Source organism: Marinomonas alcarazii, assembly GCF_003208215.1.
In the GTDB taxonomy this organism is placed as follows: domain Bacteria; phylum Pseudomonadota; class Gammaproteobacteria; order Pseudomonadales; family Marinomonadaceae; genus Marinomonas; species Marinomonas alcarazii.
Map to the genome: position 1 here is coordinate 230,686 of NZ_QKLW01000001.1, position 57,671 is coordinate 288,356.

51 protein-coding genes (2 of these 51 only partly in view) are annotated in these 57,671 nt (G+C 44.4%); 24 read left to right on the forward strand and 27 right to left on the reverse strand.

Translation table 11 applies throughout. The features are described from left to right. Positions 1–235, reverse strand: partial view of a TRAP transporter substrate-binding protein gene (locus DFP75_RS01005; RefSeq protein ID WP_110571641.1) — the start only. It extends 800 nt beyond the left edge of the window; only the first 235 of its 1,035 coding nucleotides appear in the window; the start codon lies at positions 233–235; the stop codon falls past the left edge of the window. Positions 236–563: 328 nt separating this feature from the next. Here DFP75_RS01005 and DFP75_RS01010 point away from each other — a divergent pair, with 328 nt between their 5' ends. The 7 genes from DFP75_RS01010 (at position 564) to DFP75_RS01040 (ending at position 9,286) form a co-directional block, all read left to right on the forward strand. Further along, complete coding sequence (locus DFP75_RS01010) at positions 564–2,132, forward strand: acyl CoA:acetate/3-ketoacid CoA transferase (RefSeq protein ID WP_110571642.1); 1,569 nt, start codon at positions 564–566, stop codon at positions 2,130–2,132. 30 nt (positions 2,133–2,162) lie between these two features. Further along, positions 2,163–3,365, forward strand: coding sequence for a thiolase family protein (locus DFP75_RS01015; protein ID WP_110571643.1), 1,203 nt, complete (start codon positions 2,163–2,165; stop codon positions 3,363–3,365). Between the two features lie 24 nt (positions 3,366–3,389). Further along, positions 3,390–4,148: a crotonase/enoyl-CoA hydratase family protein gene (locus DFP75_RS01020; protein ID WP_110571644.1), complete on the forward strand. Its 759-nt coding sequence runs from the start codon at positions 3,390–3,392 to the stop codon at positions 4,146–4,148. A gap of 194 nt (positions 4,149–4,342) precedes the next feature. Next, the gene (locus tag DFP75_RS01025) at positions 4,343–5,110 is read left to right on the forward strand and encodes a 3-hydroxyacyl-CoA dehydrogenase (RefSeq protein ID WP_110571645.1); all 768 of its coding nucleotides are present in this window, start codon (positions 4,343–4,345) and stop codon (positions 5,108–5,110) included. A 10-nt stretch (positions 5,111–5,120) separates the two neighbouring features. Next, a complete protein-coding gene (locus DFP75_RS01030) occupies positions 5,121–6,872 on the forward strand; it encodes an acyl-CoA dehydrogenase family protein (RefSeq protein ID WP_181416988.1) in 1,752 nt (583 codons plus the stop codon). 132 nt (positions 6,873–7,004) lie between these two features. Then, positions 7,005–8,858, forward strand: a complete 1,854-nt coding sequence (locus DFP75_RS01035) for a feruloyl-CoA synthase (RefSeq protein ID WP_110571647.1) — start codon at positions 7,005–7,007, stop codon at positions 8,856–8,858. Between the two features lie 11 nt (positions 8,859–8,869). Continuing rightward, positions 8,870–9,286: an acyl-CoA thioesterase gene (locus DFP75_RS01040; RefSeq protein ID WP_110571648.1), complete on the forward strand. Its 417-nt coding sequence runs from the start codon at positions 8,870–8,872 to the stop codon at positions 9,284–9,286. 60 nt (positions 9,287–9,346) lie between these two features. Here the strand turns inward: DFP75_RS01040 and DFP75_RS18645 are convergent, their stop codons facing one another. After that, positions 9,347–9,475 (reverse strand): hypothetical protein, encoded by a 129-nt coding sequence (locus DFP75_RS18645; protein WP_281270032.1) that lies wholly within the window; start codon positions 9,473–9,475, stop codon positions 9,347–9,349. Between the two features lie 169 nt (positions 9,476–9,644). Here DFP75_RS18645 and DFP75_RS01045 point away from each other — a divergent pair, with 169 nt between their 5' ends. Further along, complete coding sequence (locus DFP75_RS01045) at positions 9,645–11,099, forward strand: TrkH family potassium uptake protein (protein WP_110571649.1); 1,455 nt, start codon at positions 9,645–9,647, stop codon at positions 11,097–11,099. A gap of 100 nt (positions 11,100–11,199) precedes the next feature. Here the strand turns inward: DFP75_RS01045 and DFP75_RS01050 are convergent, their stop codons facing one another. Together DFP75_RS01050 and fdhD are read right to left on the reverse strand one after the other, a co-directional pair. Further along, positions 11,200–13,527 (reverse strand): FdhF/YdeP family oxidoreductase, encoded by a 2,328-nt coding sequence (locus DFP75_RS01050; RefSeq protein ID WP_110571650.1) that lies wholly within the window; start codon positions 13,525–13,527, stop codon positions 11,200–11,202. A gap of 12 nt (positions 13,528–13,539) precedes the next feature. Continuing rightward, complete coding sequence (gene fdhD, locus DFP75_RS01055) at positions 13,540–14,358, reverse strand: formate dehydrogenase accessory sulfurtransferase FdhD (protein WP_110571651.1); 819 nt, start codon at positions 14,356–14,358, stop codon at positions 13,540–13,542. Positions 14,359–14,782: 424 nt separating this feature from the next. Between fdhD and DFP75_RS01060 the strand changes: the two genes are divergently transcribed. Then, positions 14,783–16,165 (forward strand): peptidoglycan DD-metalloendopeptidase family protein, encoded by a 1,383-nt coding sequence (locus tag DFP75_RS01060; protein WP_110571652.1) that lies wholly within the window; start codon positions 14,783–14,785, stop codon positions 16,163–16,165. 118 nt (positions 16,166–16,283) lie between these two features. On the opposite strand, the gene DFP75_RS01065 is transcribed toward DFP75_RS01060, so the two are convergent. Both DFP75_RS01065 and DFP75_RS01070 read right to left on the reverse strand, forming a co-directional pair. Further along, on the reverse strand, positions 16,284–18,407 hold the full coding sequence (locus tag DFP75_RS01065; protein WP_110571653.1) for a TRAP transporter permease: 2,124 nt from the start codon (positions 18,405–18,407) through the stop codon (positions 16,284–16,286). Positions 18,408–18,505: 98 nt separating this feature from the next. Next, a complete protein-coding gene (locus DFP75_RS01070) occupies positions 18,506–19,534 on the reverse strand; it encodes a TAXI family TRAP transporter solute-binding subunit (RefSeq protein ID WP_110571654.1) in 1,029 nt (342 codons plus the stop codon). A gap of 279 nt (positions 19,535–19,813) precedes the next feature. Here DFP75_RS01070 and DFP75_RS01075 point away from each other — a divergent pair, with 279 nt between their 5' ends. The 4 genes from DFP75_RS01075 (at position 19,814) to DFP75_RS01090 (ending at position 24,016) form a co-directional block, all read left to right on the forward strand. Next, positions 19,814–20,434 carry an HAD family hydrolase gene (locus DFP75_RS01075; protein WP_110571655.1) on the forward strand — a complete coding sequence of 207 codons (621 nt, stop codon included), beginning with the start codon at positions 19,814–19,816 and terminating at the stop codon, positions 20,432–20,434. A gap of 51 nt (positions 20,435–20,485) precedes the next feature. Further along, positions 20,486–21,256 carry a class I SAM-dependent methyltransferase gene (locus tag DFP75_RS01080; RefSeq protein WP_245926909.1) on the forward strand — a complete coding sequence of 257 codons (771 nt, stop codon included), beginning with the start codon at positions 20,486–20,488 and terminating at the stop codon, positions 21,254–21,256. 120 nt (positions 21,257–21,376) lie between these two features. Next, on the forward strand, positions 21,377–23,335 hold the full coding sequence (gene acs, locus DFP75_RS01085) for an acetate--CoA ligase (protein ID WP_110571656.1): 1,959 nt from the start codon (positions 21,377–21,379) through the stop codon (positions 23,333–23,335). Between the two features lie 27 nt (positions 23,336–23,362). Beyond that, complete coding sequence (locus DFP75_RS01090) at positions 23,363–24,016, forward strand: LuxR C-terminal-related transcriptional regulator (protein ID WP_110571657.1); 654 nt, start codon at positions 23,363–23,365, stop codon at positions 24,014–24,016. On the opposite strand, the gene yidD is transcribed toward DFP75_RS01090, so the two are convergent. Then, a complete protein-coding gene (yidD, locus tag DFP75_RS01095; RefSeq protein WP_110571658.1) occupies positions 24,013–24,267 on the reverse strand; it encodes a membrane protein insertion efficiency factor YidD in 255 nt (84 codons plus the stop codon). The genes DFP75_RS01090 and yidD overlap by 4 nt on opposite strands. A 100-nt stretch (positions 24,268–24,367) precedes the next feature. Between yidD and DFP75_RS01100 the strand changes: the two genes are divergently transcribed. From DFP75_RS01100 to DFP75_RS01110, 3 genes are read left to right on the forward strand one after another with little or no spacing between them, the layout of a single operon-like run. After that, positions 24,368–25,240 (forward strand): prephenate dehydratase, encoded by an 873-nt coding sequence (locus tag DFP75_RS01100; protein ID WP_110571659.1) that lies wholly within the window; start codon positions 24,368–24,370, stop codon positions 25,238–25,240. Further along, positions 25,237–27,234, forward strand: a complete 1,998-nt coding sequence (locus DFP75_RS01105; RefSeq protein ID WP_245926910.1) for a TonB-dependent receptor plug domain-containing protein — start codon at positions 25,237–25,239, stop codon at positions 27,232–27,234. Before DFP75_RS01100 ends, DFP75_RS01105 begins: the two co-directional genes overlap by 4 nt. A gap of 56 nt (positions 27,235–27,290) precedes the next feature. Beyond that, positions 27,291–28,154 (forward strand): hypothetical protein, encoded by an 864-nt coding sequence (locus DFP75_RS01110; RefSeq protein ID WP_245926974.1) that lies wholly within the window; start codon positions 27,291–27,293, stop codon positions 28,152–28,154. On the opposite strand, the gene DFP75_RS01115 is transcribed toward DFP75_RS01110, so the two are convergent. Continuing rightward, positions 28,155–28,919 (reverse strand): alpha/beta fold hydrolase, encoded by a 765-nt coding sequence (locus tag DFP75_RS01115; RefSeq protein WP_110571661.1) that lies wholly within the window; start codon positions 28,917–28,919, stop codon positions 28,155–28,157. It lies immediately after the preceding gene. A 115-nt stretch (positions 28,920–29,034) separates the two neighbouring features. On the opposite strand from DFP75_RS01115, the gene DFP75_RS01120 reads away from it, so the two are divergent. Continuing rightward, positions 29,035–29,649: a CDP-alcohol phosphatidyltransferase family protein gene (locus DFP75_RS01120; protein ID WP_110571662.1), complete on the forward strand. Its 615-nt coding sequence runs from the start codon at positions 29,035–29,037 to the stop codon at positions 29,647–29,649. Between the two features lie 10 nt (positions 29,650–29,659). On the opposite strand, the gene yfaE is transcribed toward DFP75_RS01120, so the two are convergent. The 4 genes from yfaE to DFP75_RS01140 all read right to left on the reverse strand — a co-directional run bounded on the left by yfaE (position 29,660) and on the right by DFP75_RS01140 (position 34,609). Then, entirely contained in the window at positions 29,660–29,959 is a 300-nt protein-coding gene (gene yfaE / locus DFP75_RS01125) for a class I ribonucleotide reductase maintenance protein YfaE (protein ID WP_342767487.1), read from the reverse strand. Continuing rightward, the gene (nrdB, locus tag DFP75_RS01130) at positions 29,943–31,076 is read right to left on the reverse strand and encodes a class Ia ribonucleoside-diphosphate reductase subunit beta (RefSeq protein WP_110571663.1); all 1,134 of its coding nucleotides are present in this window, start codon (positions 31,074–31,076) and stop codon (positions 29,943–29,945) included. Before nrdB ends, yfaE begins: the two co-directional genes overlap by 17 nt. Before the next feature lie 167 nt (positions 31,077–31,243). Beyond that, positions 31,244–33,508: a class 1a ribonucleoside-diphosphate reductase subunit alpha gene (nrdA, locus tag DFP75_RS01135; protein ID WP_110571664.1), complete on the reverse strand. Its 2,265-nt coding sequence runs from the start codon at positions 33,506–33,508 to the stop codon at positions 31,244–31,246. Positions 33,509–33,829: 321 nt separating this feature from the next. After that, a complete protein-coding gene (locus DFP75_RS01140) occupies positions 33,830–34,609 on the reverse strand; it encodes a heparan-alpha-glucosaminide N-acetyltransferase (RefSeq protein WP_245926912.1) in 780 nt (259 codons plus the stop codon). Between the two features lie 26 nt (positions 34,610–34,635). Here DFP75_RS01140 and DFP75_RS01145 point away from each other — a divergent pair, with 26 nt between their 5' ends. After that, the gene (locus tag DFP75_RS01145; protein ID WP_245926914.1) at positions 34,636–35,136 is read left to right on the forward strand and encodes an alpha-ketoglutarate-dependent dioxygenase AlkB family protein; all 501 of its coding nucleotides are present in this window, start codon (positions 34,636–34,638) and stop codon (positions 35,134–35,136) included. Positions 35,137–35,144: 8 nt separating this feature from the next. Here DFP75_RS01145 and pdxH read toward each other — a convergent pair whose 3' ends face one another. From pdxH to DFP75_RS01165, 4 genes are read right to left on the reverse strand one after another with little or no spacing between them, the layout of a single operon-like run. Next, positions 35,145–35,786, reverse strand: a complete 642-nt coding sequence (pdxH, locus tag DFP75_RS01150) for a pyridoxamine 5'-phosphate oxidase (protein ID WP_110571666.1) — start codon at positions 35,784–35,786, stop codon at positions 35,145–35,147. Between the two features lie 2 nt (positions 35,787–35,788). After that, a complete protein-coding gene (coq7, locus tag DFP75_RS01155) occupies positions 35,789–36,421 on the reverse strand; it encodes a 2-polyprenyl-3-methyl-6-methoxy-1,4-benzoquinone monooxygenase (RefSeq protein ID WP_110571667.1) in 633 nt (210 codons plus the stop codon). A gap of 14 nt (positions 36,422–36,435) precedes the next feature. After that, positions 36,436–36,777, reverse strand: a complete 342-nt coding sequence (locus DFP75_RS01160) for a histidine triad nucleotide-binding protein (protein WP_110571668.1) — start codon at positions 36,775–36,777, stop codon at positions 36,436–36,438. 44 nt (positions 36,778–36,821) lie between these two features. Further along, positions 36,822–39,020, reverse strand: coding sequence for a sensor histidine kinase (locus tag DFP75_RS01165; protein WP_245926915.1), 2,199 nt, complete (start codon positions 39,018–39,020; stop codon positions 36,822–36,824). 148 nt (positions 39,021–39,168) lie between these two features. Between DFP75_RS01165 and DFP75_RS01170 the strand changes: the two genes are divergently transcribed. Further along, the gene (locus DFP75_RS01170; RefSeq protein ID WP_110571670.1) at positions 39,169–39,420 is read left to right on the forward strand and encodes a hypothetical protein; all 252 of its coding nucleotides are present in this window, start codon (positions 39,169–39,171) and stop codon (positions 39,418–39,420) included. A gap of 75 nt (positions 39,421–39,495) precedes the next feature. On the opposite strand, the gene purD is transcribed toward DFP75_RS01170, so the two are convergent. From purD to dsbD, 9 genes are all read right to left on the reverse strand, one after another. Continuing rightward, positions 39,496–40,782 carry a phosphoribosylamine--glycine ligase gene (purD, locus tag DFP75_RS01175; RefSeq protein WP_110571671.1) on the reverse strand — a complete coding sequence of 429 codons (1,287 nt, stop codon included), beginning with the start codon at positions 40,780–40,782 and terminating at the stop codon, positions 39,496–39,498. A 92-nt stretch (positions 40,783–40,874) separates the two neighbouring features. Continuing rightward, positions 40,875–42,452, reverse strand: a complete 1,578-nt coding sequence (purH, locus tag DFP75_RS01180; protein WP_110571672.1) for a bifunctional phosphoribosylaminoimidazolecarboxamide formyltransferase/IMP cyclohydrolase — start codon at positions 42,450–42,452, stop codon at positions 40,875–40,877. An 89-nt stretch (positions 42,453–42,541) separates the two neighbouring features. Beyond that, a complete protein-coding gene (gene fis, locus DFP75_RS01185) occupies positions 42,542–42,820 on the reverse strand; it encodes a DNA-binding transcriptional regulator Fis (RefSeq protein ID WP_012070668.1) in 279 nt (92 codons plus the stop codon). A 119-nt stretch (positions 42,821–42,939) separates the two neighbouring features. Further along, positions 42,940–43,908 carry a tRNA dihydrouridine synthase DusB gene (gene dusB / locus DFP75_RS01190; protein ID WP_110571673.1) on the reverse strand — a complete coding sequence of 323 codons (969 nt, stop codon included), beginning with the start codon at positions 43,906–43,908 and terminating at the stop codon, positions 42,940–42,942. A 252-nt stretch (positions 43,909–44,160) separates the two neighbouring features. After that, complete coding sequence (locus DFP75_RS01195; RefSeq protein WP_110571674.1) at positions 44,161–45,444, reverse strand: DUF3426 domain-containing protein; 1,284 nt, start codon at positions 45,442–45,444, stop codon at positions 44,161–44,163. A gap of 38 nt (positions 45,445–45,482) precedes the next feature. Next, positions 45,483–46,373, reverse strand: coding sequence for a 50S ribosomal protein L11 methyltransferase (gene prmA / locus DFP75_RS01200; protein WP_110571675.1), 891 nt, complete (start codon positions 46,371–46,373; stop codon positions 45,483–45,485). Between the two features lie 117 nt (positions 46,374–46,490). Beyond that, positions 46,491–47,831, reverse strand: coding sequence for an acetyl-CoA carboxylase biotin carboxylase subunit (gene accC / locus DFP75_RS01205; protein WP_110571676.1), 1,341 nt, complete (start codon positions 47,829–47,831; stop codon positions 46,491–46,493). 20 nt (positions 47,832–47,851) lie between these two features. Then, complete coding sequence (accB, locus tag DFP75_RS01210; RefSeq protein WP_110571677.1) at positions 47,852–48,298, reverse strand: acetyl-CoA carboxylase biotin carboxyl carrier protein; 447 nt, start codon at positions 48,296–48,298, stop codon at positions 47,852–47,854. Between the two features lie 247 nt (positions 48,299–48,545). Beyond that, the gene (dsbD, locus tag DFP75_RS01215; protein WP_110571678.1) at positions 48,546–50,372 is read right to left on the reverse strand and encodes a protein-disulfide reductase DsbD; all 1,827 of its coding nucleotides are present in this window, start codon (positions 50,370–50,372) and stop codon (positions 48,546–48,548) included. A gap of 85 nt (positions 50,373–50,457) precedes the next feature. Here dsbD and DFP75_RS01220 point away from each other — a divergent pair, with 85 nt between their 5' ends. The 5 genes from DFP75_RS01220 to DFP75_RS01240 all read left to right on the forward strand — a co-directional run bounded on the left by DFP75_RS01220 (position 50,458) and on the right by DFP75_RS01240 (position 54,064). Next, complete coding sequence (locus DFP75_RS01220; protein WP_110571679.1) at positions 50,458–51,294, forward strand: hypothetical protein; 837 nt, start codon at positions 50,458–50,460, stop codon at positions 51,292–51,294. A 12-nt stretch (positions 51,295–51,306) separates the two neighbouring features. Beyond that, positions 51,307–52,323, forward strand: coding sequence for a DUF2333 family protein (locus tag DFP75_RS01225; protein ID WP_110571680.1), 1,017 nt, complete (start codon positions 51,307–51,309; stop codon positions 52,321–52,323). Continuing rightward, positions 52,310–52,834 carry a GNAT family N-acetyltransferase gene (locus DFP75_RS01230; protein WP_245926918.1) on the forward strand — a complete coding sequence of 175 codons (525 nt, stop codon included), beginning with the start codon at positions 52,310–52,312 and terminating at the stop codon, positions 52,832–52,834. Before DFP75_RS01225 ends, DFP75_RS01230 begins: the two co-directional genes overlap by 14 nt. A gap of 613 nt (positions 52,835–53,447) precedes the next feature. Beyond that, on the forward strand, positions 53,448–53,735 hold the full coding sequence (locus tag DFP75_RS01235; protein ID WP_181416989.1) for a type II toxin-antitoxin system RelE/ParE family toxin: 288 nt from the start codon (positions 53,448–53,450) through the stop codon (positions 53,733–53,735). 11 nt (positions 53,736–53,746) lie between these two features. Further along, complete coding sequence (locus DFP75_RS01240) at positions 53,747–54,064, forward strand: HigA family addiction module antitoxin (RefSeq protein WP_110571682.1); 318 nt, start codon at positions 53,747–53,749, stop codon at positions 54,062–54,064. 897 nt (positions 54,065–54,961) lie between these two features. On the opposite strand, the gene DFP75_RS01245 is transcribed toward DFP75_RS01240, so the two are convergent. Both DFP75_RS01245 and rapA read right to left on the reverse strand, forming a co-directional pair. Next, positions 54,962–55,612: an RluA family pseudouridine synthase gene (locus DFP75_RS01245; RefSeq protein WP_110571683.1), complete on the reverse strand. Its 651-nt coding sequence runs from the start codon at positions 55,610–55,612 to the stop codon at positions 54,962–54,964. A 6-nt stretch (positions 55,613–55,618) separates the two neighbouring features. Continuing rightward, a protein-coding gene (rapA, locus tag DFP75_RS01250) for an RNA polymerase-associated protein RapA (RefSeq protein ID WP_110571684.1) crosses the window boundary here: on the reverse strand, positions 55,619–57,671 show its 3' portion. 776 nt of this gene lie beyond the right edge of the window; the window shows 2,053 of its 2,829 coding nt (coding positions 777–2,829); its start codon lies off the right edge, out of view — the gene reads right to left on this strand; the stop codon is at positions 55,619–55,621.

A 57,671-nucleotide genomic window follows, 5' to 3' on the forward strand; every position in this document is an offset into this window, starting at 1 on the left:
GCTGTGCTGGTTTACCGCCTAATTGCATAGCTGGATAAATGTCAATTTTAATGCGGCCATTGGATTCTTCTTCTACTTTTTTCGCCCAAGGTTCCAAAAAATTACTGTGCGCATTGGATGCAGGAGGGAGCATGTGGTGCAGCTTTAGGGTGTACTCAGCGTCAGCGGCTAAAGCATTGATAGACATCATAGAGCCCACCATAAAAGCGAGGCTTGTCATTTGGATTTTTTTCATTTTGTTCACCTTGTATTTTTTTTGTTATTTATTGTTTTTCACTTTTAGATGACGTGATCGGGATGCTCCATCATGCTCATTGATCCTGCCAGTATTTTTTGCTTTTTATCTCTCTATCTAAAGAATAGGTTAGTTTTGACATGAATAGTTGGGGTTTTCAACAAAACTCCTCATAGAATTTTTACACAAGGTATTCAAAAAAAGTAACGTGCATAAAAAATGTTTGTAAAAAAAATAGTTGTAATGTACAACATAATTATTCCTGACAAGTTAAAGTCGACGAACTAAAGCCCAACTAAATAAATATAAAAGAGATGTGAGGGTAAAAATGAGCAAGGTTATTTCTTCAGCGCAAGCTGCTGAGTTGATTCCTGATGGTGCCAATGTTGCCTGGTCTACAGTGGGTATGTCTTATTTTGCTGAGGCTGTCGCTAAAGCCGTTGAGCAGCGCTTTATAGCAACGGGCCACCCACAGGCTTTAACGTTAATCCATGACTGTGGTTGTGGTAACGGTAAAGACGCAGGCATGTCCCGAATGTCCTACCCGAATTTAGTGAAACGCCTGATTTCTGGGCACACAGGCCAAGCACCCAAAATGGCGCAAATGATTTCAGATAATGCCATTGAGGCCTATTTGCTTCCTCAAGGTGTATTGACCACTATGTGGCGTCAAATAGCAGGCAATAAACCTGGCGTGATCACCAAGATTGGTATGGGAACCTATGTCGATCCTTTAGTAAGTGGTGGTAAGGTGACGTCATTAACTAAGGAAGATCTGGTTAAACGCATCAATATTGAAGGCGAAGAGTGGCTTCTCTATAAGAAATTTCCGCTCGATGTTGTCGTGATTCGTGCCACTACGGCTGATGAAGATGGCAATCTATCTGTGGAAGAAGAAGCCATGTTGGCGGAAATCTTGCCAATGGCACAAGCGGCTAAAAACAGCGGTGGTATCGTTATTGCGCAAGTGAAATACATTGCTGAGCGCCACTCCATTCATCCGAAAGAAGTGAAAGTGCCAGGTGTGTTAGTGGATTATGTCACTGTCGCCCCTGCCGAAGACCACAAACAAACCATCACAACAACCTACAATCCAGGTTTAGCGGGTAATTCCCGTGTGCCTTTAAATGCGTTGCCACCAATGCCTTTTAGTGACCGAAAGGTGATTGCTCGTCGTGCAGCGATGGAGTTAAAAGCAAACGCTATGGTGAACCTTGGCATTGGTATGCCTGATGGGGTTGCTGCCATTGCGGCAGAAGAAAAAGTCTCCCATTTATTTACTCTAACGACCGAGCTCGGCACTTACGGCGGTATTCCCGCGTCTGGCGGTGACTTTGGCGCGGCGTGGAATGCGGATGCGATTATTGAGCATGAAGCGCAGTTCGATTTTTATGACGGTGGCGGTTTGGATATTGCCTTTTTGGGACTGGCGCAAGCAGATAAAGAAGGGAATTTAAACGTCAGTAAGTTTGGCCCTAAAGTTGTTGGCCCAGGCGGTTTTATTAATATTTCTCAAAGTGCCAAGAAAGTGGTGTTCTGCGGCACCTTGGTGAATGGCGCTAAGTTGAGCTTCGAAAACGGCAAAATGACCGTGCTAGAAGAAGGCAAGGTGCAGAAGTTTGTCGAGTCGGTAGATCACATTACCTTTAGTGGGGCTGTGGCGCGTGAAAACCATCAGCCTGTGGTGTTTGTCACGGAGCGTTGCGTTTTAGAGCTGCGTCAAGAAGGCATGGTGCTCACCGAAATCGCACCGGGGTTGGATTTAGAAAAAGATGTATTGAGTGCTATGGCGTTTAGACCTGTTATTGCAGACGATCTAAAAACCATGCCGGAAGCTATCTTTGCTGAACAATGGGGTGGTTTGTCTGACATCATGGCGACGGCTAACCAACAGTAAAAAAACAAGAATAAATAAGCGAGAAACCTTATGTCGATCAACAATGTAGAAATTCCTTACGGTGCGTATTGGAGTACGCCATTCACAAAGTGGCAGGGCTCATTACAACATTTACATTCCATGAAGTTTGCTGCGCACGTAGCGAAAGCTGAATTGGCGAAACGCCATATTGACCCCAAGGTGTTTGATTCTGGGGTGTTGGGTATGACGGTGAATCAATATCAATCTTTCAATGGTGCGCCTTGGCCTTTGTACGACATTGGTGCGGTTAATACCGCCGGTCATGCGGTTAACCAAGTGTGTGCGACCAGTGCGCGTGGTTTGTTTGCTGCCGCATCAGAAATTGTCTGTGGTATGGCAAATGTGTCTTTGTTGATGACGGCGGATCGCTGTTCTAACGGCCCACATATCTATTATCCCAATGCGAAAGGCCCGGCAGGAGCGTCAGAAGATCAAGTAACTTACAACATGATGAACGACTGTGTTGGTGGTCATTCGATGATGCAAACGGGTGAAAATGTCGCTAAGCGTTTCGATATCACTCGTGAAGAATTAGACACAGTCACTTTCCGTCGCTATGAGCAATATCAAGCGGCTTTGCAAGACGATCAGGCATTCCAGAAACGCTACATGACATTGCCTTTATCTGTACCGACAGCCAATTTCGCCAAAGAAGATAAAGTCATTACGGGCGACGAAGGGGTGTTTCCAACTACCCTAGAAGGCTTGCAAAAACTGAAGCCAATTCAGGAAGGTGGCGTGATTACTTTTGGTAACCAGACTCATCCTGCCGATGGCAATGCTTCCGTTATTTTGTGTCATTCAGAAAAAGTCGCTGAGCTGACTAAGCGTTCTGAAATCAAGATCGAAGTGCTAGGTTTTGGGCAAGCCCGTGATGATTTGGCTTATATGCCAGCTGCACCGATAGAGGCCGCGAAACGCGCTCTTGCCGTGGCAGGCGTTGATATAAAACAAGTGAAAGCCATCAAAACACACAACCCGTTTGCGGTTAACGATGTAGCCTTGGCGAAAGCCATGGACATAGATGTGATGACGATGAACAACTATGGCTGTTCTTTGATTTGGGGCCACCCACAAGGGCCAACTGGCATGCGTGCCATTATTGAGCTTATTGAAGAATTGGTTATCAATGGTGGCGGTTATGGATTGTTCACTGGTTGTGCGGCGGGTGATACCGGCATGGCCGTAGTAATCAAAGTTTCAGACCGCTAATTATAAGGCTAAAGGTAATCCAAGATGACTTATCAATTTATTAATTATTCCGTAGAAAACGGTGTGGCGCATTTACAGCTTAACCGCCCAGAAAAGAAAAATGCCATCAATGACAGCTTATGTCTTGAGATTGAGCATGTGTTTTTGAATTTAGCGGATGAAGTGAAGGTTATTGTGCTTTCTGGCAATGGTCCTGAATTTTGTTCTGGTCTGGATTTGCAAGAGCACAAGGCGCGTGAACCTTTCGAAGTAGTGAAGCATTCCAATATGTGGCACCGCGTATTTGGTCATATCCGTGATTCTGGCATTCCAGTTGTGGCGGCCATGCATGGTGCGGTTATTGGTGGCGGCCTAGAGTTGGGGATTTGTGCTCATGTGCGTGTTACGGAAGAGAATACTTTCTACCGCTTACCTGAAGGCAAACACGGGATTTTTGTTGGCGGTGGCGCATCTGTCAATGTCTCCAATGTCATTGGTGTTAGCCGTATGACTGAAATGATGCTGACAGGACGCGACGTAGATGCTGAAGAAGGTTTACGCATTGGCCTAGCGCATTATGTTGTTGGTCATGGCGAAGCCTTAGCAAAAGCATTTGAAATCGCCAAAGGCATCAGCAAAAACTCTAAATATTCCAACTGGGCAATGACCACGGGACTAAGCCGTATCGGCAATATGTCGGCACAGGAAGGTATGTATACCGAGTCATTGATTTGCGGTATTACGCAAACCAGCGAGGAAGTAAAAGCACGTATTGATGCGTTTTTAAATCGTAAAAAAAGCTAAGAGCTTTGCTTGTAGTCGTGCATACCATGAGTCTTGAAATTTAGTGCTTAAAATAAAAAGTACTTGCGTCTGTTTCGCAAATTTAATGCGTCAGCGTGAATCAAATGCCAAGACTCTTTTATCAAATAACAAGGAAAAGACTGAGTAAATCTGCCCTTGGTAATAAAAATAACAGCAAGGTAAGGAGTATTTAGATGCAAATCCAAGACAAACATTTTGTGGTGACAGGCTCGGCTTCGGGGATTGGCGAGGCGGTTGCGCGTCGTCTGCACGGTCTAGGTGCCAAAGTCACTCTAGCGGATGTAAATGAAGAAGGTTTAGCACGCGTCAAATCAGACTTAGGTGAACGAGTCCAAGGCTGTGTGACGGATATCGTAGATGAAGTATCGGTTCAGAATGCGATTGATAAAGCAGTTGAAGCCTTTGGTCCTATTAGTGGCTTGGTTAACTGTGCGGGTATACCCGGCGCAGAGCGTGTCGTTGGGCGTGAAGGTCCGCATCGCTTGGCATCATTCCAGCGTGCGGTATCGGTTAACTTAATTGGCACCTTTAACATGATTCGTTTGGTAGCCGACAAAATGCAGCACAACGAACAAGAAGCCAATTTAGAGCGTGGAGTGATTATTAATACCGCGTCTGTTGCGGCGTTTGATGGTCAGATTGGCCAAGCAGGGTATGCGGCGTCCAAAGGCGGTGTGTGCGCTATGACTTTGCCGATTGCTCGTGAATTAGCCCGTTTCGGTATTCGCGTGATGACCATTGCCCCAGGCTTATTCAAAACACCAATGATGGATGTGTTGCCGGAAGAAGTGCAAAAGTCCTTGGGTGAATCTGTGCCATTTCCACCGCGCCTTGGTGAGCCTGATGAGTATGCGTCTTTGGCTCAACATATTATCGAGAACGGCATGCTCAATGGCGAAGTGATTCGTCTTGATGGTGCGATTCGTATGGCAGCGAAGTAACTCGGAGTCGATGATGACTTATCAAGCGCCTTACAAAGACATGCAGCTGCTGGTGGCACAAGCCTATCAGCAGCAAGGCTTGGATGCTTGCGAATCATTGGATGGTTTTGATCCCGAGCTGGCCAATGCGGTGATGGAAGAAGCGGCGAAATTTGCCACAGGTGTGCTTGCACCACTGAATGCGGTGGGCGATGTTCAAGGCTGTCGCTTTGAAGACGGAAAGGTAATAACGCCAGATGGTTGGCGAGATGCTTATCAGCAATTTGCCGAATCAGGTTGGATTGGTTTGGCGTTGCCGGAAGCGTTTGGTGGCCAAGGTCTGCCAAAGTACATAGCGCAGCCGGTTAATGAAATGTGGTTGTCGGCGAATTTGGCCTTTGTGATGTTTCAAGCTCTCGCGCAAGGTGGTTCAGAGATCCTATTGAACTTTGCGAATAAATCGATCCAAGAGCGTTATTTACCAAACATTGTTAGCGGTGATTGGACCGTGGCGATGGCTCTGACAGAGCCTAATGCGGGTTCAGATCTTGGTGCTCTAAACACCAAGGCGATACCACAAGCTGACAATACTTATAAGATTAAAGGTCAGAAGATTTTCATTACCTATGGTGATCATGATCTTACCGACAACATTGCGCATTTAGTTCTGGCTAGAACACCAGATGCACCGGCGGGTAGCCGCGGCATTTCGTTATTTATCGTGCCTAAGTATCGTGTTGGCGACGACGGTGCACTTGGCGAATTCAATGATGTTCGTTGTACTGGAATGGAACACAAAATGGGACTTCATGGTAGCCCAACTTGTTCCATTAGCTACGGCGACCAAGACGATTGTATTGGTGAATTGGTAGGGGAATTAAATCAAGGCTTACAAGCTATGTTTGTCTTGATGAATGAGGCTCGCTTAAGTTGCGGCTTACAAGGCGTGGCTCTGGGGGAATTGGGTTATCAACGGGCATTAGAGTATGCCCAAGAACGAACTCAAGGCGCTAATAGTGAAGGCGAAAAGGTGGCCATTGTTGAGCATGCCGATGTGAAACGCATGTTGCTAGAAATGCGTTCGGAAACCTTTGCACTGCGTGCTTTGGGCTATCAAATTGCAGCTCAAATTGATGCCACTGAGGCGGCCCATGATTCATCGAAAAAAGATCGAGTCGCTTTGCTGACACCGATTTTTAAAGCCTTTGCAACAGAGCGTGCCAATGTGATGGCAGGCCAAGTGGTTCAGGTTTTTGGTGGCATGGGGTTCGTAGAAGAAACCGGTGTTGCGCAAATTATGCGCGATGCCCGAGTCACGACGATTTATGAAGGCACGACAGGCATTCAGGCCCGTGACTTAATGTTTAGAAAAGTACGTGGTGACCAAGGTCGCACAGTCACTGAGTTATTAGCAGAAATAACTCGGTTGATTCAGCCTTTTGAAGCGGATGATGAGTTTGCCTCTATGGCGACAGAAACGCAGCTGGTGGTTACTAAAGTGACGTCATTGCTGGACTCACACTTGTTGAATCTGAATGCCGATCATGACGGTTTACTGGCAGTATCTGTGCCTTTCTTGGAGGCTATGGGCATTCTATGTTGCACATGGCAGATATTTAATGTGCTGGCTTATCAGCAAACCCAAGACACGGTTGATGAGCCTTATATGCAGAATATTAAGGCGCTAGCCGCATTTTATGGAGCTTATCGTTTGCCTTGTGCATTGGCGGCGCTAAAGGTTGTTGAAAATGCTGGTTTAGGTCTTAGCAAGTACAAATTTTGAAACAGGCCGTTTTGGTCTGAAGTCGAGATAAAAATAACAATTCGGCAGTGGTTACTAAACCACTCCCTAATACTCAAGACATAAAAATAATCAAAAGCCTTAAAGGGCAAAAGATGAGAGCGGGAGCAAAAAATGAACGGTGAATTTCATCCAATTAAGGTTGTGGCGCATCCGATCGACATTGAAAATCGTGAAGGCGGAGTGCAAATCATCAATAGCCAAAAAGCGCTTGATGAGTACGCTCGTTGCTGGACTGATAAGCTTGAATACTGGGCTGATAAAACACCAGATCAGATGTTTGTTGCACAGCGTGATGAGCACGGCGAATGGCAGAAAGTAACCTACGCTCAAGCGGTAACTCGAGTGCGCAAACTTGCCTCTTGGTTACTTACTCAACCTGTTTCTGTTGATCGTCCTATCGTATTTCTATGTGGTAATAGTGTTGAGCACTTGATGCTGGCACTGGCAGGCATGTATGTAGGAATTGCTCATGCACCAGTGTCACCAGCTTATTCTCTGGTTGCGACTGATTTCGGTAAGCTACAACATATTTTTGATATTTTGACGCCGGGTTTGATTGTGGTGGATGAGCTTGCTCCTTATGAAAATGCCATTCAAGCCGTTTGCAAAGAGGCAGAGACGCCAGTTGCTGTCATAAAAGGCGATATCACACCGCAGAAAATTTCTAATCCTACTTTATCGTTTGACTCTTTCTGGGACTTTCCTGAATCTCATTTAATCGATGAAAAGAATGCTCAGGTGAATGGCGATACCATTGCTAAAGTGCTGTTTACCTCTGGCACCACAGGGATGCCAAAAGGTGTGATCAATACTCAACGTATGATTTGCGCTAACCAAGTGATGATTCATCAAGTTATGCAGTTCTTTAAAGATCAGCCACCTATCATGGTGGATTGGCTTCCTTGGAACCATACTTTTGGTGGTAATCATAATATCGGTATTGCTTTGTACAACGGCGGAAGTTTGTACTTAGACGATGGTAAGCCAACCGAGAAGTTATTCGATAAAACCTTGCAGAATCTTGCAGAGATTTCTCCAACCGTCTATTTCAATGTGCCAAAAGGGTTTGAGCTTTTGGTGAAAAGCCTAAAAGCCGATCAGGATTTGGCTGAGAAGTTTTTTGCGCGCTTGCAGTTTACTTTCTTTGCTGCGGCAGGCTTAGCCCAACATATTTGGGACGATTTGGATGCCTTGGCGATTCAATATACGGGCAAAAAAATACCCATGGTCACAGGATTAGGGTGTACCGAAACGGCACCGTCAGCGACGTTTGCTTCTGTAGAAGAGTCCACTTCTGGTGTTATTGGCGTTCCTGCCCCTGGTGTGTCGATTAAGCTGGTTCCAAACGAAGGTAAGTTAGAAGCGCGTGTTAAGGCGGAAACCGTGATGCCGGGTTATTGGCGTCAGCCTGAGTTGACGGCAAAAGCGTTTGATGAAGAAGGCTATTACTGTCTAGGTGACGCCTTTGCGTATCTGGATGAGAATGAGCCCCAGCGTGGTTTCCGTTTTGATGGTCGAGTATCTGAGGACTTCAAATTGGACAGTGGTACTTGGGTGAGTGCGGGAACGCTGCGGGCTAAGCTGATCAGTTCATTTGCCCCCTTTGTGCAGGATGTGGTGTTGTGTGGCACAAACCGCGGTTATATCAGTGCTCTGGTCTTTCCCGATTGGGCCCATTGTAAGGCCATTCTGCCACATGACTCGGTGGAAACTAACGAGCAAATTGTTGCCCATTCCGCTGTTCGAGAGGCGTTTAAGCAAAAGTTGGTCGAGTTCGCTAAAAACAGTACAGGCAGCTCTACGGTCGTGCAACGAATTTTGTTGCAAGCTGCGCCACCAAGTATTGATGCTCACGAAGTAACGGATAAAGGTTCATTGAATCAGCGTGCAGTACAAAACCATCGAGAAGATCAAATTGAGCTTTTGTACCAAGAGCCCCTTTCTGATTTGGTTATCAGTTTATAAGGAACTGCGTTATGTTTCATAATGAGCGCCAAGTGCAAATTGAGTGGGGCGACTGTGACCCCGCTGATATTGTCTTTTATCCGCGTTATTTTGCTTATTTTGATGCCTCAACAGGGGCTTTATTTGAGGCAATGGGCTTTTCGCTTAGGTACATTCGTGATGAATTAAAGGCTGTTGGCTTTCCAATGGTTGATACTCGCTCGCAATTTTTTAAACCTTCTAAGTATGGTGACAAGGTCATCATTAAGAGTGAGTTTACTGAGATTGGTCGTGCCAGTTTTGGTATTCGCCATCGGCTTTTTAATGAGGGTGATTTAGCGATTGAATGTACGGAAAAGCGAGTGTGGGCTTGTCATACTCTAGATGGCAGCCTTAAAGCCAAAGCGATTCCAGATGATATTAGAGCCAAAATGTTAAGCCATGGGTAAATGCTAAACTTTGAGATTTTCGGCAAATTATAGACCGAGCCTTATTGGCTCGGTTTTTTATTATGATTTCTCTATATTGGTGTTAGAGCAAAGTTCGATAACACGTTTTGCACTAATAAATAAAAAGCAGCCTACGGTGATGGCCATTGCGCTTAGGTGAAATATGTCAATCAGTGGTATTTGGCTCATTTTCATTCCTTTTTGAATCAAGGCTTAGTTATTATTTTTATATAATAAAGCACATGGTGCTTAGTTCGTCCACATTGTTTACAAAATAGCTTTTTTTGAATGGCTGTGTTTGCGCAAGGTAAACGTTTAGAATCTGCTTCTGATTAATTGATGGGAGAGGCGACTAAATATGATTCGCCCTTTATTAGTGCTGCGTATGCTGACAATGCCATGCTTGTGGATGAGTGTTGTGCAGTTTGTGTTTGGTGAATTGTCTTTCATGTTTTTTAAAGATGGTGTCGGCCGTGCATTCGCAATACCTGCTGTGGTTATCTTTATACTTTCTTTGGTCATATTATTGGGTTTTCGAAAATACGCATTGCCTTCGGTTAATACTCGCGAAGCTATGTTATTCGCGACATTAACTTGGTTCACTGTTGGGGTTCTGGGGGCAATTCCTATTATCTCGATTACTCACATTTCTTTTACTGACGGTGTGTTCGAGTCGATCAGTGCTTTAACAACCACAGGGGCAACCGTTTTGTCGGGGCTCGATGATATGCCGCCTACTTTTTTGATGTACCGCCAGTTTTTACAATGGATGGGTGGTCTTGGGGTGGTTATTTTTGTTGTGGCTATTTTGCCAATGTTAAACATTGGTGGAATGCGCTTATTAAAAGCCGAGACTCCAGGGCCAATTAAAGACGACAAGCTTTCCCCCCGAGTTTCCAGTACCACACATTATTTATGGATGGTGTACTTAGCGATCACCGTGTTGTGTGCGCTGAGTTATTACTTTGCTGGAATGTCTGCGTTTGATGCGATAGGCCACAGTTTTACGACGGTTTCTACGGGCGGTTTTTCTACTCATGATGCCAGTATGGGGTATTTTAATAGCCCATTAATTTTGTGGATCTGTAACCTTTTTATGGTGTTGGGGGCGGTGAATTTCGCCTTGCATTATCGTATTTATATTGCTCGTAGCATTAAGCTTTATTGGCAAGATGAAGAGACGCGAGGTTTCTTAAAAATCATTGGTTTTATCGCTTTGTTATTGGCTTTGTTTTTGTTTCAGACAGAGTCAGAAGAGGGGCTTTGGGTGGCTGTTACACAGTCGTTTTTCCATGTCATTTCGTTTATTACCAGTACTGGTTATGCAGCAACAGATTTTGGCGCTTGGCCGGCCGTGACGTCTATTATTTTGATTTTTGTTGGTTACATTGGCGGTTGTGCAGGGTCGACGGCGGGTGGTAATAAAGTGATCCGCAACATCATTTCGGTCAAATCGATTGGCTTGGAGATAAAGCGCTTAGTGCATCCTAATGGGGTCTTCGCGATGAAGTTTCAGGGGCGAACGATTGCGGCTGATGTACGACATTCTGTGATGGGATTCATGTGTATTGTCGCCATGATAACGATTTTGTTTACGGTTTTGCTGATGATGACAGGCATGAGTTTTATGGCGTCTTTGAGTGCAACCGCAGCTTGTTTGAATGTGCTTGGGCCAGGCTTTGCTGAGCTGGGCAGTAACTTTTCACCATTAAGCGACGCAGGTACTTGGCTGATGAGTTTTGCCATGATCTTAGGTCGTCTTGAATACTTTACTGTGCTGGTGCTTTTCTTTCCGGTAATGTGGCGCCATTGATCGTTTTGATAAATAGTAAGAGCAAAAAAGGGGCGGATATCTCATTGAGATCCGCCCCTTTTTAATGACCACATAAAGAGAGTATTACTTAAAGAGAGGGTTAAACGGTGGCAACCGCGATACCGTTGCTTTCTTCTTCGAATGCTTCTAGTTCTATGGCAATACTTTTTGAAGTTGGTGTATTACTGAATTCCCCTAGGCTGTCTAGCGGCACTAGCGGATTCGTTTCTGGGTAATAGGTCGCTATGTTGCCAGCAGGAATGCTGTAAGGCACCAACTTGAAACCGCTTACTTGGCGAATGACGCCATCATCCCATAGGGATCGTAGGGTGACACTTTGGCCTTCTTCAAATCCTAGGCGTTGTATATCCGCAGGATTGATAAACACCACTTTACGTTCGCCTTTGATACCACGATATCTATCGTTCATACCATAAATAGTGGTGTTGTACTGGTCATGAGAACGGAGAGTTTGCATGACCAGTGTTCTGTCAGAAAGTAAATCTTGAGCACGCTTAGGCAAAATAGAAGCAGGTAGTGCGTGAGTATGACAAATGGCTTTGCCGGCTGGTGTTTCCCATTTTCTTTCACGTGCACTGTTGCCTAGATAGAAACCACCATCTTCTAAAATACGTTGGTTAAAGTCTTTGAATCCTGGCACCACAGCCGCAATGTGCTCACGAATGATATTGTAATCGCTAACCGCTTCATGCCAATCAATAGGGAAATTGCCTAGTGTTGCTGCGGCCATCCCTGCAATGATAGCAGGCTCAGATTTTTGCTCTTTACTTAATGGCTCTAATACACCGCCAGAGGCATGAATCATGCTGAATGAATCTTCTACAGTGATTTTTTGCTGTCCTTTAGCCTGATGATCAATATCCGTTCGGCCAAGGCAAGGCAGTATGATGGCTTCTTTGCCTGTAATCAGGTGAGAGCGGTTAAGCTTAGTACTGATCTGTACTGTGAGCTCGCATTGCTGTAAGGCATGCTCAGTGGCTTTGGTATCAGGTGTTGCGGCCGCGAAGTTGCCACCGAGCGCGATGAACACACTGACTTTGCCATCCCGCATCGCGCGAATCGTATCGACAACTGCGAAGCCATGCTTTTTGGGCGGTGTAAATTGAAAGTGTGTTTCTAAAGCGTTTAGAAATTCCTCTGAAGGGCATTCATTAATGCCCATCGTTCTATCGCCTTGAACATTGCTGTGGCCACGAACAGGGCAAACGCCAGCACCAGGTTTGCCCAAATTCCCCCGCAGCGCCATTAGGTTGACCATTTCGTGGATAGTGGCAACCGAATGATGATGCTGAGTTATTCCCATTGCCCAGGTAATAATCACGCTATTTGCTTTGGCGTAGACGTTAGCGGCTTGGGTTATGTCAGCTTTGCTTAAGCCAGACTGATCGATAATCTCTTGCCAAGGCGTTTGTTTTACTTGCTCAAGGTAGTCATCTAAACCTTGGGTGTGTTGTTTGATAAAGTCATGATCAAAAACCGCTTCGCCTTTTCGTTGGGCCGCTTCTTCCATGTCAATGAGGACTTTGACTATCCCGCGAACCACCGCCATATCACCACCAATTTTCGGGCAAAAGTAGCCAGTATTGGTTGGTTTAGAACCATTGGTCAGCATTTCGATCGGGCTTTGAGGGTTCTGGAAACGTTCTAAACCACGCTCTTGGAGAGTGTTGAAGCTGAATAGTTGGGCACCACGCTGGACCACTTCTTTTAGGGTTTCTAGCATGCGTGGGTGGTTTGTGCCTGGATTTTGCCCGAAAACAAAGACGGCATCAGTATGTTCAAAATCGCCTATATCAACCGTGCCTTTACCACTACCAATACTGCTGGATAATGCATAACCACTGGCTTCGTGACACATGTTCGAACAGTCAGGGAAGTTGTTTGTGCCATAAGCCCGTGCAAAGAGTTGGTATAAGAATGCGGCTTCATTGCTGGCGCGCCCCGATGTATAGAAAGCAACATTATTTGGGTCCGCTTGTTTTTTTAGCGTGTCGCCGATTTGTTGGTAGGCTTGTTCCCAAGAGATGGCTTCGTAGTGATCGGTTTCGCGGTTATAGCGCATAGGTTCAGTGAGTCGACCTTGGTATTCAAGGAAGTAATCACTTTGTGTGTTCAGCCAGCTTACACTGTGTTCTGCCATAAAAGCGGCATTGACTTTTCGTGATGTGGCTTCCCAGTTAACGGCTTTCGCGCCGTTTTCACAAAAACGGATTTTGGCAGGATCATGCTTTTCACCCCAAGCACAGCCTGGACAATCAAAGCCATGGGGTTGGTTGGTTTTTAATAATGAGTGAATGTTTCGAACCGCATTTTTGCTTTTTAACCAATGTTTTGTAGTGCTTTGTAACGCACCCCAGCCACCCGCCGGTCCTTTATATGGCGAATAAAAATCAGCTTTTTTACTCAAGTTTTTTTCCTTTTACGGGGTTGAAGATGTAAATATTCGTGGTGAGTCTTGTTTAGGTAAATGAATCAGCGTTAGCCCATAATGTTCCGCAAGTGTCACGGCTAATGTGCTGGGTGAGGCGAGATGGACAAGTCTAGAAAGACCAACTCGAACGGCCTTTTGTACTAACTCCGTACTGCATCTGCTCGTCATTAAAACGCTGTAGTTATGTAAGTTGATATCTTGTTGCAGAGCGTAGCCAATCACCTTGTCGAGTGCATTGTGTCTGCCTATGTCTTCCATGCAGATAATAGGGTCTCCGTTAGGAGAAACCAATAACGCCGCATGCACAGCCCCCGTTTGTTTTCCAAGGGTTTGATAATCAGCCAAACGTGATTTTAGCGACAATAAAGTTGACTCAGCTATCGGCTCGCTTGGTGGTAATGTTGCTAGCGTAGGGATCGCTTGAGGAAGCGATTCGACACCACACAAGCCGCATCCTGTTGCACCAAGGTGAGCGTGTTTCTTTTGTTTGAAATTGGCAAATCGGCGAGAACTAAGGGTTAAGTTAATGGCGATGCTGTCAATATTGGGCGGTATTTTTGTAGTCTCTACTTCCAAATCTCGTACATCGCTAATGTGCTCAATAATGCCTTCGCTCCGCGCAAAACCAATGACAAAGGCGTCTAATTGATTGGGGGTAACCATCATGACGGCATGAGTAATGTCATTGATACTAATGGCCAGAGGGACTTCTTCCACAAGCTTTGCCGACCCTGCAGCGAGTTGATTGTCGCAGCGATCAAAAGAGTGTCGTTGGAAGCAGGGAAAAGACAAGGATGAATATTGCATATTATCCGATTTACTAAATGAATTTGAGAGGGCTTTAATAGTACGGAGAGACGAGAAGGTCGTCCAATCTTTTTATATTGAAAAAGTGCATAAAACGAGGTGATTCTTGGTCGCTGTCTATTGTTCATAAAAGAATCAATATAGATGCGCATTTCAAATTGTTAAGTATTTCTTTGAAACTCAAAATGCCGTATTCTTGCCCGAAAAAAAATAGCTTCAATGTCTTTTTCGTATGGGTTGTGTAAAACCCTAGGTGAAAAAGGTATGGACTGTGATTATTTGCACTCCAACAGTGGCGAGGGGGAGGCACATGAGACAAAGTGTGGTTCAGTTCTTGTCCTAATTGAGAATGTGTGCGGCCCAAGTGGTGGTGCATAGTCAGGTTCTGTGAGAGCCATTTTTTGTTTAATGAGTTTTTTTATTTATGCAGTTTATAACACGCCTTTCACGCTGGGCTTTATCTGGGCCGCGTGCTTGGTTATCCATTATTTTCGTCGTTTTCATCGTTCTGCTGTTTGTTTATAAATCGCTTGTATCATCAACAGAGAATCCTAAAGAGTACCAATTACCTAGCGGTAACACTAAGACGTCCGTTAAGCCTTCTACTGCTAATGCAAAGTCAGATGAAGACACTGATGAAGACAAAGATTACGACTCTTTCGTTACCACTGACCCTTTGCAGCAAGTAGAGGAAGTGACTGCACCTCTTCCTTCTATTAACTACGTTATAAAGCCGGGCGATACGCTGGCGGGTATTTTTGCGCGTCTGGGCTTGTCCCGTGAGTCTTTGTATTCTGTACTGGAGGCTGACCAAGAATATCTTGTTCTTGAGCCATTGCTTCCTAATGATAAGTTTACTTTTAAACTGAATGAAGAAGGTGAGTTAGTAGAGTTAACCCGTCGCCTTGATATAAGTAAAAGTGTGTCATATGTTCGGCACGAAAACGGTGGTTTTAGTTATGATGAACATATCAAGCCCATCACTTACAAACAGGAAACCGTCCACAGTAAAGTGGTCAGTAACTTTTACTTGTCTGCCAAAAAAGCCGGTCTTTCTGATGCCAATATTTTGATTATTCAAGATGTGCTTAAAGGTCGAGTTAACTTCCGTAAGGACCTAAGGGCTAACGACGAATTCAACTTTGTTGTTAAAAAAGGCAGCATAGATGGTGTAAAAGTAGGTGAGGATCAATTAGAAGCGATAGAAATTACCGTTAAGGGTGAAACATACCGTGCTTTTTTACATTCCGATGGTCGTTTCTATGACGAGGCAGGTAACAGTTTAACGCCTGCGTTATTGCGTTGGCCGACACGCAAACACTATCGAATTAGTTCGCCTTTTAATGCTAATCGCTTACATCCAATAACAGGGCACCCAGCGCCTCATAATGGGGTTGATTTGGCAACACCTTCAGGAACCGAAGTGTTGGCTACAGGTGATGGTATTGTGACTCGCGTGGCATCACATAAATACGCTGGTAAATATGTTGTGATCGACTATACCGGCCCTTATGGCTCACGTTATCTTCACTTGAGTAAAATTCTAGTGAAAAAAGGCCAGAAAGTGAAACGTGGTCAAGTTGTTGCCTTGTCTGGGAATACTGGGCGAACCACGGGAGCGCATCTGCACTATGAGCTGCATGTAAGAGGTCGACCAGTCAATCCAATGACAGCAAGTATTCCAACAATGCAATCAATACCCGAGAATACGCGCAGCGAATACAATGCTAATGTTGCTACTTGGATTAGTATGATGGCAGGCAAAACCGATGCAAAAGCGGGTTCTAGTTCAGAGTCTGAAGAATGAAGGTTTGAAAAGCGTTTTTCTGCACCGCTTAACGGTCTGAAATGAGCATATAAAAAAAGGAGCATTTTGATGAAAATGCTCCTTTTTTATTGCTCAACTTTTTATCTTAGAGGTTGATTTATAGGCTCTTTTTGTAGGACTTGTTGCCAACCATAAAGATACCTAAGAACACGACCAAGCCGATGAATTGAATCCATAGATCTAAGTTTGGCCATAGCATCATTAAAGAAGCGGCTAATAGCAAAGCGCGTGGCACTATGGCTAGTTTGTCTTCTAGATAACCTTCCATTGCACCTACCAATGCATACATACCAAAAATAGCAAAGAAAGTGAGACGCAATAGTGTTTCAGAATCGCCACCAATAAGGGGTGTGTAGGCCATTAATAACGGAACAATATACAGACCTTTTGCCAGTTTCCATGCCGTCATACCCGTTCGCATTGGTGGTGTTTTCGCGATCGCAGCCGCGGCAAAAGCGGTTAAACACACAGGAGGCGTCACATTACTATCTTGTGATAACCAGAAGATAATCATGTGGGCTGTTACCAGAATCATCGCAACGCTCTCAGCGCCCAACGCCTGATCCATTAACATGCCTTTAAAGTCATTTGGCACTTGAGCCAACAAGGACTGTGCTTGATCCATCGGCATGCCTTGTGCCAGCGCTGTAATCGCAGAAGGATCGACCAGCATGAAGACGGCATTGGCCGCTTCTGGCAAGCTTCCAGAAACCATCATATCTAGTAACTGACTTTCAGCGATCAGGTTAAATAACGCAGGTGCAGACAGTGTTCCTAAAACAATGTAGGCCGCTGTAACGGGTAATCCCATTCCCAAAATAAGCGATGCAATGGCCACCAAAATTATGGTGTAAAACAAGCTGCCACTAGCCCAGTTGGTAATTAATAACGAGAAAGTATTACCTATCCCTGTTGTACTTATGACGTTTACCACTAAACCAATGCCAACAAGAAGAACGGCTGTTGTTGACATGTTTTTTGCGCCTTGCGCCATAGCATCGAGTATTTCTGCAGGCCCCATGCGATGTTTGCTAGACAAAAAAGACGCTGCAATGACAGCAAGTATGCTGATACCCGCAGCGTAAGTTGGCGTAAAACCTTGTACTAACAGAGTAACCAGAACGGTTAAAGGAACAATATGATGCCAACCGCTTTTTAATACTTGCGACACTTTTACCGCGTCATCACTTTCAGTAGAAATTACTTTGCTACGTTTCGCTTCTACACGAACAAAGAAACCAACAGAAAGAAAATACAGTAAGGCTGGAATAGCAGCGACACCGATGATGGTGACGTAAGATACTTGGGTGTAAGACGCCATAATAAAGGCACCAGCTCCCATGACAGGTGGCATTAGCTGTCCACCAGTAGACGCTGCGGCTTCAACGCCTGCGGCAAAGCGTGCTGGAAACCCTGCTTTGCGCATCAGAGGGATGGTAATAACCCCTGTCGAAACCGTGTTGGCCACAGAAGAGCCAGAAACAGAGCCCATGAGACCAGAGCCAAGTACAGCAACAAATCCTGGCCCGCCAATCATTTTGCTGGCAAGGGATCGAGATAAATCGATGATGAAATCACCGGCACCTGATTTTACTAAAAAAGCGCCGAATAAAATAAACATGAAGACAAAGCTCCATGAAATACGGGAAATAGAGCCGAACATGCCATCGGTACTAAAAAAACTACGATACAGCAGTGTTTCTAGGCTAAGACCTGGGAAGTTAAACATGCCGCCCAGCCAACTTCCCCACAACACAACATAGCTTAAGGCAATAACAATTAGGAAAGGAATAAACCAGCCGCTGGTTCGGCGAATGAGCTCCAATGACAGTAGCACGGCAATGCTAGAAACGATCCAATCTGATGTATTGAATGTCACCCCTCTTGCGTAAAGGGCGTCTTCGAAAAAGATGATGTATAACACCATTCCAATCAGCGCAAGCACGATCGCCCCATCAAAAAACATTGCTATTTTACTGTCTTGCCATTTTGGGTGTGCTGGAATCAGTAAAGCGCATAGCGCACCAAAGCCTGCGAAGTGAAAAGCGGAGACCCACAATTCAGGCAAAGTAGCGATGGTGTTGATGTAAATATGAGCCACAGCGAGAAAAATGGAAATGGTAAAAACAAGTCGGTTTAACCAGAGTCCAGAGCGATGTTTTGTTTCGAAATCTTCAAGATTAATTTCTTGAGAATCGGTTGGTTGAGATGAAGCAGTCATAGACAGGCTACCTTAGATACGTACAGAAACAAATTAAGCAAAGAGGGGTAAAGTGCGCCGTACTAAGTACGGCGCGACAATCTATTGCGAGTAGGTTATTAATTCGCAATCAGACGAGCAGGAATGTTAATACCGCGTTCACGATAGTAACGAGCTGCGCCTGGGTGTAATGGCACAGGCAGACCAGCAATGGCTTTTTCAATAGACATTACAGCGGTTGCTTTGTGAATGGCACTTAAATACCCCAAGTTTTCATATAGGGACTTAGTTAGCTCATAAACATCGTCTTCAGACAAATCGGCACGTGTCGCAAGGAAATTAGGTTGCGCTACGGTGTTGATGTCTTTTGTTTGACCTGGGTAAGTGTTTGCAGGAATAACATAACGAGTCCATAGCTCATAATTGCCATTGGCTTGTTTGATTTGTTCATCAGTGAAGTCCAACACTTTTACTTTGTCACCCATTGATGCGTAAAGGCGTGTCACGGCACTAACAGGTACACCTGCTGGCGTGTTCATACCATCAATGTTGCCATTTTGCATGGCGTCAGCGCTGGCACCATATCCCATGTAAGCGAGAGCAAACTTATCTGGATCAATGTTTAGGCCTTTTAGCTGTTGGCGGCCAGAGCCTTCAGTACCAGAGTTTTTTGTTCCAATTGAGAATTTGTGGTTGGTATTTTCAATGTCTTTTAGGTCAGCCACTGTACCCGTTTTAGCCAAATCTGACTTTAGTACAAAGTGTTCAACGTTTTGCCATAGCATTGATACAGAGCGCAATTCAGTTTGTTTGCCTGAGCTTTCAAATGGGCCTTCACCTTCCCATGCCCATGCACCGTAAAGGCCTTGTAGAATGGCAAATTGCGCTTGGTTTTCACGCAGTAATTTGATGTTTTCGCCTGACCCTGCAGAGCTAATGGCAGAGACAGATAAACCAAATTTTGGCTCTAGTTTGACTTTGCTTAATGTAGCAATAGCAACACCAACTGGGTAATAAGTACCACCTGTTGATGCGGTTGCTAATATATAGTTGCGATCGTCAGCTGCTGATACATTGGTTGCAGAAAGTGCAATCGCCGCAGCGGTTGCGCTAGAAAGAATGGCTTTAGTAACGAATCCCAATTTCATGTTATTTTTCTCCTAATGGGTGGGGTTAGTTGATTTATTGATTGCGATTATCATGCCAAATATTTAAGTTGTTGATATTAAAAGACTATTTTTAATTCTCTCGAGTATTTTTACTTTTTTATACTCATATGCGCTGTTTTTTGCTTATTGTTGACGTTTCTCTGTCGGCAATAAATTGCTTATGATGAGGTCGAGCAATCATCGCTGTTAACATGCTATTTTATTGCTTATTTGATTTTGAATGAGCGAAATATTGCCGATGTATCTGGAAGGGAAATAATGAAACAAAAATCGACTATTCGTGTTGTACTATTTGATTTAGGGAATGTATTGGTAGATCTCGGCGATGTATCAGAAATGCATCGGATGCTGAATACAGAGGGTGAAGAGTCTGATGTATGGCTTAAGTGGTTATCATCACCGAGTGTTGCTGCATTTGATTCGGGGAAGATTTCTTTTGATAAATTTGCACAAGATTTATTGGCAGAAGTGGGCAGCACCATTGATAAGGATGTGTTTAAAGCGTCCTTTAAAGCATGGCCAAAAGGTTTGTTTGCTGGGGCGTTGGAGTTAGTAGACGCGGTTAAACCGGAATATCATCGAGCGGTTTTATCCAACACCAACGCTGCACATTGGCCAAGGCTGATGGATGAAATGGCATTAGCGGATAAATTTCACAGCTATTACGCTTCTCATCAAGTGGGGTTTGTGAAACCGGATGCTGCGATTTATCATCATGTGATTGATCAGCTGCAAGTGGCACCTGAACAAATACTCTTTATTGATGATAATCAGATTAACATTGATGCGGCATGTGCATTGGGTATGAAGGCGCATCGAGTTAAAGGAATTAAACAAGCTCGGCAAGTGCTTGAAGAGTACGGGGTACTAGCTCGTTAGTATCAGGATATTGACACAGGATAGGTTGCAGCCTTTAAGGATGTTATTAAGGTGAAAGCACAGTTGGGGTTAGAGGTTTCTATGCGTACTTTTGATGGACAGTCTTCGATTAGTTATTCTCGAACTCGACCAATGTATCCGGCCGAGCTTTATTATTGGCTTTCTCAGCAAGTGTCTCCATCAAGTGTTGTATGGGACTGTGCTTGTGGGACCGGTCAGGCATCGGTTGATCTTGCTGCGTATTTTGACCGTGTGGAAGCATCGGATATTAGTGAGTCTCAAATCACTGCAGCAACGCCACACCGTAAAGTCAATTATCAGGTGTTTCCTGCTGAGAAGACCCTTTATCCAGATGATTATTTTGATGTGGTGTGTGTGGCTCATGCATTGCATTGGTTTGATTTAGCGTCTTTTTGGTCTGAACTTCGACGAGTCTTGAAGCCTGGTGGCATGTTTGTTTGCTGGGGTTATAACTGGTTGCAAATCGGAGAGGCCGAAGATCGAGCAATTGCGGAAGCCGTCTTACCGCATCTTCAGGATTACTGGCCTGCAGAAAGTCGCTTGTTATGGGAGCAATATCGAAGTATTGAGTTTCCATTTGAATTGATTGATGTGCCAGCATTTGAGCTAAATTGCCATTGGTCAGTGACGCAGACTATAGACTTTATTCGAACGTGGTCTGCTTCTCAGCTACGTATTCAAGAGCATGGGGACGATTTTTTGCTAGAAGCGTCTCCTATTATTCGAGAAGCTTGGTCTAAACCAACTAAAAAGCAGGAAATACGTCTGCCATTTTTTGTAAAAGCAGGACGCTTTTCTTAGACAGGCTGCAAAGCGCGTACATGACAAAGTCTCAATAAGACTAAAGTGGAATAGATCGTAATGCTTGTCTGGTTATAGTAGTTCTGCATCCGAATAACAAATTTAACAATGGAGCGGGTTATGAAGTCATTATATAGCGCAACCTCAAGTGAGGCGGCAAAAAATGCCAATGTGAGTCAAGCAGAGTTTGAAAAACGCTATCAAGAATCGATTGAAAACCCAGATAAATTTTGGGGGGAAGCCGGTAAACGCTTAGATTGGTTTACACCTTATAGCAAAGTTAAAAACACCTCATTTAAGCGTGGTCAGGTTAATATTAAATGGTTTGAAGATGGCGAATTAAACGTCGCGTATAACTGTATAGATCGCCATTTGGCCACCTCTGCAAACAAAGTTGCTTATTACTGTGAAGGCGACAAAGAAAGCGATGACAAAGTCGCGATTACCTATCAGACACTGCATGATGAAGTAGGCCGCTTAGCCAATCTTTTGAAGCGCAAAGGCGTTAAAAAAGGTGATCGAGTAGCGATTTACATGCCAATGATTCCTCAAGCCGTCTACAGCATGTTGGCGTGTGCCCGAATTGGGGCAATCCATTCTGTTATTTTTGGCGGTTTCTCCGCTAATGCAATTGCCGACCGCCTAAATGATTGTGAAGTGAAGCTTGTCATTACCGCCGACGAAGGCCGTCGTGCTGGAAATACGATTCCACTTAAACACAATGTGGATATGGCACTGGATAAGAATGCTTGTCCATCAGTTGAGTCTGTTGTTGTCTATCGCTATACCAACAAAGATGTGCCTTGGGTTGATGGTCGTGATGTGGACTGGGCCGCTGAAGTAGCGAATGAAAGCACTGAGTGCCCAGCAGAACCAATGAATGCTGAAGATCCATTGTTTATTTTGTACACCTCTGGATCGACAGGTAAACCGAAAGGGGTTGTTCATACAACTGGCGGTTATTTAGTGTATGCATCATTGACCCACGAATTGGTTTTTGACCTTAAGCCTGATGATGTTTACTGGTGTGCGGCTGATGTTGGCTGGATTACCGGACACAGCTACATGGTATACGGCCCGCTTGCCAATGGTGCTACAAGTATCTTGTTTGAAGGTGTTCCAACCTACCCAGATTCAGGCCGAATTGGTCGAGTAGTAGACAAATTTGATGTCACTCTTTTGTACACTGCGCCAACGGCAATTCGTGCCTTGATGGCAAAAGGGGATGAAGCAACACGTACCAGTAAGCGTGATTCTTTGCGTATATTGGGCAGTGTTGGTGAACCAATTAACCCAGAAGCGTGGTCTTGGTATTACACTGAAATTGGTAACTCTGCTTGTCCTATCGTAGACACTTGGTGGCAAACCGAGACTGGTGGCATGATGATGACACCACGAATTGTTCAAGGTGATGTGAAACCTGGATCCTGTACTGGACCGTTGTTTGGTGTTCAGCCTGCATTAGTGGATGCTCAAGGCGTCGTACAAAATGCGCAGGGCGTTCAAGTGGAAGGTGGATTGGTTATTACCGATTCTTGGCCGGGTCAAGCTCGTACAGTGTATGGTGACCATGAGCGTTTTGAACAAACTTATTTCAGCACGTTTGAAGGTATGTATTTCACTGGTGATGGGGCGATGCGTGACGAAGATGGCCACTATTGGATCACCGGTCGAATGGATGATGTCTTAAACGTATCTGGTCACCGTCTTGGTACTGCAGAAATCGAGAGTGCTTTGGTGGCGCATCCTTCAGTGGCTGAAGCTGCCATTGTTGGGTATCCGCACGATATTAAGGGGCAAGGTATCTATGTTTACGTGAGTGCGGTTGCTGGTGTCACGCCAGATGAAGACCTCACGAAGGCATTAAAACAGTTTGTTCGCCAAGAAATTGGTCCAATTGCGACGCCTGATCTGATTCAGTGGGCAAGCAAAGGTCTGCCAAAAACGCGTTCAGGTAAGATTATGCGTCGTATTTTGCGGAAGATTGCTGCTAACGAACATGATCAATTGGGAGACACAAGTACATTAGCTGATCCAAGTGTGGTTGATGATTTAATCGAAAACCGTTTAAATGTGTAATCGTTTACATATTTAAAAGGATAAACTGTGATTTCACTTGTTATCGCGGATGATCATCCTTTGTTTCGTAGTGCACTCAGTGGTGCATTACGAGCAGAGATTCAGGGTATTGTTATTGTCGAATCTTTTGACTTAGATTCGACGCTACAATGTTTAAGCGATCTTGATGACCTTGATTTGCTTTTACTGGATTTAAATATGCCGGGCAGTGGTGAGCTTTATGGGTTGATTCGAATTCGTAAAGACTTTCCAGATGTACCAGTAGCTGTGATTTCAGGCAGTGAAGACAGTGAAATGGTTGCAAAAGTCATAGACTCTGGCGCGCTGGGTTTTATCTCCAAAACCAGTGAGCCAGCCACTTATGTACAAGCGATCCATGCTATTTTAGCGGGTGATATTTGGTTACCCGATGATCTTAAGCAGGCTGTGGCTAATCAACCTAAACCTGATTTATCAATGCAAAATAAAGTCGCTGAATTGACTCCTCAGCAATACAAGGTGTTGTGTTATTTGCATGAAGGGTTGTTGAATAAGCAAATTGCCTATGAGTTGTCCATTTCGGAGGCAACGGTTAAAGCGCACATTACCGCCATATTCCGCAAGCTTGAAATTAATAACAGAACGCAAGCGGTATTGGTTGCAAGTGACTTAAAACTACAAATGACGACGGCCTTGAGTTAAGGGTTGTCGTTTTTTTTTGTGTTGGTTTTGCATTCGCAAGGCGAAGGTACCGGATCAATACCGCCTTCGTGCCATGGATGACATTTAGACAGTCTTTTTATTCCAAGATACATTCCTTTAAACACACCATATTGCTCAATGGCTTGAATCATATATTGAGAACAGCTTGGGTAAAATCGGCAGTTATTTCCTAGCAATGGACTGATTAAAAACTGATAGCCTTTTACCAGCACAATAAGTATTTTTTTCATGGTGTATTATCTGTTTTCTGAGTCTTCAATGTCATTTCTATGTAAATAATGACGCCTATTTGATACTGTATTCGAAATATACCACAGAAAAGAATTCACTATGCCAGATCAACATCTTACTTTAGATGCAATGAAGGTCGTCGCTTACCAAGGCGAGCCCGGAGCTTATTCTCATTTAGCGTGTAAACACACTTTTCCCGATTGGAATAGCGTTCATTGCGCCACCTTTGTTGATGCCTTAAATATGGTTGAAAAAGGGGATGCCTATTACGCGATGATTCCGGTGGAAAATTCTACGGCTGGGCGAGTCGAGGAAATTTACCGAGAGTTAAAACGCACTCAGCTGTACGTTGTGAAAGAACATTTTGAACCCGTAAACCACTGTTTGATTGCGCCTCATTCTATGACGATCGATCAAATTACTCGCATAGGCAGCCACCCTCAAGCCTTGGCCCAGTGTGATAGTAATATAAAGGCGTTAGGAGCAAAAAATCAGGCTATGTACGATACCGCAGGCGCGGCCAAGCACATAGCTGAATTTGAAGAACCCGGATTAGCCGTTATATCGTCTGAGCTTGCGGCAGAGCTTTATGGTCTAAAGGTACTAAAAACCCACTTTAATGATTCTGTTGGCAACACGACTCGCTTCTTAGTCTTTGCCCGCCAGCAAAAAATGCCAGTTATGGAAGAAGGCCAAACTTATATAACGTCTTTTATGTTTCGAGTGCGCAATATTCCCGCGGCTTTGTATAAAGCAATGGGTGGCTTTGCGACTCAGGGCATTAACATGTTGAAGCTAGAAAGCTACATGGTGAATGGCAACTTCACGGCGACACAGTTTTATGTCGATGTAGAGGCGCATTTTCAGTCTGCTGCTATGCAAGCGGCGCTTGAGGAGCTGAGTTTTTTCTCTGAAGATGTACGCGTTTTAGGCACCTATTTGGCTGATGAGTATAGGTTAAAGTCATTATGATGCGTTGGTGTTGTGTTGTTTTATCCCTGTCATTGAGTTCAATAGCATGGGCAGAGTTGGATGATATATCATCTTTAACAGGGACAGAGTTGAGCTCATTTGATGATTTTTTTGATAGCATTCCAGTGGTTGTTACCCCATCTAAAATAGCGCAACCAAGAGTCGATGTGTCCTCTACCTTGTCGGTGCTGGATGGTGAGTTTATTCGACGCCTAAATATGCAGTATGTTGAAGATTTACTGCAATTTGTCCCAGGGTTTGCGGTGTTTCCTTATAAAGCATCCAGTCAGAAAATTGTGTCGTATCATGGTACTCAGCTAGAAGAATATCGCCGCATTCAGGTGTTGGTAAATGGACGTTCTGTCTATAGTGCTGGCAAGGCTCGAGTTGAGTGGGCAACTTTACCTCTTAATATTGAAGATGTTTCGCGTGTGGAGGTCAACCGAGGTCCTAATGCGGCGAGTTATGGTATTAACTCATATTTCGCTGTAGTGAACATCATTACACGCTCTCCTTTGGAAACATTGGGAAGCAGTGTTTCTGCTTATTCAGGATCACGAGGTGATTACCGCTTATATGGTCAACACAGTGGCTTGAATGGTGATTGGAGCTACCGAGCATCAGCTTCGACCAGTAATGTAAGTGGATTTGATACAGATAAGGATGGTAATGATCGACATGATGGGCATGGAACGGTCATGGGGAATGTTTTCATTCAAAAAGAAACATCCACTAGTTTCTTTGACCTAGATGTAGGGGCAAATCGTGTCAAAGCTAATATGGATCCTGAAGAGTATGCGGAAGGTTCTTATGATATTAATGATCCGGTACGTGAGGCGAATCGTGAGCACATCAAGCTCAGTTACACTAAGCAAGTCTCGTCCGATCATGAATTAAAATTCCAGTATTACTATGATCAGGCTGAACAAAGTGAGCATCACGATGCCAGATTAACCAGCTCTTTTTATAGTGTGTTTTTTGGTGGTACTAGTAGCGGGGATGTTTATCGATCGTATGACGTGGATTTAGTGGAAACCCGTCAGGATCTGGAAGTGCAAAGCACCTGGGCCGCGAGAGAAAACCTAAAAGTGATCTCCGCATTAGGTTATCGCTTGGATGAAGCCGATTCTGAACACTACTTTTCGGGCGCTGTCAGCGATGAAGTGCTGCGAGCATCTTCAAATTTAGAATATAGAGCAGGTGAGCACTGGGTTTTGAATACTGGGGCCATGCTTGAGCGTAGCCAAATGGGTGGGACATTCTTATCGCCTAAGCTGGGAGCCACCTACAAATTGTCAGAAAATGAGTCCTTTCGATTCAACGCTTCGAACGCGGTGAGAACGCCTGATTTGTCTGATCAATATTTTAAATGGCATTACGTATTGTCGACTGGAGAAAGCTCTTACACGACATACGCTGATCAAGGAGAGAAGGAAGAGAAAATCACCTCGTACGAAATAGGCTATTATCATTATTGGCTTGATCAGGGATTGTCGATGGATGTAAAGCTTTACCATGATTCGGTTCAAGATATGGTATTAAGCAGAAAATACTTTTCTAATGCAGGGTCAGATTCAGCCATTGAAGAGGGTGTGACGGAAGATGTCAGTATTAATGGCTTGGAGCTTGAACTGGATTGGCGTTCACGCTCAGGCGGAATGACTCGGTTCACTTATGCTTATCAAGATACGCAAACGGACAATAGTAAACTGTTGGACTCTACCTCACCGATAATGATGTCATTATTTTCGAGTCAGCCATTAACGGATAAGTTGTTTATTAATGGCTACTATTGGTATGGGAAAGAGTTAAACGGAAGGAACTACGAGTTTGTCAATAGTTGGCTATCTTACAAAATGTCACTAGGTGGCTATTCGACTGCCACGATGGGGTTGGGTTTAGAAGCGCGCTTGGATGGAAACGCTTTGGTTAGCTACCACAATAACTTGGACGAAGACACGTTCTTCTATGTCTTTAGCAACATTACTTTCTAACTCGGATTAATGAAAGAGTGAAACGGATTTTTTGGTTTTTATTGCTGTTTAGCACAATGAAGGTGTCGGCAGCAGTTTATGTGGTTCACAATACTGAAGAGAGTTCGGTGCGTTCTTTGACGTTCCAACTTTCTCGATTATTATCCACCAGTACATCGGTTATCCCTGTGCGACAGTCTGTGTTTGTGCAAAACATTTCAGCACTACAGCCAGAGGATATGATTGTTGCCATTGGCAATAATAGCTTTCGAGAGGCTTGTTCGGTTGCCTCAAAAGGAGCGATTGTTGGGATTTTTATTGGTAAAGAAGAATATTTAAATATTCAGCCTCAGTGCTCTATACCCAGTAGTGCTGTTTTTTCAGGCGCGCCTTTAGAAAAGCGCTTATCATTACTGCAGGCAGTCTGGTTTGACCCCAAGCCACTTATCGTTCTACACAGTAACAATCTTCTTATAGATCAGCAGGGCATGCAGGAACAAGCGAGTGTGTATGGGTTCACGTTTCGCTTTTTGCAAACTGAGGTTGATCAGTTATCTGTGTTAAAAGCAGTGAACTATATTATGGAAGATTCTACGATGATGTTTTCATTGGTCGATTCTCAGCTTTATGAAAACGGAATTGCACAAGACATTTTGAAGCTGCTATTTCATAAACAGAAATTGATGATAGGCCCGTCGTTGGGATTTGTTAAGGCTGGTTCTTTGTTTGCTATTTATTCTGATACCGAAACAAAATTAGACGCTTTGGCGGCTCGTATAAATGGCTGGCAGGCAGAGGGCACACTGTTGGATGCAGTGTACCCAGACCAATTAAGAGTTAGCTTCAATCCCTACCTTATAAAATCTCATGGCATTGTGCTGCCTTCCGCTGCGTATTTAAAAGACCAATATGGACTTTGCTCGGAATCAGCGTGTAACTAGTTAAGAGGTTAAAAAGCGTTTTACTAAGCTGCTAAACGGCACTGGCTTCTCGGCATGAAGCCAGTGTCCAGCTCCTGAGATTATTTTAAAGCTAGCTTGTGGGAAGAGTTTTACAATGGCGTCTTGATAATCTGCCACAATATAGTCTGAATTCTCACCTTTTATGAACAGTGTAGGGATGTTGACCGCTGCGTTTATCTCAGGCTTTTTCAAAATAACTGGGTAGCTGTCTGCAATATTGTGTACAGAAAGATCTAGGCTAAACCCTTGTTCTTTTTTAGTGAGGTTTTTTAGTAAAAACTGTCTTACTCCCAAGCTTGATTCATACTGGCTCAATAATGAGTCTGCTTCTTTTCTAGAGGCTGGTAGAGCTTCATCAATGGCCTTCAAACCGTCCAATATACGAGTATGACTTGGTTCGTAATCGACAGGGGCGATGTCTACCACGATGAGCTTTTCTATCTGTCCTGCTTCAGCGATTGCCGCCATTTGCATGGCAACTTTTCCGCCCATAGAATGACCTAATAGATAGAAGGTGTTTATGTTGTTTGCTTTAGCCCATTCCAGAACAGCGGAAGCCATTTTTGGGTAGCTGGCTTCACTCATACTATCTGACTTGCCGTGGTTTGGAAGGTCGACACAGTGTATTGTAAAGTGCTCGGCTAAGGATTGAGCAATAGAATGCCAGTTATCAGCATTACCAAATAAACCATGGATGACGATAAGGTGAGGTCCTGATGTGCCGTATTGTTTTGCGTTTATCATAGAAACCTTATTAATCTGCGTAAGTAAATGAAATAGATATTGGCAAAGAAAATATGCCAATATTGTAGCAAGTCTTTAAAACCTACGTCCTCATAGAATCAAGGTTGTTTTTGGAATGTTAGATACATTTTTTATTAAAACTCTTAAGCATCCCTTACGTTTAACCGCTTTGCTGATCGATAAGCTGGGCGTAAAGGCCAATTGGATTACTCTGTTTGGTTTTGCTGTGGGTATGATGGTCTTGCCTGCTTTGTATTTTGAGCAAACCTCTCTCGCGTTAGTGTTGGTGGTAATCAATCGTGTTATGGACGGCTTGGATGGCGCCGTTGCTCGTGTGCAAGGGCCTACCGATTTAGGCGGGTACTTGGACATTACCTTGGACTTTATTTTTTATTCGGCGGTGGTGTTTGGCTTTGCTTTGATGAATCCGCTAGATAACGCATTGGCGGCCAGTTTTCTGATTTTTTCTTTTATGGGGACGGGGAGTAGCTTTTTAGCCTTTGCTATTATGGCAGAGAAACGAAATATTGAGCGCTTAGAGTATGGTCGTAAATCTTTGTATTTCGTAGGAGGATTGGCTGAAGGGGTGGAAACTATTGGTTTTCTAATATTGATTTGCTTGTGGCCAAATTACTTTGCTGTATTGGCGTATATTTTTGGTGTGATATGTTGGATAACGACGGTAACCCGAATTTATGCAGGTTACCGTACTTTACGCGATCCCAGTTAGGACTGAGCGATTAGTCGAAAAAAGCGATTTCGATGTCGCTTTTAACGATGGCACAACAGGCTAGTAAATAGCCGCTTTGTACCCACGCTAGAGGCTCGAATGGGTAAATAACATTTCCCCATAAAAGCTTGATGGAGCAAGAAGAGCAGTAACCCTCACGACACTGATATTCAACGTGAATACCTGCACGTTCAAGCTGAACTAATAAAGGCTCCTCCTCGGTCACAAGGATTTGCTTTTTCCCTAAAAGTACACGGTGTACAACTTGCTCTTTTTGCTCCGGCATTGCTTTGTTAGAGGTCGAAGTCATCGAAATCTGAGTCATCTAAACTGTTATCTGTCTGTCCTACTAGGTAAGAGCTGATTTCAGCTTCTTGTGGCGCGACTTGAACATTGTCACTTACCAACCAAGCATTGATCCAAGGGATTGGGTTGTTCTTTGTAGCAAAGTGAGTTTCAAGTCCAATCGCTTGCATGCGAACGTTGGTAATATACTCTACATACTGGCCTAAGATCTGAGCGTTAAGACCGATCATTGAGCCATCTTTAAATAGGTAATTTGCCCATTCTTTCTCTTGTTCAGCCGCTTCAATGAAGATCTGACGTACTTCATTTTGGCATTCTGCTGCAATGACAGCCATTTCAGGATCATCTTTACCCGATGCCATCAGGTTCAACATGTGTTGTGTGCCTGTTAGATGTAAGGCTTCATCACGTGCGATTAGTTTGATGATTTTTGCGTTGCCTTCCATAAGAGTGCGTTCTGCAAAGCCAAAACTGCAGGCAAAGCTAACATAGAAACGAATCGCTTCTAATACGTTGACAGAAGCAATGGTAAGATACAGTGCTTTTTTCAGCTTAGGCATTGATATCTCAATTTCGCCTCTGCCTGGTATATCGAATGTCCCCATCCCCATAGTGTTATATAGGTTGACCATTTCGATAAGACGATCGTAATAGATAGACACGCTGTCAGCGCGTTTCGTAATTTCAGCGTTGGTTACAATGTCGTCAAAAATCTTAGTCGGATCATTTACAATATTACGAATGATGTGCGTGTAAGAACGGCTGTGAATCGTTTCACTGAAAGACCAAGTTTCGATCCATGTTTCTAATTCAGGTAGAGAAACGATTGGTAATAGAGCAACGTTTGGCGAACGACCTTGCACACTGTCTAGCAATGTTTGATATTTTAAATTGCTTAAAAAGATATGCTGTTCATGGGCTTCAAGACGTTGGAAGTCTTTACGATCGGTAGAAAGATCGACTTCTTCTGGGCGCCAGAAAAAAGACAGCTGCTTTTCAATCAGTTTCTCAAAGATTGGGTGCTTTTGCTGGTCATAACGAGCAACGTTGACATTTTCACCAAAGAACATTGGTTCTTTTGTACTATCGAACTGTTTACGGTTAAAAGTCGAGTAACTCATGTCTCAGGGTATTCCTCAAAAGCATAGGGTGTGATGGATAAAAAGACACACCTTAGTTGTTAATAGATATTCGTGTTTCGCTAAAATGCTAAACATAGCAAAGCCCCATGTCTATGAGGCTTTGCTTGTCATACTGTTTAATCAGCACTTAACGATTATTAGACAAGTTAGATTTTGCAAGCACCGCCAGCGCAATCATCCATGTCTTCTTGCTTGTCATCTGCACCATCACGTGTGTTGTGATAGTAGAGTGTTTTTACGCCTAATTTGTACGCTGTTAGAAGGTCTTTCAAAATTACCTTCATTGGTACTTTTTGAGCATCAAACTTCTGTGGATCATAGTTTGTGTTTGCCGAGATAGCTTGGTCGACAAACTTCTGCATAATACCAACGAGTTGTAGGTAGCCATCGTTAGATGGGATGCTCCACAATAACTCGTAGTTTTCTTTTAGGCGTTCAAACTCAGGCACAACTTGTTTCAGAATGCCATCTTTACTGGCTTTGACGGAGACGAAACCACGTGGTGGCTCAATACCGTTTGTCGCGTTACTGATCTGAGACGACGTTTCAGATGGCATTAACGCGGTTAGCGTGGAGTTACGCAGACCGTGAGTCACGATTTCTGAACGCAGTGTTTCCCAGTCATAAACAAGTTCTGGAGACACTATGTTATCGATTTCCTTTTTATAGGAATCGATCGGCAAAATACCTTTAGAGTAAGTTGTTTCGTTGAAAGCTAAGCAAGGGCCAAATTCTTTTGCCAACTTGTTGGACGCTTTCAATAGGAAGTATTGAATGGCTTCGAACGTTTTATGCGTTAGCTCGTTTGCGCTGCCGTCAGAGTATTTAACACCGTTTTTCGCTAGGTAATAAGCGTAGTTGATAACACCCACACCTAAAGTACGGCGTAACTCAGTGGCACGTTGTGCTGCTGGAATTGGGTAGTTCTGGTAATCCAACAATGCATCGAGAGCACGGACGATTAGCTCAGACAATTCTTCAAGCTCGTCTAGATTTTCTAGGGCGCCTAGGTTGAATGCAGACAATGTACAAAGTGCAATCTCACCTTCAGGGTCATCAATGCGATTTAGTGGCTTGGTTGGCAGTGCAATTTCCAAACACAAGTTACTTTGCTTAACAGGAGCAACTTTAGGATCAAATGGGCTGTGAGTATTACAGTGATCCACGTTCTGTAAGTAAATACGACCTGTGCTAGCACGTTCAGAAGCAAACAGCGTAAATAGCTCTGTCGCTTTGATTGTTTGCTTGCGAATAGAAGGGTCTTGCTCATACATGGTGTATAGGCGATCGAACTCTTCTTGGTCAGCAAAAAAGGCATCGTATAAGCCAGGTACATCTGATGGGCTAAACAATGTGATATTGCCGCCTTTGATCAAACGTTGGTACATCAAACGGTTGAACTGAACACCATAATCTAAGTGACGTACGCGGTTTTCTTCTACACCACGGTTGTTTTTCAATACTAATAGGCTTTCGACTTCTAGGTGCCAAATAGGGTAAAACACCGTTGCAGCACCACCACGAACGCCGCCTTGTGAACAGCTTTTTACTGCTGTTTGGAAGTGCTTGTAGAATGGAATACAGCCAGTGTGGAAGGCTTCACCGCCACGAATGGCGCTGCCCAAGGCACGAATCGCACCCGCATTTACACCAATACCAGCACGTTGGCTAACGTACTTAACGATGGCGCTGGATGTTGCGTTGATAGAGTCTAAAGAGTCACCACACTCAATTAGTACACAGCTACTAAACTGACGTGTAGGTGTACGAATACCAGACATGATAGGTGTTGGTAATGAAATCTTAAACTTAGAGACGGCATCATAGAAACGGCGAATAAGGTTCAAGCGATCTTTTGGCTCATACTCAGCAAATAGGCAAGCCGCAACTAGGATGTAGATAAACTGAGGGCTTTCGTAAATATCACCGCTAACGCGGTTTTGCACTAAGTATTTGCCTTCAAGCTGTTTGACGGCCGCGTAGGAAAAATTCATATCACGAGAGTGGTCAATGAATTCGTTTAGCTGATTGAACTCTTCTTCAGAGTACTTTTCTAGCAATTGCGCGTCATAACGCTTTTGCTGAACAAGATTTTTTACATGCGCGTAAAGGTGCGGTGGCTCAAAATCACCAAAGGCCTTTTTACGTAAGTGAAAGATGGCTAGGCGAGCGGCTAGGTATTGATAATCAGGCGTATGTTCAGAAATCAAATCTGCAGCAGACTTGATTAGTGTCTCGTGGATATCGGTAGTACGAATGCCTTCAAAAAATTGAATTCGCGCTTTTAGTTCCACTTGGGAAACAGAGACATTTTCTAAACCTTCAGCAGCCCATGCTATGACTTTATGGATCTTTTCTAGGTTGATGTTTTCGGTCTTCCCGTTACGTTTAGTAACTGTGAGAGTGCTCATGCCTTAACTTCCCATTAGTGCATTATAAAAAGAGGAGAAATACTCTATGTAGTATGTGCTTTAAAAGTGACACACTATATGTAGTGCTTCGTTAACAATATGTAACGAACAATAGTGCTCATTTGAATGAAAATCAAGGCTTGAAAAAAACTCGAAAATGATAAACAGAAAATGCCGAAGTGGTCACTTACTTTACTTGCCCGACAAAGCGTAAAGTTAGCAATTGGCAATAGCATAAAATCTATTTTTATCTATTTTTATCTATTTTTTCGATGAAAAAAACTCACCTAATTCCATGCACGATCTGCGCGCAAAAAGTAATCAAGGTGCAAGGTTCAGCACCATTTTGACGCTGCCGACAAGAGCAAATAACACCAGCTGATGAAGCAGATATATTGGCAAGGCATAACGTCCCATAAAGCATAATAGGCTAATGACAAGGTTATTAGGTGTAGGTAGTTTATGTAGTTGTAGATAACCAAGTAGTGGTCCGATTAAAACAACGCCTATCCATGGGAATGGGAAAACAATGTCTAAGGTTCTTTGTGGTATAGCAATGTACTGGGTGATGGTTGAAAACGCATTTGGAAAATGCAGCCAATCTGTTGCATGGTATGTGACAATAATGACGGCTCCAATAGCGGCAGAGACAATAGGCCATTTTGCGACAGGTCTAGTGATCAGCGACGCGATGAAGATAAAGTGTAGGATACCAAAGTAAATCCATTGATTAGGGACAGCGAGATAGGTTGCAAGGGAAAGTCCCGCAGCGCAAATAAAAAGTTTCAGATCCCGCTTCCAGAAAGAAGGTTTGGCTTTTTCTGTAAGCACAAGGTAGGTTGACCAGCCAACAGCCGAAAGAAATAAAGTCAGTATGACGCTACGGAAATATACCCAGAATGGGTCATAAATAGAGAAGTCTACAAAGCCAAAATTGCGTAAATCCCAACAAAAATGAAAAATGATCATTAGCAGCACTGCGGTGCCACGATACACGTCTAAAAAAGCACTGCGTTTGGTTGATCCAGAAAGGGGAGAGGATTGCATTGTCGTCCAAGGGAAATAGGTTAGTGAGTATTCGGCCATCATACCGATACTCATTTTCTAGCTCAAGCTTGCAGGGGCTTATGTCACAGCTGCAGTCTAGACTGTTTTGGGAAAGAGAAAGTTTAACGATGTTTGGGCATGAGGTGTCAGTGCCTAGGCAGGTGGCGTTTATTGCCGATGAAGGCGTCTGTTATCGTTATTCTGGTAAAGACCATCTTGGCACAGGTTGGCCTGATTGGTTGTTGGCGATTAAAAAAGAAGCGGAGAGCCTTGCTCAGCAGCCCTTTAATGCAGTCTTGCTGAATTGGTATCAAGACGGTGATGAGTACATGGGGTGGCATGCAGATGACGAGAAAGCCCTAGGGCCAGCGCCGGTAGTGGCTATGCTGAGTCTCGGAGCAACACGTCCGTTTTTATTTCGCTTAAAAGCCAACCACGTGATTAAACATAAGGTGGAATTGGAACATGCGAGCTGGCTAATTATGTCCGCTTCAACACAAGTTCTGTGGCAGCATTCTTTGCCTGTGAGAAAGCGCATCAAAGAGGAGCGAATAAGCTTAACTTTTCGTCTCCTACTTTGACTTTGACATTATGGCGCTTTGCGCGTTATAGCCCATTCGTTGTCAGTGTGCGTGTAGCAAATTCGGTCATGAAGTCGACTTGGTCGGCCTTGCCAAAATTCAATGAATACAGGTTTTAGAACGTAACCACCCCAATTGTCAGGACAAGGTACTTCTTGATCCATGAAAGCTTGCTCTTCTTGTTTAAAGGCTTGTTGAAGTGCGTCGCGGCTTTCTATTGTGGCGCTTTGCTTTGATGTTCTCGCGGCAAGCTGGCTAGCACGAGGTCGACTTGCAAAGTAGGTCTCTGAAGCCTCTCGTGACACTTTTTCTATGGTACCTTCGATTCGAACCTGGCGAGATAGTGCGGGCCAGAAGAAAGTTATGCAGGCTTTGTTATTTTGAGCGAGCTGTTGGCCTTTTTCACTGTCGTAATTGGTGAAAAAAGAAAAGCCTGCATCATTACGCTGTTTCAGTAGCACGACGCGAGAATGAGGCCAGCCAGCTGAATCAACTGTGCTTAATACCATAGCCGTTGGATCATCAGGGCAGACATCAATGGCTTTTTCTAGCCAAGCATCAAATAAAGCAAGCGGGTCATTTCCGGCTTGTGCTTCTAGAAGATCGTCGAATTGGTAGTCACGACGAATAGAATGAAGGTCTCTGTTCATGATTAAATCCGGTAAGTAGTAGTGGTCATGACTTTGGATACTTGGGTCATGATAGCCATAATCGGTTTTGGAAATTCATAGCCTCCAGCATCCAGTGCCATGGCTTTGTGTTTGGCTTCGTCAATGTGCATTTGCTCTAGTACAGCTTTGCTTTTTTCATCTTGCACAGGCAGAGCGGCCATGTGTTTTTGAAGGTGAACACAAACTTGATCTTCTGTTGCAGCAACAAAGCCCAAGCTTAATTTATCACTGATCAAACCAGCACCTGCACCAATGATAAAAGAGGCACCATAAAATAATGGGTTCAGAATACTTGGTTTACTGCCGAGGTCATAAAGACGCTGTTCACACCATACTAAATGATCAATCTCTTCATCGGCAGCATGCTCCATTTCTTCCCGTACTTTTGGTAGCTTTGCCGTGGTTGCTTGGCCTGCGTAAAGGGCTTGTGCACAGACTTCGCCAGTATGATTAATGCGCATTAGTCCAGAAGAGTGTGTTCTTTCTGCGTGGGTTAGCTCTGTTTCTTCTAGCGTCATGGCAGGAGAAGGGCGAGAGGCATTTGCTGCATGCGGCACCAGAGTTTGAAGTGCTCGGTCAAACTGAAGTACAGCTTTATCTAGAAAAGAGATCATGGTATTTCCTCTTGTTAACCGGGTGGCCATGTCATTGCACGACCGCCCAATACATGCATATGAATATGATAGACGGTTTGCCCACCCATTTCGTTGCAATTCATTGCCACACGATATCCAGCGTCGCTGATGCCTTTCTGTTTTGCTATTTTGGCAGCGGTGATTTGCAGTTTGCCAACCACTGAGGCGTCGGCATCAGTAAGATCGTTTAGCGTACTAATATGGCGTTTGGGGATGACTAGAAAATGCGTTGGCGCTTGAGGCATGATGTCCTCAAAAGCGATAACATCATCGTCTTCAAATAGTACGGTTGCCGGGATATCCCCTTTTACTATTTTGCAAAATAAACAGTCCATATTGTCTCCTTTGATGAGTATTATTCAAGGTTGCTGATGTTGCTTCAAGGTGTTTTGCGCAAAGGATTGACCCGTGACAAAGATGTGTTCCTTAATCGATCGCCTTTCTGAATTAGCTTAGACAGTTGTTGCTCAAGTTGATTGTCTAATTCAGCACAGGCTAAGAGTCCATCAAAACCAAGCTTGCGTGCATAGTCTAGGGACATCTTAACATTGTTACTAATCAGCAAACACTGATCTTCGACGCGCATTAAAGGCATCAGTCTTTGTTGTGTGATGTGAGGGATGTGCCCGCCATTATCAAACACTAAAATGATAGATCCCGATTTTCTTTTTTCGGGTTGCTCAAGATGCTCTAATAAATTTTCTAGCGTGGTGACATGTTCTATGCGATTACTGTGGCTTTGTAATATCGATAGTGCTTTTTGTAGGTCGTCATCCAGTTGGCCAAACAAAATAATATTGAAGTGCTGTTGTTGTGATAGGTGATCGCTGGTGGTTGGGCGAATATGGATGCTGATTGGCAGTTTGATACTAATACAGCGTTCATTGTCTATGGTCTTCATGCTTCCATCTAAATAGCGAATAAGCAGCAAAATATAATGCAGTCCAAGGTCGAAGCTACTGGGTTCTTGGATTCTAGTTGGAATCGGGCAGCAATTAATTTCTAGTTCTGTTATGCCGTCTCGATTGCTCTCATGGCGAGTGATATCCAGTGTTAAGGTTTGATCCGTAAAATGTTTGAATTCTTGCACTAGGGTTTCGATCAATTGTTGTAATATCGTGGCGTTTTGCAGCACTTCAACATGGTCAGTGTTGTGAGTATTTAGCTCGATAAAAGTGCCGTCTTGGTCTAAGCGTTGAATATTATTGTAGGCGCGGTCTATTAATTGATTAAGTGGCTGAGGGTAAGGCTGTGCTGGTGGCGTATTGTCTTTAATGTCGCTTAATAGATCGATTCGCTCAATGATGTTTTTAAGGTTGTTGTTGGCGGTTTGGCTACTCGCTATAAAGGGTTTAACGTCTTTCGATGTTGTGACCTTTTCAAGGTGCGATAATCCGCCACCCAGTATGTTTATATGACGTCGTAAGCGATTTGAAATGTCGGCTAAAAAATCCATCACCTCGGTTTGATTGTATTGGCCTTTGAGTGTGTTCTTTTGGATTAGTGGCGTGGCTTGCACTATCATGCCGGAGAAATGAATCATGGCTTCCAAAATGATCGTGATGGTCATGCCCCATTCAAATAAGACAACGCTCGGGATAATGCCATAGACCGATAAGATCCATATGAAATGCCCTGTTAGTAGAGTAAGTCTGGCGGCCAAATAGTAGCCAGAAAATGGAATGTTTTTAAGAAACGCAATGATGGCATGGACGGTTAAAAGTAATAAAGTGCCTACCACAATGAGAGACAGCACTTTGATGTTTATAACATTTGGTGTCACGCTAAAAATAATGGCAAAGATGCCATTGATAGTGCCCACTGTGATTAAAATTTTATCAATGCTGGGCAGGTGCGCCTTGGTGTTCAGGTACAGCCTGGAGAAAAATACGATCGCGCATAAACAGGCGAGAGACGATAGATTGTACATACGCTCTTGAATATTGCTTTGGTCGGGAAAAAACTGCGCGACCTGGTCATGGATTGAGAGGTGTAAAACCACAATGCCAACCAGCAAAAAGCTATAAATCAAGTACATCGGATGAGATGTCTTGACGTAAAAGAAGATATTGCAAACAAACAGGGTGAACAGAATGCCAATCAACACGCCTGTGATCATCTGCTCTTGTTGTGAATCTTGGCTTATCCTAGATAGGGTTTTAAGCTCAATATCGGCATTGATTGGTAAATGGGAAGAAAGCTTAAGGTACAGGGTAAAAACCGGCGGTGGATTAGCAGGGATCGAAAAAATGTAATGTGGTGCTTTTACCTGCCTGTTGTTATAGGGTCTTGCGCCGCCAAGCTCTACTTGAACCTGCCCTTTAGGTAACGTAGGCAAATAAATGTCTAGATATTGCAGTCTTGGGGAATTAACTTCTAAGAGGACTGGGGTGTTGTCGGTTGTTCGTATGGCAACTTCAGTGCGAATCCAGATGTTACCTTCTACCATTCCGAGCTGAAAGTAGTCGCTATTAATGGGGCGGAATTGCTTGGCGTAAGCATCAGATGAAATATCATCAAGAGAAAGTACTTTATTTTTGTCGATAAAATATGAGCCAGTTTGACTGATATTAGCCACATCATGGCTTTCATCTATGATAGCTATGGTGTTAACACCCCATACGGTGTTGGAGATGCAGAGTATAAATAGTAAAATCAGTCGATTAAACAAAATGCTGGCCTAAGCAGATTCAATAAAGGCTATTATTAACTAGATAGGGGATCGAATGCTATATCCAATTTTAGTGGAGTATTATGTTTGGTTTAGCATACTGCTTCTAGGTGTCACTTGGTTTGCAAGGCAGAAAAAACCAGCAACACGCACCAACCTCATGTACGGCTACGGAATGATTGCTGCTTTGGGCTTTGTGCTAGGGTTAGATTGGGTTGCAGGGATTATCTTTGGCCTGTTGGTATTGGAATTGGGACGACTGTTTAAAGCTTGGTTAGACAAAAAAGAGTCTCAGCTAAAAAAATAAGTCATACGCCTAAAAAGGTATTAAATGTAAAAAAGGCCTCAACGTGAGGCCTTTTTATTTTGTGCTATAGAGGGATTATTTCTGCTCGCGAGCAATGGCACGATGACCAATGTCGGTGCGGAAATAAACCTTGTCCCAAGACAATGTGTTTACCACATCGTAAGCGGCTGATTGAGCTTGAGCAACGGTATCGCCAAGAGCAACTGCACAAAGAACACGGCCGCCATTAGTAACCACTTGGCCGTCCTTCAATGCAGTACCTGCTTGAAAGACTTTTTGACCTTCAGCAAGCACTGTATCCAAACCAGAAATTACATCGCCTTTCGCGTAATCTGCAGGGTAACCGCCAGCAGCAAGAACAACACCTAAGCTGGCACGAGGGTCCCAGTCTGCTTCGACTGTATCCAGTTTGCCATTAACGGCAGCTAAACACATTTGCGCCAAGTCAGAGCGTAAACGCATCATGATAGGTTGAGTTTCTGGGTCACCAAAACGGCAGTTGTATTCCAATGTTTTTGGTGTGCCGTCAGCGGTAATCATCACGCCAGCGTATAGGAAACCACGGTAACGGTTGCCTTCAGCATTCATGCCTTTTACGGTTGGCATAATAACTTCATTCATAATGCGATCATGAATTTCAGGTGTTACAACAGGGGCAGGAGAGTAGGCACCCATACCGCCAGTGTTTGGACCTAGGTCGCCATTATCGCGAGCTTTGTGGTCTTGGCTGGTCGCCATAGGTAAAACCGTTTCACCGTCGACCATGCAAATAAAGCTGGCTTCTTCGCCAACCAAGAACTCTTCAATAACAACACGGCTGCCGGCATCGCCAAAAGAGTTGCCTTGCAGCATGTCTTCAACTGCTGCAATGGCTTCCGCTTCTGTTTGGGCCAAGATAACGCCTTTGCCAGCGGCCAAGCCATCTGCTTTCACCACAATCGGAGCGCCTTGTTGTTTGATGTAAGCAACAGCAGGTTCGATTTCGGTGAAGTTGCCGTAAGAAGCCGTTGGGATGTTATGGCGAGCCAAGAAGTCTTTGGTGAAGGCTTTAGAGCCTTCTAATTGTGCTGCCGCAGCCGTTGGGCCAAAGATAGCCAAGCCTTCTTTTTCAAATGCATCAACCACACCAATAACCAATGGTGCTTCAGGACCAACAATCGTTAGATCGATGTTTTCTTTTTTGGCGAAAGCAACAAGGTCAGCAATGTCTGTTACGCCAATGTTGACATTTTCTACTTTATTTTCTGATGCTGAGCCTGCGTTGCCAGGAGCAACAAAGACTTTTTCTACTTGATCAGATTCAGCGGTTTTCCATGCTAGAGCATGTTCGCGTCCGCCGTTACCAATGATAAGAACTTTCATTATCTAATCCTTTGTATTACGAGCCAGAGACCGCAGTCTCTGGCGACTATCAAGCTTTGTATTTACTAAAAGTGCCGATTGGTGACACTGTCTTAGTGGCGGAAGTGACGCATGCCTGTGAAGACCATCGCCATACCTGCTTCGTCTGCGGCTGCGATAACTTCTTCATCGCGCATAGAGCCGCCTGGCTGAATAACGGCTGTAATGCCTGCTTGTGCAGCGGCATCGATGCCATCACGGAATGGGAAGAAGGCATCAGACGCCATAACAGAGCCAACAACTTCTAAATTTTCGTCTGCTGCTTTAATGCCAGCAATTTTAGCGCTGTAAACACGGCTCATTTGGCCTGCGCCTACACCGATTGTTTGTTCTGCTTTCGCATAAACAATGGCATTAGACTTAACGAATTTAGCGACTTTCCAAGCGAACAATAGGTCTTTTAGCTCAGCTTCGCTAGGTTGGCGCTTAGAAACCACTTTTAAGTCAGCGAGAGTGATGTTGCCATCATCGCGGTCTTGCACCAACAAACCACCATTAACGCGTTTGTAGTCCAATGCTGCTGGCTTGTCAGTTGACCATTGGCCGCACTCAAGTAGGCGAACGTTTTGTTTGGTAGCGACAATGTCAGAAGCTTCTTTGCTGATGCTTGGGGCAATAATCACTTCAACGAATTGACGATCAACAATGGCTTGGGCTGTTTTTGCATCAAGCTCTTGATTAAATGCAATGATGCCTCCGAAAGCAGACGTTGGGTCTGTTTGGAAAGCAAGATCATAAGCTTCAAATTGCGTTGCTGCTGTTGCAACGCCACAAGGGTTAGCGTGTTTTACGATAACGCAAGCAGGCTTGTCGAAGCTTTTTACGCACTCAAGTGCTGCATCAGTGTCGGCAATATTGTTGTAAGACAGTGCTTTGCCTTGGATTTGTTTCGCTGTGCTGATAGAGGCTTCTTTCGGGTTTGCCTCAACGTAGAAAGCGGCTTTTTGATGAGGGTTTTCACCATAGCGCATTTCTTCTTGTTTATTGAATTGTAAGTTAAATGTGCGAGCGAAGTTTTCGCTGCCGCCAGGTACTTTTTTGCCTAGGAAATTTGCAATAGCGCCATCGTAATGTGATGTATGCTCAAAGGCTTGAACAGCTAGGTCAAAACGCTGATCGTACGTTAAGCCGCCATCTGCTTTAAGAGAAGCCAAGATGCCTTCGTAGCTAGATGGAGAAACAACAATGGCAACGTCTTTGTGGTTTTTCGCAGCGGAACGAACCATTGTTGGGCCACCAATGTCGATGTTTTCAATAGCCATTGGTAGGTCGCAATCAGGGCGTTCAATCGTCGCTTCAAATGGGTAAAGGTTAACAACCACCATGTCGATTTCTTCGATGCCGTGTTCTTTCATGATGGCGCCGTCGATGTCACGACGACCAAGAATGCCACCGTGTACTTTAGGGTGTAGGGTTTTTACGCGGCCATCCATCATTTCAGGGAAGCCCGTGTAGTCAGACACTTCTGTCGCTTTAACGTTGTTGTCCAATAAAAGACGGTAAGTACCACCCGTTGAAAGAATTTCAACGCCTTGAGCTGCTAGTTCGCGTGCAAAGTCGACAATGCCTGTTTTGTCGGAAACACTGATTAACGCTCGTTTGATTGGAGTTACTGTATTTTGATTTGCCATCATGGTTCTCGCGGTTAATTTAACACTAAATAAAACAAGGGGAAGATAAGACGAAAAAAAGGGCGAATTCGCCCTTTTTTTCTTTGTGCTTATAGCATGCCGTATTGCTTCAACTTCTTGCGAAGTGTGCCTCGGTTTAATCCAAGGATGGTGGATGCTTTGGTTTGGTTATCCTTTGTGTAGCTCATGACAGACTCTAGCAAAGGCGCCTCAACCTCGGCTAAGACTAACTGATATAAGTCTGTTATTGGCTGCCCATCGAGATGAGCGAAATAGTTTTGTAGGGCTTTTTCAACATTGTCACGTAGGGTTTGTGACTGCTCTGAAGAAGCGGCTTGAAACGTATGTGTATGAGTTTGTTCTACCACAGAATGACCTTCTATTTTTTAAAGCTAACCATTTATTAATGTGTGTTGATCATCGTAGAGAAGAGTGATCCAACTCGTCTTTCAGATGATCGTAGCATTAATGTGTAAGGTTCGTTTGCCTATTGGCAAACAAAGAACTCTTCCAATTTATCAAGTTGTTCTTGCGTATTATCAATACGATTAAACAAGCTGCGAAATTGTGTTTTATCCGCTAACGTTTGCAAGTACCAACCAACGTGTTTGCGAGCAATACGCACGCCTAAATAGTCACCGTAAAACTGGTGCAAAGCGCCAACGTGGTTAATAACAAGCTGCCTCACCTCAGATAAAGATGGAGGTGCTAACAATTCATTTGTTTGTAAATAATGGTTTATTTCTCGAAAAATCCATGGTCTTCCTTGAGCGGCTCGACCAATCATTATGCCGTCCGCTTGGGTGTAATCTTTCACAAATTTTGCAGTCTGTGCGTCTTTGATATCCCCATTGGCAAAAATGGGGATGCTCAAATGATGTTTGATCTCTGCAATTGTGTCGTATTCAACTTGTCCTTGGAATTTACATTCCCGTGTTCGTCCATGAATGGCTAATGCTTGAATGCCAATATCTTCGGCCATTTTTGCTATAGCAAGACCGTTCTTCTGATCGAGACTCCATCCAGTACGGATTTTCAGAGTGACTGGAACAGAAACACTATTTACAACCGATTCCAGTATTTCACGAACCAAGGTTTCATCTTTTAGTAATGCAGAGCCAGCGGCTTTGTTGCACACTTTTTTCGCAGGGCAACCCATGTTGATATCAATGATTTGTGCGCCTAGCTCGACATTTTGTTGAGCTGCTTCAGCCATCATTACTGGGTCGCCACCTGCGATCTGAACGGATCTTGGTGAGACTTCTGCGTCGTGTATTAGACGATGGCGGCTTTTAGTCGAGTTCCACAGGCGAACATCAGAAGTAACCATTTCTGATACGACCAAGCCTGCACCTTGGTCATGGCAAAGGCGGCGAAAAGGCAAATCTGTTACTCCCGCCATAGGGGCTAGAATGACAGGTTTGTCTACGCAATATGGGCCAATTGCAAATGCCATGATGTTCCTGAATACTGGATTGAATGTTAAAGATCGTCGACAGTGTCGAGCGGGCGTGAATAATACCTAGGCAATCGTCATTTTTGAAGTCTTGACAGCATAAAAACTGACTATTTTTTGTTCTTTTTTTGACCTTAGTGGCAAATCAGCGAAAAGAGCGCTTTGTACCGAGCTACAAGCATGGCCAAGACGAGGAAAAAAAGACGAAAACCAAATAACTGCATTAGTGCAGCAATGCAAAACTCTGAAAAATTAGTACGAGCGAGTGTTGGCTGGGAACGCCCTAAGTTGATGGGTGACAGCACGAGCACCTGGGTCTTGGATTGGAATAACCAAATGGATTGGGGTACTTGGTGGCATATAGGTAATGTCTAAGAAGTCTTTGTGTAAATAATCATTTGGTGCAAAGAGTCTCGCAGCAACAGGAAGGCCATTTAAGTCGAAAAATTCCAGAGCAATTTTCGGCATAGGTTGTGAAAAATCACTGGTGTTGGTGATGATGGCATTCACCAACAAAGTGTTCGGAATGGTCGGATGACTTTGTATTCTAACATGCTGGATGGAGATGGCGCTGACGTCTTCAAAACCAGGTAGTACACAGCCAGTATACGAACATAAGGTTCGGTACAGTGATCTGAAATTGGACGAGCGGCTGCCTTCATCAAAAAAGTGCATCGCCACTTGGGCTGATAATAAGGCCGCGCCAAATAAAGTGGCGAAAAACCATAGCCAAGGGTGAGATTTCTTCTTACGAGTCGTCTCTTCGGCATCGCCTAATAACGGCGCCAAACTTTGCTGGGCAGAAAGTTGTTCTAAAATAGAGTGTTGGTTTTTGATGTCGGATGGTCGTGTTTGCTCGGCGGCAGACTGAGCCAGCGAGTGCAGCGCGACCATGTAATCAGGCTCGATATGTGGTTCTGCTATTTTAGCTTCTGTTTTTGTCGTTTCTGTTTTTGCTGAAGACGCGGTGCTTTTAGGTGTTGGCTTCTTAGTATCAATCGTATTGGAGGTCGATTTAAGTGCGGCCTCAACTTCTGCTAATTCGACTTCCCATGGCGCAGGTTCATCAGTCTTCGGTGTTGTCTCTTTGGTGGTGCTGGCTTCTACCGCTGATTTTTCGGGCGAGGTCGTGGTTTTTTGCTCTTTCTCTTTACGAGAGGGTTCTGTTTTATGACCAAGAGGGTAAAGGTCTTCGTCATCGAACAGAGTGTGTAGCCAATCTGGGTTGACGATGTCGTCAGCTGGCGTGAATTGTTCTTGGTTGGGGTAGCTCTGATTGTATGGCGATACTGGCGGAGGTGGTAAATCCGATTTTTCTGAGCTATTCGCTAGCGCTGTTTCTTTTGCTTGGGCTTTGCTTTCTTGCTTAACTTCACGCTTTTGTGTTTTCTCGACTTGCTGTAGACCGTTACCGGCCTCGAAGATATGAAAGCATTGCCCACATCGTACTTTCCCCTTGGCCATGCTTAATACCTCGTCGGTGACACGAAATGCAGTAGAACATTTTGGGCATCGAGTGATAAAGCTATTGGCCATGAGGTGTGTTTTCCTATTTAAGCGTTACTAAATGGGGGTTATGCGTTTTTGGTTGCCACAATACGAACCCATTCTTCCTTTTCAGTGATGTCGTCTATCGTAAACCATTCTTGATAGGCTTCAATGACTTCTTTAGCTTGGTTGGCAAGAATGCCGGATAACGCTAATTGTCCGTTCGTCTTAACCAGCGCTGAAATGGTTGGGGCAAGGTGGGCAAGTGGGCCTGCCAAAATATTGGCTACCACAATATCCGCTTGTAGGTCAGACTCATACGGTGGCAACTTGACTTCAATTCTACTTGGGTCAATGTTGTTGCGTTCAGCATTGGCTTGCGTGGCTTGAACGGCTTGTGGGTCTATGTCTATTCCCACCATGTTAGTAGCGCCAAGCAACAAACCTGCAATGCCTAGGATGCCAGAGCCACAACCATAGTCGATAATGGTTTTGTCTTGGCAGTCAATGCTGTCTAACCATTGTAAGCAAAGAGCCGTTGTAGGGTGTGTTCCTGTACCAAATGCCAAGCCAGGGTCCAACATAAGCGTTACCGCTTTTGGATCTGGGACTTCTCTCCAGCTAGGGCAAACCCAGAGGCGTTCGCCAAATTGGATTGGGTGGTAACTGTCCATCCATTCGCGTTCCCAGTCTTTGTCTTCCAGAATCTCTATTTTCATATCGATGTCGGATTCATTGATAGAGGCGGCTTTATGCTCAATCACAGGGCGAATATGTTCAATGTCTGCATCAGCTTCAAATAAGCCCGTGACTTTGGTGTTTTTCCATAATGGTGTGGTGTTCAGGTCTGGTTCGTAAACCGGATCATCGTGAACGTCTTCAAAGGTAACAACCAAAGCACCGCAGTCAAGAAGCGTGTCTTCAAAGGCTGGGACATGATCGGGAGTAGTATGGATGCGTATTTGAAGCCAAGGCATAAAGTGGAGTCCAACAATAAATAAACAGGAATAGAATAGCGAAGCTTGGGGCGAGTGGCGAGTGGAAAATGATTGTCCCTAGTGATTTAGTCATCACTAGGGACAAAACAGCGATCTTTATAGACCGAGTTTCTTCTCCAAATAATGGATGTTAACGCCGCCAGCAATGAAGTTAGCATCATTGACTAGGTCTTTTTGTAGCTCTATGTTGGTTTTAATACCATCGATGAATGTTTCATCTAGAGCGCCAGAAAGGCGTTTTAACGCAGCTGTACGATCTGGTGCATGACAAATGATTTTAGCAATCATTGAGTCATACGTTGGTGGTACTGAGTAGCCACTGTACAGGTGAGAGTCAACACGAACACCCATACCGCCTGGTGCATGGAAATATTCCACTTTACCTGGGCAAGGCATGAAGGTTTTAGAGTCTTCTGCGTTGATACGAGATTCAACCGCGTGGCCATTTAGCTTGATGTCTTCTTGTTTCAAAGACAGTGGCAAGCCGCTCGCGATGCGAAGTTGTTCTTTAACGATATCTACGCCTGTAACCATTTCAGTAACAGGGTGCTCTACTTGAACACGAGTGTTCATTTCGATGAAGTAGAAATTGCCATCTTCGTATAGGAATTCAAACGTACCCGCGCCGCGGTAGTTGATCTTGATACAAGCATCAACACAGGCTTTCAAACAAGCTTGGCGAGATTCTTCGTTTAGCATTGGTGCTGGTGCTTCTTCCAATACTTTTTGGTGACGACGTTGCAAAGAGCAGTCGCGATCGTATAGGTGAACCGCGTTACCTTGACCGTCAGCTAGCACCTGAACTTCTACGTGACGTGGGTTTTGTAGGAATTTCTCCATATAAACCGTGCTGTCGCCGAAGTACGAGCCTGCTTCTGATTGTGTAATGCTGATCGATTTTAATAGGCTGCCTTCGTTGTGAACAACGCGCATACCACGACCACCACCGCCAGCGGCAGCTTTTACAATCACAGGGAAGCCGATTTCATTTGCAATGCGTATGCATTCTTCAGGATCGGATGGTACAGGGCCGTTTGAGCCTGGAACCGTTGGTACGCCAGCTTCTTTCATCGCTTTGATAGCTGATACTTTATCGCCCATTAGACGAATTGTTTCAGCTTTAGGGCCGATGAAAGTAAAGCCAGAACGCTCAACTTGCTCTGCAAAGTCTGCATTTTCCGCAAGGAAGCCGTAGCCTGGGTGGATCGCTGAAGTATCTGTTAATTCTGCAGCGCTAATGATCGCTGGAATGTTCAAATAACTTTGAGCAGATGGGTTTGGCCCAATGCAGATAGATTCGTCTGCAAGACGCACATGTAATAAGTCACGGTCAATTTTAGAGTGAACCGCAACGGTTTTGATACCGAGCTCTTTACACGCACGTAGAATACGTAGCGCGATTTCGCCTCGGTTAGCAATCAATACCTTATCGAGCATGATGGAACCTTTGCGTTGGATTAAATGATAGTAATAAGAGGCTGGTCAAATTCAACTGGCTCGCCATCTTCAACAAGGATTGCGCCAATTGTGCCAGATTTATCGGCTTCAATTTGGTTCATCATTTTCATTGCTTCAACGATACAGATTGTATCGCCAACGTTAACTTTTTGGCCTACTTCGACGAAAGGTTTAGCGCCTGGGGCAGAAGACTTGTAGTAAGTGCCGACCATAGGAGAGTTTACAGTGTGGCCAGTAATAGCAGCTGGGGCTTCTGGCGCAGCAGTAGAAGCTGCAGCTGGTGCCGCAGGAGCAGCAGCCATCATTGGAGCGGGCATCATAGGTGCTTGAACCGGAGCACCACCACGACTAATACGAACCGCTTCTTCGCCTTCTTTGATTTCAATCTCGTAGACGTTTGATTCTTCCAAAAGCTCGATTAGTTTTTTGATTTTACGAATGTCCATGGTTACTCTCTTCTGTCTGAAATTAATGGTTCAGTGATTGTGTGATCCACTGATTATTATAAATTTGTAAATAGCTTGCTTTATACAGCAAGCAGGCTTTTATAAAAAAATGGCTAATTAAAAAGCTTGTAACGCGAAATTATCGGTAAAAAGCTGGATATTGTCCAGTTATGCGGTAAAAAAACCAAAAAATGTTTGTCTTGTGTGTTTTTTGAGCTGTGGTAAACCTCGCCTTGTAATGCTTTGTTTATTCTGTCAAAGCGGCATCTAAACGTTTGATTAATAAGGGCTTTGATGGCTCTCCCATAATGGTCAATGTTTTCCGTTCGTTTCCTAGGGCATCTAAGAAAACCAAGGAAGGTGGTCCGTAAAGATTAAATTTTTTCATCAGAGCTTGGTTGTCAGCGGAATTTTCGGTGACATCAACTCGTACCAATTGAACATGATCAAGCCTAGATAAAACATCAGGCGAAGCAAACATCTCTTCTAGAACTCTACAGCTGATACACCAATCAGCATATAGATCCAAGACAATGGGTCGTGGGTCTTGATTAGCGACAATGTTATTCAGTTCATCCAGACTGGTAATGGTTGCGTCAAACAATACCGCTTCTTCTGACTGGTTGGAGGTGGTAGAGAACTTTTTCAAGGGTTGTAATGGCGAGTAACTGCCACTAGCCCCGCCAATAAATTCAATGCAACCCACCAAAAATAAGGTTAATGCTAAGAACCAGCGCACTGGATGCGATGCCACTCGATAAGCACGATGAATGAAGTAGCCGCTCATACCTAGGAACAGCAAAGCCCAAAGATACAAATGGCTAGCTATCGGTAACCAGCGGGTGATTAACCAAACGGCCATGGCGAGTAAGCCAAAGCCCATCATAACTTTAATATCGTGCAGCCATTCCCCACTCTTAGGTAAAACTTTAGGCCCAAACAGGCCCACCAATAACAGCGGCAATCCCATGCCTAGAGCCATGACAAACAATATTGTTGCTCCATACCAAGCGTTGCCTTGGCTGCTGATATAAAGCAAAGCGCCTGCTAGAGGTGCGGACACACAAGGAGAAACAATCAAGGTGGCTAACACACCCGCCAGAAAAATGCTGCCAGTGGACTTCCATACCGATGTGGTTGTTTGCCCTGACATCTGAAGGCGGTGTTGCCATGCGCTTGGTAAACGGATTTCGTAAACGCCAAACATGGCTAAAGCCAACAAGACAAAAACAATGGCACTCATTATTAATAGAATAGGGTTTTGTAACTGCGCTTGGATATTAAATTGTAGGCCGAAAATACCAACGAGAGCCCCAATAGCGGCATAAGTAAGCGCCATAGCGAAAACATAAATTAAACTGTAGTAAAAGGCGCCTAATTTGGAGTTACGTGTGCCAACCACAATGGCGCTGACGATGGGAACCATAGGCAACACGCAAGGTGTAAAAGATAAGAGTAGCCCAAGTGCAAACACCGCAAGTAGCGTTGCCCAAGTATTATCAGAGCCAAGTAGTTTGTTAATAGACAATGCGTCTGAAAAAACGGGTTGGGGGAGGTTTGCTGTACTGCTGGCTGCCTTATTGGTTATCGATTTAGTCTTGGGGGGCTCCGCATACTCAGTGCTCATTTCAGTTACAGTAAATTGAATTGGCATATTTTGTGGTGCGTAACATAAGCCTTTGTCGGCACAGCCTTGGTAGGTTAAAACAGCGTTAACTTGTGTTCCTGCGGGCAGTGTTATGTCGTAATAAATAGGCAGAGTAAATTGATCTCGGTAAACGATTACGTCACCATAATAGTCATCGTGCTTTGCTTCACCGGCAGGAAAAGGGGAAAAGTGTAGTTTATCTGCGTGTTGACCAGACAAACTGAACTGTTCTTGATATAAATAGTAACCGTCAGCAATCTGCCATTTCGCTGTAAATTTGCCATCTTTAGGTGCTGATACTGACAGTTGAAAGGCTTGGTCGACGGGTAAAAAAGTAGGCTTTGAAAAAGCGGATGTTGCCCCAAATGTAAAAGCCTGAGTCACACTGTTAAACGTCAGTAATAGCAAGAAAACAAATAGGCGCATAAATTTACAATCTAATTTCACTAGGGTAAAGGTGAGGGTGTAGACTATCAATCAGCCTTTACGTTGCCAATCTCAAGGGGAAACATTGAGTAAAAATCGTATCTTAATTCTCATTCTTGTGCTTTTCATGACAGGTTGCCAGCAAAATGTGAAATCATCTGCTGAAAATGCGCCAACGCCAGAAAAAGAGCAAGAGAATGTGGCCGTTACTTCAGAGAACACTGACACCAAAAGCACGGTTCAGGGTGTCACCACAGAATCGTCAACCACGACGAAAGCGGTAAAAAGTTTAACAGCGGCCGAGAAACTAACACAGCAGCTAATCCAAAAAGGACAAGCCGCTTTAGCCGCGGAACGTTTGTTAACGCCAGTAGAAGACAACGCTAACCTGTATTTTCAGGCAGTGCTTGGTCGGGATCCCGGTAATTACCAAGCAATACAAGGCATCTCCGCTATTGTGGATATCTACACGCAATGGGCTTGGGAATCTGCCTTGCGTGGTGAATACGCAAGCGCCTCGCGTTATATCGATTCAGCTAGGTCGGTGAATCCAGAAGACCCTGTCATTGAAGAAATGGTCTCGCGTATTAGTGATTTGCAAAAAAAGCGTGCGCAAGTGGCAAAGATGAGTCAAAGCCAAGCTAAACAGTCGTCATCGGAGGCAGCACCAAAAGCGCCCAATGAAGATCAATATTTATTGCCAAAAACACTTTTTAGCATGACGGATGACGAGATAATCTCCCTTATTCAGCCTATTATAGATAAAGTAGCGCAAGCTGATCGGCCGATTGCTATTTACTGGCCAAATGACAAAGAGGCGCGATTGATTTATCAGATAATTAACAGTCGAGTAACAGAATTTCGTGTACGTGCGATGATTTATCACCGTGCGGATTACATGGTCGAATTACAACAAGATTAAGGTAGGTCAATAATGTCATGGTTAACGAATAAGTTTCGGGGCTTAACGTCCATCATCAACTTTTCAAACATGGGGAAAGCCATAGCGGCAGCCCTTGTCGTGATCGCCATACTGCTGAGTTTTTTAGGCATGTACTGGAGTAGTGAGCCGGATCAATTTGATGTTGTGGCAACAGCCAAAGAAAAAGCCGCAGCGCAAGGCTATTTAAACAACAGTAAAAAGTTAGTGACTGGGTATACCACAGCCAGCACCTTACACAGCATTATCGAAACCTTGCTGGATAAACCAGGTGGCTTTATCAGTAACGATATCATGCCGCCGGGTGTCTTTATGGACAACATGCCTGCATGGGAATTTGGGGCATTAGTGCAGTCTCGTGACTTGGCGCGCGCGTTTCGTAAAGAATTTAGCCGTTCGCAATCTCAGTCAACTGAAGACGTGAACCTAAAGATTGCTGAACCGCAATTTAACTTTGATACCAGAAGCTGGGCGTTGCCTTCTAGTGAAAGCGAATACCGCCGTGGTAACAAAGAGTTAATGCAATATCTAGATCGCCTCGCAGGGCCAAGCAACAACAAAGCACAATTCTATGCACGTGCAGACAACCTTGCCGATTGGTTATCGGACGTTAGCACTCGCCTTGGTAGCTTGTCTCAGCGTTTATCTGCGAGCGTTATAGACGACAAGCCACAACTCGAATCAGAAGAAAATGATCGTTACGTTCGCACGCCTTGGTCAAAGGTTGACGATGTGTTTTATGAAGCTCGTGGTACAAGCTGGGCGCTTATTCACATACTTCGAGCGATCGAAGTGGACTTCGTCTTCGTACTGCAAGACAAAAATGCCTTGGTAAGCCTGCGTCAGATCATTCGTGAGTTAGAGGCTACTCAAGCTAATATCTGGTCTCCGTTCATCTTAAACGGCAGTGGCTTTGGTGTGCTTGCAAACCATTCATTGGTTATGGCGTCTTATATCTCTCGCGCTAATACCGCCATCATCGACTTGCGTCGCCTGCTTGAACAAGGCTAGCTCTGTCGAGTCACCAAACAAAAGCAGTGGTATTCGTCTAGCAACCCTAGACGATGCCCCTGCCATCTTACGTATTTTTCAGCACTGCGATCTATTTGCGACTAAAGGTCGCAGACAGCAGCATGTTAACCTCATTGATGTTATGGATTGGATCGACAGCATCACAGAGGCTCACCCAATGCTGGTCTGCGAAAAGCAGGGCGACGTGATTGCCTGGTGCTCAATCGAACCTTTCTACGGACTTCCCGCATTTGATGCGGCCAGCGAAATTAGCCTCTACGTCAACCCAGAAGAGCAGGGTAAAGGCGTCGGCACACAACTTATTCAACACCTCGAAACGCTAAGAGCGGAACTTGGCTTCAACCACCTAATTGCCTATATCTACGCGAGTAATGTGGAAAGCCAAGGCTTCTTCAAACGCCAAGGATTTGAGCAGTGGGGACTGCTTCCCAATATTGCCCAGAGTGAGGGCGTCAAAGAGAACGTACTGCTTTTTGGAAGAGAGTTTTAGCTTTCTTATTCCCTCCCCTTATGTCTTCCAAGAGGAGGGCTAGGGTGGGGTTATTCTCTGTTTTTGATTCCATTTAAACGCTTTGTATTCCCAACCTTTTTCCGTTGCTTAAACTCCATAAAGTCGCGCAACTTCGTCGCGTCGAACTGGCTTCTTAGTAGATAATCGTCTGCAAAATTATACCCGATACCCTAATGCCAGTCGTAGGGCGCGCCTTTAGGCCGACAATTCGCTGATTATGACGGTACATACAGCCTATTTTTTTAAATAAACGCATTTTTGCGCGTTTAGCCCTTTTAAATAAACCCGTTGTGCGTGTTTTGTACTGGTAGAAAGTAAAAAAGTTTCCTAATCCTCGTACCAATTTTTGAACTGATTGCAGAGCTTCTTCCTTTAATGGCTCCGCAAACGCACTTTAAATTTAGTTTAGTCATCTGGCTAAGCCTCCTTACTTGATTGAAGGGCATTATTCAAAGTGTAGCAGTGTATAAAGGGACAGACTTTTTAATTAGGTGTGAGTCCTTTAGCCTAACGAGACTGATTTTTTTGGTGGTTGTGCATAGCAATGCTGTGCGATATGATTTGTATATTGATGCACAGTAAGGAAGTGCGAATGTCATTAGAATTTAAACATAAATGGTTAGAATTATTTTACGAAGAAGACCAGCGTCACAGGTTGATACCTAAGAATATTGAAAATGCTCTATATAGGAAGTTGGAAATTTTAGATGCGGCACTGACAGAGTCTGATTTACGGGTTCCTCCGGGTAATCGATTTGAGCATTTAGACGGTAATCTGCAAGGCTGGTGTTCAATTCGAATCAATAAACAATATCGCTTAATTTTTCAGTGGGTCCAAGGAACTGCTCTAAACACTTATCTTGACCCGCACAAATATTGAGGTGCCAACAAATGCGTAAAACAAAACGTCGACCAGTTAGCGTTGGTGAAATGCTTAAAATTGAGTTTCTTGAACCGATGAACATTACCTCCAAAGCACTGGCCGATGCCATGGGCGTGCATCGTAATACCGTCAGCAGTCTTATCAACGGTGGTGTGCTAACCGCGCCAATCGCTATAAAACTAGCGGCTGCCTTTGGTAATACACCTGAATTTTGGTTAAACATACAACATGCTGTCGATCTTTGGGATACACGAAACCGTTATCAAGAAGAAGCCAAACTGGTTAAGCCTTTGGTGGTGGGTAAGAAAGAAGAATTGCATGCATAACAAGTTATACATTTATCCCTTATATCTAGTTTTTTAGCCCTTGGTATGAAAAGTGTGATTTGTTAATCCAGAAAGTCAGTTTAACTACTCAGTCTTCGTTTGTTTACGGCCAACAGCTTTGATAACTGCTATATCAATAGGCTTAATTTCTCTACTTATCCTGCTGTTCAGTCATAGTGATGATTTTTTGATACATGCCCATAATGGCTGCTTCCAGAACTAATTAGGGTCAGAGTAAAATTAAATATAAGAGATTGATTCCCGCCTTCGCGGGCGTTTGTCCTCTCTGAGACAAAAGGGGAGGGCTGAGCCTACACCCTATAAAGTGAAAGCTCCGCTTTCATCGTCAGATCACGCCTCGTTCCTCGTCTCATCAGACCTACGTCTTTGTTCTTCATCATTGCAATCCAGAAGAAGTCAGTTCGACGCGACGAAGTTGCGCGACCTTGTGGAGTTTCAGGGGCAGTTAAAAATATCTTTCCTAGTATCAGCAAGAACAATCTATGCCTTTCGAAATAATTCGTGTTGCTAGACATAACCTTAACCAAAATAAATGAGACGTTTGGGCGATAGGCCGATAAAGCGAATTTTTGGTTACTTTTTGGGCGCTAGCAAAAAGTTACCCGCTCAGCAGAGCGGAAAAAAGGTTGGGAATACAAAGTACTCGAATGGAGCCTAAATACTGTAGGACAAAAAGAGATTGATTCCCGCCTTCGCGGGAATGACTTTGTTTAAGCGGGAATGACTTTGTTTAAGCGGGAATGACTTTGTTTAAGCGGGAATGACTTTGTTTAAGCGGGAATGATGTTGTTTAAGCGGGAATGATGTTGTTTAAGCGCGAATGATGTTGTTTAAGCGCGAATGATGTTGCTCAGCTTCTAGGGCGGTGGGCGGGAACTAAAAAGGACAGGCCGCGACAAACGCTACCCAAGCTTTGGTGAACGGATGTCTGAACTCTAGCCGATAAGCATGCAGCAGCAATCTAGGGTCGTTGTGAAATGCTGGATCGTAGAATTCGTCGCCAATTATTGAGTGCCCGAGGCTTTGCATGTGGACGCGCAGTTGGTGAGAGCGACCTGTAAAAGGCACGAGTCGAACACGGGTAGTGTTGTCTTCGTAGCCGATTTTTTCCCAATAGGTGATAGAGTCTTTGCTCCATTCATCGGTGCAGATGATTTGTCTTGGGCGGTTTGGCCAGTCGCAGCGCAGTGGCTTTCTTACTTCGCCTTTATCACCCAAAAGATGACCGCGCAGTAGGGCGCGGTATTCTTTTTTCACTTCTCGTTCACGAAAATGCGCGTACATGCGTTTTTGACACTCGTGAGTTTTCGCCACGAGGATTAAGCCTGAGGTGGCTTCGTCCAAACGGTGTATGGCAAAGGCTTCGCCAAATAAACATTCTGCTCTATGCAAGATAGAGTCGAGCTTATCTGGGCCACGACCGGGCACAGATAAGCAGTTAGCAGGCTTGTTTATTACGGCAAACCATTCGTCTTCGTACAATATCTCTAAGCGAGATGGTTCTAAACTCGTTACGGCATCCTGCACAGGATGTTATTCCGGTTTCGTTGTTAAGATAATACGAATCGCATCCAAGCGGATTTGGTGTTCGTCGATACGAGTCAAACCTTCTTGCATGTTGGTCTCAAGGCGCGCTATGTCTTCGTCACGAATGGTGTTGTTGAAGGCTTTCAGTTCCACTAAACGTTCGATTTCATTTTGGCAGCGATGCTGGTAAGACGTTTTCGCCGCGTGCACAATCGGACGCGCTTGGTCTTGGGCATTCAACTGATGAGCTTGCAACACTTCAATAAGGTTTTTGCGCAATGCAGCAACCCATTGTTCTGCCACTCGGTTTGGCACACCTTTCAATTTTTCTGCCCATTTGTCGGCAGTAAATTGCTGGTGGAGGAATTTGCCATTGGAGTCAGACAATTGCCACATTGGTGTCATTGGCAGTGACTGTGCCAATTTCAAACGAGGATGAGCGGTCGCTTCGATAACAAACATACTTTCCACTAGTACAGTGCCTTCTGGCAATGCTGCAATTGGTAAGATGGCTGAAGTCAGTTTGCCAGAGTCAAAGCCTTGTACTTCGTCCATTAGCATGGTGATCAGTGGGTGTTCCCAGGTTGCGAACGCCACGTCTTCACGTTGGCTGGCTTGACGGCGATCAAGCATGAGCATTTTGCCTTCTTCTTCGATGCCTGGTAGGGCTTCTAGCATCATATCGGTAGAAGGGCGTAAGAACCATGCGGCGCGGTCAGGGTCGTCATTGATGCAATCTGCATAGATGTTGAATGCGTGAGTCACTTGCTCAATGTAGTGGTGTAGGCCGTTTGTTGCCTGGTTGTTAATCTGGTCGATTAGCGCTCGGGCTTGTTCAGGGCGACATGAGCTCATTTCTAGCAAGCGGTTACGGCCTTCTTCCATTTGTTTTAGCAGTGCTTCATGGTAGATGTTGGCTTCTTTCAGTAGATCTGTGTCGTCGTCTTGGCCGTGCAAATAAGCATGCAGACTGTCACCAAAAGCTTCTTCGACCTTATCGCCAGAACCTGTAGTACGGCAAAATGCGTTTAGGGCGTGGTGATACCAGTGGTATAGGCGCTCTTGTACGCTGTTTTTGATGTAAGGCACATGAATCTGAACGTCGTTTAGTTGCCCTAGGCGGTCAAGGCGGCCAATACGTTGTTCAAGTAGGTCAGGGTGCTCAGGTAAATCGTACATTACGAGGTGATGGCTGAATTGGAAGTTGCGGCCTTCACTGCCGATTTCAGAACATACCAAGATTTGCGCGCCTTCTTCGTCTGCGAAGTAAGCCGCTGCTCGGTCACGGTGGATAAGTGGCATTTGTTCGTGGAAATCTGCGCTTTGGAAGCCAGCGAAAGTAAGCTGGTCGTTTAGCCATTTTGCCATGTCGGCAGAGTGACAAATCACTAGAATTTTGTCTGCTTGGCATTCAAGGAATTCTTTAAGCCAAACCCAACGAGGGTCTTTTTCCCATAAGCCATCAGATACTTCGGTTTCTGGCTGCACGTGACGATTGGCAGACTCGAAGTGTTCATTGTTTTCTAATGGGTAAGAGTGAAGGTAACGATCAGGGAAACCACCCACAGCCGCCCGTGTATTACGGAACATTTCACGACCTGTTCCGTGACGGTCAATCAACCAGCTGATGGCTTCTTTCGCGGCAGCGGTTTGTTCAGCACCAGATTTGGTGGTTAGATCTTGGAACCAGTCTTTGGCGCTCACTTCAGCCAGGTACGAGCCAAATGCCGCTTTCCAGTCCAATGCTTCAGGCGAGCTGTTTTCTTGGCTAAATGGCAATAAAGATTCAGCCAGTTCAGCGGCTTTTTTAAATTCTCTTTGCTGAGCTAGGTAGTGGTCGAAGTCATGGTAATGATCGGCATCTAAAAGCTGTAGGCGAGAGAAATGCTCACGCTCGCCGGTTTGTTCTGGCGTTGCACTCAATAGCAATAGAGATTCTGTTTGTGCGGCTAAACGAGCAACCACTTGGTAGCCAATGCTTGGTGTTTCTGGGTGCCAAGCAAGGTGGTGAGCTTCGTCGACAATGACCATGTCCCATTCAGCGTCTAACATATGTTGA

Bases quoted from the DNA above. Each gene is read 5' to 3' on its own strand.
- DFP75_RS01010 (WP_110571642.1), top strand. From the start codon at position 564: ATGAGCAAGGTTATTTCTTCAGCGCAAGCTGCTGAGTTGATTCCTGAT.
- DFP75_RS01015 (WP_110571643.1), top strand. From the start codon at position 2,163: ATGTCGATCAACAATGTAGAAATTCCTTACGGTGCGTATTGGAGTACG.
- DFP75_RS01020 (WP_110571644.1), top strand. From the start codon at position 3,390: ATGACTTATCAATTTATTAATTATTCCGTAGAAAACGGTGTGGCGCAT.
- DFP75_RS01025 (WP_110571645.1), top strand. From the start codon at position 4,343: ATGCAAATCCAAGACAAACATTTTGTGGTGACAGGCTCGGCTTCGGGG.
- DFP75_RS01030 (WP_181416988.1), top strand. From the start codon at position 5,121: ATGATGACTTATCAAGCGCCTTACAAAGACATGCAGCTGCTGGTGGCA.
- DFP75_RS01035 (WP_110571647.1), top strand. From the start codon at position 7,005: ATGAACGGTGAATTTCATCCAATTAAGGTTGTGGCGCATCCGATCGAC.
- DFP75_RS01040 (WP_110571648.1), top strand. From the start codon at position 8,870: ATGTTTCATAATGAGCGCCAAGTGCAAATTGAGTGGGGCGACTGTGAC.
- DFP75_RS18645 (WP_281270032.1), bottom strand. From the start codon at position 9,475: ATGAGCCAAATACCACTGATTGACATATTTCACCTAAGCGCAATGGCC.
- DFP75_RS01045 (WP_110571649.1), top strand. From the start codon at position 9,645: ATGATTCGCCCTTTATTAGTGCTGCGTATGCTGACAATGCCATGCTTG.
- fdhD (WP_110571651.1), bottom strand. From the start codon at position 14,358: ATGCAATATTCATCCTTGTCTTTTCCCTGCTTCCAACGACACTCTTTT.
- DFP75_RS01060 (WP_110571652.1), top strand. From the start codon at position 14,783: ATGCAGTTTATAACACGCCTTTCACGCTGGGCTTTATCTGGGCCGCGT.
- DFP75_RS01065 (WP_110571653.1), bottom strand. From the start codon at position 18,407: ATGACTGCTTCATCTCAACCAACCGATTCTCAAGAAATTAATCTTGAA.
- DFP75_RS01070 (WP_110571654.1), bottom strand. From the start codon at position 19,534: ATGAAATTGGGATTCGTTACTAAAGCCATTCTTTCTAGCGCAACCGCT.
- DFP75_RS01075 (WP_110571655.1), top strand. From the start codon at position 19,814: ATGAAACAAAAATCGACTATTCGTGTTGTACTATTTGATTTAGGGAAT.
- acs (WP_110571656.1), top strand. From the start codon at position 21,377: ATGAAGTCATTATATAGCGCAACCTCAAGTGAGGCGGCAAAAAATGCC.
- yidD (WP_110571658.1), bottom strand. From the start codon at position 24,267: ATGAAAAAAATACTTATTGTGCTGGTAAAAGGCTATCAGTTTTTAATC.
- DFP75_RS01100 (WP_110571659.1), top strand. From the start codon at position 24,368: ATGCCAGATCAACATCTTACTTTAGATGCAATGAAGGTCGTCGCTTAC.
- DFP75_RS01105 (WP_245926910.1), top strand. From the start codon at position 25,237: ATGATGCGTTGGTGTTGTGTTGTTTTATCCCTGTCATTGAGTTCAATA.
- DFP75_RS01110 (WP_245926974.1), top strand. From the start codon at position 27,291: ATGAAGGTGTCGGCAGCAGTTTATGTGGTTCACAATACTGAAGAGAGT.
- DFP75_RS01115 (WP_110571661.1), bottom strand. From the start codon at position 28,919: ATGATAAACGCAAAACAATACGGCACATCAGGACCTCACCTTATCGTC.
- DFP75_RS01120 (WP_110571662.1), top strand. From the start codon at position 29,035: ATGTTAGATACATTTTTTATTAAAACTCTTAAGCATCCCTTACGTTTA.
- yfaE (WP_342767487.1), bottom strand. From the start codon at position 29,959: ATGACTTCGACCTCTAACAAAGCAATGCCGGAGCAAAAAGAGCAAGTT.
- nrdB (WP_110571663.1), bottom strand. From the start codon at position 31,076: ATGAGTTACTCGACTTTTAACCGTAAACAGTTCGATAGTACAAAAGAA.
- nrdA (WP_110571664.1), bottom strand. From the start codon at position 33,508: ATGAGCACTCTCACAGTTACTAAACGTAACGGGAAGACCGAAAACATC.
- DFP75_RS01140 (WP_245926912.1), bottom strand. From the start codon at position 34,609: ATGAGTATCGGTATGATGGCCGAATACTCACTAACCTATTTCCCTTGG.
- DFP75_RS01145 (WP_245926914.1), top strand. From the start codon at position 34,636: ATGTCACAGCTGCAGTCTAGACTGTTTTGGGAAAGAGAAAGTTTAACG.
- pdxH (WP_110571666.1), bottom strand. From the start codon at position 35,786: ATGAACAGAGACCTTCATTCTATTCGTCGTGACTACCAATTCGACGAT.
- coq7 (WP_110571667.1), bottom strand. From the start codon at position 36,421: ATGATCTCTTTTCTAGATAAAGCTGTACTTCAGTTTGACCGAGCACTT.
- DFP75_RS01160 (WP_110571668.1), bottom strand. From the start codon at position 36,777: ATGGACTGTTTATTTTGCAAAATAGTAAAAGGGGATATCCCGGCAACC.
- DFP75_RS01170 (WP_110571670.1), top strand. From the start codon at position 39,169: ATGCTATATCCAATTTTAGTGGAGTATTATGTTTGGTTTAGCATACTG.
- purD (WP_110571671.1), bottom strand. From the start codon at position 40,782: ATGAAAGTTCTTATCATTGGTAACGGCGGACGCGAACATGCTCTAGCA.
- purH (WP_110571672.1), bottom strand. From the start codon at position 42,452: ATGGCAAATCAAAATACAGTAACTCCAATCAAACGAGCGTTAATCAGT.
- dusB (WP_110571673.1), bottom strand. From the start codon at position 43,908: ATGGCATTTGCAATTGGCCCATATTGCGTAGACAAACCTGTCATTCTA.
- DFP75_RS01195 (WP_110571674.1), bottom strand. From the start codon at position 45,444: ATGGCCAATAGCTTTATCACTCGATGCCCAAAATGTTCTACTGCATTT.
- prmA (WP_110571675.1), bottom strand. From the start codon at position 46,373: ATGCCTTGGCTTCAAATACGCATCCATACTACTCCCGATCATGTCCCA.
- accC (WP_110571676.1), bottom strand. From the start codon at position 47,831: ATGCTCGATAAGGTATTGATTGCTAACCGAGGCGAAATCGCGCTACGT.
- accB (WP_110571677.1), bottom strand. From the start codon at position 48,298: ATGGACATTCGTAAAATCAAAAAACTAATCGAGCTTTTGGAAGAATCA.
- dsbD (WP_110571678.1), bottom strand. From the start codon at position 50,372: ATGCGCCTATTTGTTTTCTTGCTATTACTGACGTTTAACAGTGTGACT.
- DFP75_RS01225 (WP_110571680.1), top strand. From the start codon at position 51,307: ATGTCATGGTTAACGAATAAGTTTCGGGGCTTAACGTCCATCATCAAC.
- DFP75_RS01235 (WP_181416989.1), top strand. From the start codon at position 53,448: ATGTCATTAGAATTTAAACATAAATGGTTAGAATTATTTTACGAAGAA.
- DFP75_RS01240 (WP_110571682.1), top strand. From the start codon at position 53,747: ATGCGTAAAACAAAACGTCGACCAGTTAGCGTTGGTGAAATGCTTAAA.